Here is a 55,867-nt window from a genome sequence, read left to right as displayed (position 1 = left end):
CGCCGTCGCGGTCCGCGCGGCCGACGGCGACTCGGTGAACCTGGCCGCAGGCGACAAGGCCGCGGGCACGGAGAGCCTGACCCTCGAGGAGTCCTACGGCGCCTCGCCGGGCTACACCGCCGAGACGACCACGCTCCAGTTGATCCAGGGCTTCCTCTACGCGATCTCGGCGCTCGTGGCCGGCGCGTTCTTCGCGGTCTGGGCGATCCAACGCAAGCAGGAGGTCGCGGTGCTGCGGGCACTCGGCGCCTCGACCCGCTGGGTGCTGCGCGACGCCCTCACCCAGGCGCTGATCCTGCTGGCCCTCGCCATCGCCGTCGGCATGGGGATCGGCCTCGGACTCGGCGCGCTGATCTCCGGCGGCAACGTGCCGTTCGCGCTGCACCCGCAGAGCATCGCCGCCGCCGCGGCCGGGCTGCTCGTGCTCGGCCTGGTCGGCGCGGCAGCCGCCGTCGTCCGCCTCACCTCCATCGACCCGGCGACCGCCCTGGGAGGCAACCGATGAGCAGCCGGACCACCCCGTCCCCCTCGACGCCGGGCACCGCCCCGGCCGAACTCGGCCTGGTCATGCGCGGCGTGCACCTTCGCCACGGCGACGGCGCGGAGACCGTGCACGCGCTCGACGACGTCGACCTGACCGTCACGCCGGGCGAGCTGGCCGCGATCGTCGGGCCGTCCGGCGCGGGCAAGTCCAGCCTGCTCGCCGTCGCCGGCGGGCTGGCCCGCCCCGACGAGGGCACCGTCACGGTGGCCGGGCACGACATGACCGTATCCAGCCGCCGGGCGCGCACCGAGCTGCGCCGCCGGCACGTCGGGTTCGTGTTCCAGTCGGGCAACCTGCTGCCCGCGCTGACCGCCGCCGACCAGCTGCGCCTGCCGCTTCGGCTGGGCGGGCGGCGGGAGCGGTCCGGACGCGACCCGCTGGAGATGCTCGCGCACGTCGGCCTGGCCGGCAAGGCCGACCGCCGGCCGCACCAGCTCTCCGGTGGCGAGCGCCAGCGGGTCGGTATCGCCCGGGCGCTGATGACCGAGCCCTCGGTGCTGCTGGTGGACGAGCCGACAGCGGCCCTGGACCGGGCCCGCAGCCACGACATCGTCCAGCTGCTCGCCCAGGAGGCGCGGGAGCGCTCGGTGGCGGTCGTGATGGTCACTCACGACCATGACGTGCTGCAATACTGTGACACCGTTTACGAGATGGTCGACGGCAAGCTCGCCGCGAGCTGAGCACGACGGCGGGGAACGACGCGGGCGGCGGACAGAGACGGGGAGGTCGGCGTGCCGAAGATCCAAGCCTCGACCGTTGCGGAACACCGGGCCGCGCAGCGGGCGGCGTTGCTCGACGCCGCCCGCGCCCTGCTCTCCGAGCACCCGGAGCGGATCCCGAGCCTCGCCGACGTGGCCCGGCACGCCGGGCTGGCCCGGTCCAGCGCGTACTCGTACTTCAAGTCCCGCACCGACATGTTCGACGTGCTGGTCGCCGACACCTTCCCCCGGTGGTCGGCCTTCGTCGAGGAGCAGATGGCCGAGGCCTGCACACCGGGGGCGAGGATCCTGGCGTACGTCGAGGCCAACCTGCAACTGGTCGCCCGGGGGGACCACGCGCTGGCCCGGGCGCTGGCGTCGGCGGGTGACAGCGAGGTGCTGGCGACCTCCAGCCGGCTGCTGCACGACAGCCTCGAAGCGCCGCTGCGCGCCGCGCTCACCGAGCACGGGGCCAGCGACCCGGACCGGATGGCCGAACTCGTCCAGTCCATCGTGTACACCCTCAGCCGGATGATCGAGAACGGGCTCGACCTGGCGGTCGCGACCGGTCTCGCCCGCGAGCTGCTCACGCCGTACCTGCGCCCGGACGCCGGCTGACCCGGAGCCCGCAGCCGGGCCGGCGGCGGGTGCGACGGGTGCCGGCCCGGCGCGGGTCAGGGCGTGCCGAGGGTGGCGCGGGCGGCCAGGATGTGCGCCCGCATCACCGAGCCGGCCCAGGCCCGGTCCCGCGCCTCGAACGCGTCGATCAGCTCCCGGTGGTGCGACATGCTGCGCGCCATCGCCGCCTCGTCGTAGCGGCGGAAGGTGCGGTTCACCAGCGGCGTCTGCACCACCGCCCCGAGCAGCGCGCTCAACCGCCGGTTCCGCCCGGCGCCGAGGATGATCTCGTGGAACTGCGCGTTGCAGACCGCGATCCGGTCCGCCCGGTCCCGGCGCTGGCCGGCCGCGTAGCCCTCCATCTCGGTGCACAGCTCACGCAGCCGGGCGATCTCCTCCGGCGTGATCCGGGTCGCGGCCAGCTCCGCGCCGTAGCCCTCCAGCAGGGCGCGCAGCTCGAAGATCTCCTCCAGGTCCTGCTCCCGCCAGGCCGGGACGGTGGCGCCCCGGTTGGCCTCCCAGTCCACCAGGCCCTCGGCGTGCAGCCGGCGCAGCGCCTCCCGCACGGGGGTACGGCTCACCCCCACCGCTGCGGCGAGATCCTCCTCGGAGAGCTTCTTCCCCGGCTCGTACGCCCCGCCGAGGATGCGCGTCTTGATCGACTCGTACGCCGACTGCGTGGCCCGGCCCATGCGTCCCCCTTTGTTCACCGATGGTGAACCTACATCGACGCGGTGGAACCGCCGTTGACGGCGTACTCCGAGCCGGTCACCTGCCGGGCCCGCTCCCCGGCGAGGAACAGCACCACCTCGGCGACGTCCTCCGGCTCGTTCATCCGGCCCAGCGGGAGCTTGCGCAGGTCACGCACGACGTGGTCGGCGGCGGCGGAGACGTCGATGCCCAGCCGGAGCGCGACCGACGCCAGGTAGGCGTCCATGGTCGCGGTCCGCGTCGGGCCGGGTGCGACGGTGTTCACCCGCACGCCCCGGGAGCCGTACTCCAGCGCCAGGCCCTTGGCGAGGCTGAGCAGCGCCGCCTTGCTGACCGCGTAGTCGAGCATGTGCGGCTTCGGGTGCCGCGCCGCCTCGGAGCCGATGTTGACCACGCTGCCGCCGCCCCGCTCGACCATGAGCGGCACGAGCGCGCGGCACAGGCGCACGCAGGACATCACGTTGACGTCCCAGGTGCGCTGCCAAGCCGCGTCGTCGATGTCGGTGAACGCGTCCCGGTACGGCGCGAGCGCCACGTTGTTGACGAGCACGTCAGCGCCGCCGTACCGGCTGGTCACCTCCCGCACGACGGCGGCGACACCGGCCGGGGTGCCCAGGTCGGCGGTGACCGCGGCCCCGGCGCAGGCGGACACGTCCAGATCGGCGGAGAGTACCTCGGCGCCCTCGCCGGCCAGCCGGCGGGCGACGGCGAGCCCGATCCCCGATCCGGCGCCGGTGACGACGGCGACTCTGCCCCTCATCCGCTGCTCCCCTCGGCGCCGCCAGCGAGCACCTCGTCGTTGTGTTCGCCGAGCGTCGGCGCGAGCCGGCCGCGCGGCAGCGGCGAGGCCGACATGACGATCGGCGAGGCGATGCTGCGCAGCCGTCCGGCCACCGGGTGCTCGACCGTCGACACCAGGCCCGACTCGGCCGACTCCTCGTCGCGCAGGATCTCCTCGTAGCCGGCCAGCGGCGCGCACGGCACGTCGATCGCCGACAGCTCCGCCAGCCACTCGGCCGTGGTACGCCCGCGCAGCACCTCGGCGACCACCCGGTAGAGCCCGTCGGCGTTGGCGATCCGCTTGCCGACCGTGTCGTAGTCGGGATGGCGCAACAGGTCGGCGCGGCCGACCAGGGTGAGGAACCGTTCCCACTGCCGGCCGGTGTAGATCAGGACGCAGAGGTGCCCGTCGGCGGTGGCGTACGGGCGGCGGTTCGGCGCGGCGGTACGCGGGTAGCGCGGCGGCCCGGTCGGCGGGTCGAACGTCCAGCCGTCGAGCTGTTCGAGCAGGCCGAAGGCGACCATCGTGTCGAACATCGGCACCTCGACCCGCTGCCCCTCGCCGGTGGCGTCGCGGTGCCGCAGCGCGGCGAGCACGGCGGTGGACGCGGTGAGCCCGGTGATCTTGTCGGCGAGCGGCGTGACGACGTACCCGGGCTGGTCCTGGTTGACGCTCTGGAGCGCGGCGATCCCGGAGGCGCCCTGGATCACGTCGTCGTAGGCGGGCCGGTCGGCGTGCCGGCTGGTGCCGCGGAAGCCCGGGATCGCGCAGTAGACGATCGCCGGGTGCAGCGCGCGTACGTCGTCGTAGGTGAGCGCGAGCCGGGCCGCGGCGGCCGGGCGCATGTTGTGCACCAGCACGTCCACGGCCGGCACCAGCCGGTCGAAGGCGGCCCGGTCGGCGGGCGCCTTGAGGTCCAGCAGGACGCTCTTCTTGCCCCGGTTCATGTTGAGGAACACCGCCGCCATGCCGGGGGTGCGGGCGGCGCCGAGCTGGCGGGCGATGTCGCCGCCCGGCGCCTCCACCTTGATCACCTCGGCGCCCAGGTCGGCCAGCATCAGCGTGCAGTACGGGCCGGAGAACGTGCTGGTCAGGTCCAGCACCCGCAGTCCGGTCAGCGGCCCGGTCACGGGAACCCACCGGCCCGGCTCAGCACGCCCGGCAGTTCGGCGCCGAACACTTCGCCCAGCCACCTGGCGTTGCCGATCGCCGCGTCCAGCGACACCCCGGTACGCGTCCCGGAGCGTTCCAGCGCGTACACCACGTCCTCGGTGGCCACGTTGCCGGTGGCGGCCGGCGCGAACGGGCAGCCGCCGATGCCGCCGACGCTGGCGTCGATCGCCCGCGCCCCGGCCCCGACGGCGGCCAGGACGTTGGCCGTGCCCAGGTTGCGGGTGTTGTGGAAGTGCCCGCGCAGGCTCGCGCCGGTGCGGTCCCGTACGGCGGTGAACAGGCGCTCCACCTGCGACGGCACGGCGACGCCGATGGTGTCGGCCAGCGCCACCTCGTCCGGCGCCACCGGTGCCAGGTCGTCCACGACGCGCAGCACGCGCCCCGCGGGCGTCTCGCCCTCGAACGGGCAGCCGAACGCGGCCCCGACCGTCACCGACGTGCGCAGCCCCTGCTCGCGGGCGCGGGGCAGCAGCCGCCGCACCTGCGCCACCGCCTCGGCGGTGGACGTGCCCTGGTTGCGCCGGCAGAACGTGTCGGTGGCGACGACCACGAAGTTGACCTCGGTGACGCCGGCCGCGACCGCCCGGTCCAGGCCGCGCCCGTTCATCACCAGGCCGATCGAGGCCAGGCCCGGCTCGTCGCGGACCAGTGCCATCACCGCGTCGGCGTCGGCGAGCTTCGGCACCTTCGCCGGGTTGACGAAGCTCGTCACCTCGACGCGCCGGCTGCCCGCCGCGACCGCGCGGCGTACCAGTTCGGCCTTCTGCCCGGTGGTCAGCTCCGCCGGGTGGTTCTGCAGGCCGTCCCGGGGGCCCACCTCGACGATCTCGACGTTCAAGACAGCGCCTTCAGTCCGGCCTGCGCGACCTCCATGTCCTGCGTGTAGTGGCCGCCGCTGACCCCGATGCCGCCGACCAGCACGTCGTCGACCTTCACCGGATAGCCGCCGCCGAAGGTCACCAGCCGGTCGATCGCGGGCGGGGCGCCCATCGCCAGCGGGCCGTCGTCCTTGATGAAGTCGTACCAGCCGTCGCTGCTGAGCCCGAAACCCACCGCCGTGTACGCCTTGTCCTGCGCCAGCTGCACGCTCACCAGCGGCGCGCCGTCCATCCGCTCGTACGCCTTGAGCACCCCGCTCTCGTCGCACACGGCGACGGTGACCGCGAAGCCCATCTCCTCGGCCCGGGCGACGGCGGCGGCCACCATCGCCCGCGCGGCCGGCCCGGAGATCGAGCGCTTCTTCACCACGTACGGGTTCTTCGCCATGACTGCCTCCTCAGATCGCGCCGGCGGCGCGCAGTTCGGTGATCCGGTCGTCGGCCAGGCACAACACCTGGCGCAGGACCTCGTCGGTGTGCTCGCCCAGCCGGGGGCCCACCGAACGCAGCCGGCCCGGGGTGCGGGACAGCCGGGGCGCGACGTTCTGCATCGGGAACGCGCCCATCTCGGGGTGGTCGAGTTCGACGATCGCCTCGCGCGCGGCGAAGTGCTCGTCGGCCAGCATCTCCCGGGCGGTGTACACCGACCCGGCCGGAACGCCGCCGAGATGCAGCAGCCGCAGCAGCGCGGCCGGCTCGAACGTGACGGTCCACGCCGCGATCAGGTCGTCCAGTTCGGCCTGGTGCGCCCCACGGGCGGCGTGGGTGGCGTAGCGGGGATCGTCGGCCAGCTCCGGCCGGTCCATCACCGCGGCCAGGCGGCGGAACACGGTGTCCTGGTTCGCGGCGATCAGGACGGTGGCGCCGTCGCGCGTCGGGTACGCGTTGCTGGGCGCCACGTTGGGCAGGATCGAGCCGGTCCGCTCCCGGATGTAGCCGGTGAGCGCGTACTCCGGCACCAGCGACTCCATCAGGGCCAGCACCGACTCGTAGATGGCGCTGTCCACCACCTGGCCCTGGCCGGTGCTGCCCGCCACCCGCAACGCCATCATGGCGCCGAGCGCGGCGAACGTGCCGGCCAGCGAGTCGCCGAGGCTGACGCCGATGCGGCTCGGCGGCGTGGACGGGTCACCGGTGACGTACCGGATGCCGCCCATCGCCTCGCCGATCGAGCCGTAGCCGGCCCGGGAGGCATACGGGCCGTCCTGCCCGAAGGCGGTGACCCGCACGACTACCAGCCGCGGGTTGATCCGGTGCAGCTCCTCCGGCGCCAGCCCCCAGCGCTCCAGCGTGCCCGGGCGGAAGTTCTCCACGAACACGTCGGCGCCGGCGAGCAGGTCGCGCATCACCTGCTGCCCCTCGGGCATGCGCAGGTTGCAGGTGACCGACTTCTTGTTGCGGGCCACGACCGGGAACCACAGCGACTTGCCGTGCGGCTTCTCCCGCCCCCACTGCCGCATCGGGTCGCCGCCGTCCGGTTGCTCGACCTTGATCACCTCGGCGCCGAAGTCGCCGAGGAGCTGCGCGCAGAACGGCCCGGCCAGCAGCACGCCGGCCTCCACCACGCGTACGCCGGTGAGCGGCCCGTCGGGAAAGCCGCCGGTCATCCGGCCGGCTCCGACAGGCCGAACATCCGCTCGATGCGCGCCTCGGCGAACCGGGAGACCGCGCCCGCGCGGGACACCGAGCGCACCCCCTCGATCTTCAGCAGCGCCGGGCGGACCAGCGAGCCCATGGTGACCGGCGCGGACGGGCAGGCCGCGCAGCGGCCGTGGAACGTCACCCGGGCGTCGCCGTCGGCGTCCACGTCGACCGTGACGCCGCCGCCGTGCGCCTCGACGAGCTGGCGTACCTTGCCGTCCAGCGCGCGGTCGGCGGCCTTCGCCGTCTTCTCAGCGCCCATCCTTGCGGCCCTTCTTCGCGGACTTCTTGCCGCTCTTGCCGTACAGCTCCTTCTTCTTGGCCTTCACGTCGATGCCGAGCACCCGGGCGAAGTTCAGGCCGAAGATCTTCTCCTTGATCTCGTCGGTCAGCTCCGGGTAGCCGTAGCCGTCCTGGAGGTCCTCCGGCATGCGCATCTCGGCGAACAGGTCGATGTACGCCTGCACCTTCGGCCAGACGAACGCCTCGGAGCCCCACAGCAGCCGGTCCGGGCCGACGTGCAGCAGGCACTTGCCGATGGCGTGCAGCGCGGCCCGGGGCGCGACCGGGTACTGGTTGATCCAGGCGGTCAGCGCGAGGTGGATGTTCTCGTACCGGGCCGCGATGTTGATCGTCTCGTTGATGAACGGCTCACCGAGGTGGTGCACGATGAACGTCATCTCGGGGAAGTCCTGCGCCGCGCGCTCCAGGTCGTACGGCGCCAGGTCGGCGATGTGCTGGGTGTTGAACGCCAGCCCCTTGTGGAACTGCACGTTCGTCACGCCGTGTTCGAGGGCGGTCTCCCACAGCGGGTACGCGACCTGCCGGTCGTCGATCTTCCAGGACAGGCCGCCGGAGTGCGCCTGGTAGAACTTGAAGCTGGTCGCGCCCCACTCCTCGATCTGCCGGATCATCTCGGTCACCGCGCCGTAGCGGCCGTGGGTGATCGGGTCGACGCCGCCGCAGAACAGCACCCGGTCCGGGTACGCCTCCTTGAGCTTGTAGTTGTTCTCCGCCGGGGAGAACCCCAGCTTCCAGCCGCCGTGGCTGGGCACCGTCTGGGCCATCGCCATGTCGGTGTCGGACTCCTCGAACATCAGCCGGTACGCGTCCTCGACGGAGAGTTCCCGGCCGGAGATGTCGTCGTACGGGTAGCCCGGGGCGGAGTACTTGCGGGCGTACTCGACGAGCGCGTTCGTCGACTTCTTGCCGCCGTGGTTGAAGTCGATGTTCTCGTCGGTGAGTTTGTACATGTGGATCGCGTTGTCGAGGACGAAGAAGTCGTTCTTCATGTGCTGGGGCGTCCCTTCGGGGTGGTGTCGTTCTCCAGGCGTTCGACGTGCCGGACCGCGAGCTGGCGGCGGCGCCGCACCGACCACGCGGCGACCGAGACGCCGGCGATGACGGCGAGGCCGTTGAAGACGCGCTCGATCCAGGTCGCGGCGCCGAGGTGTTGCAGGCCGGCGATGGTGAAGGTGATGAAGTACGCGGCGATCACCGTGCCGAGGATGTTGACCCGGCCGGGCCGCAGCGCGGCGGCGCCGAGGAAGGCGGCGGCGAAGGCGGGCAGCAGGAACTGCTCACCGACAGTGGGCTGGGCCGAGCCGATCCGCGAGGCCAGCAGCACGCCCGCGAGCGAGGCGAGCACCGCCGCACCGACGAACGCCCGGATGGTGTAGCTGCGGACGTTGATGCCCGCCCGGGCGGCGCCGCGCAGGTTGCCGTCCATCGCGTAGAGCCGCTGCCCGAAGGGCGTCCACACGACGATGAACTCCAGCACCAGCACCAGCACCACGAGGTAGATCAGCGGCAGCGGGACGCCGCCCAGGTCGCCTCGGGCGATCTCGGTGAACGCCGGCGGCACGTTCTGGTACAGCACCCGGCCGCCGGTGACCATGTAGAGCAGACCCATCAGCAGGCTGCCCACGGCGAGCGTGGCGATGATGGAACTCATCCCGAACTTCAGCACCAGCAGGCTGTTGAGCAGGCCGACCGCGACGCCGACGGCGAGCACGGCGAGCAGGGCCAGCCAGATCGGCACGTCCCGCACCGCCATCAGCCAGATGCTCACGCCCTGCGCCAGGCCCAGCATCGGGCCGACCGACGCGTCCAGGTAGTGCGCCAGCAGCGGCAGCGTGGCCGCCATCGCCACGATCACCGTCACGGTCTGGTTGACCAGGATCAGCCGGAAGTTCGTGGTGGTGAAGTAGGTGTCCGGGGTGAGCACGGAGAAGACCGCGATCACCAGCACGAGCATGCCGAGCAGCCCGAACCGGCTCACCCCTTCGACCGCCCGCTCCCCGGCCCCGGCGCGGGACCGGTCGGCGCTCTGCTTGACGACCGTACGGCCGCCGCCCGGCGGCTTCCGTGTCGTGGCGGCGGTCATCGGACCGCCTCCCCCGCCGTGACGAGCGTGCCGGCGACGATCAACTGCACGCACCGTTCGACGTCGAGCCCTTCGGTGGGGCCGTGGTAGACGTTGCGGCCGCCCTTCATCACCAGCAGCCGGTCGGCCATCGAGAGGATCTCCGGGATCCGGTGGCTGATCACGATGACCGCGTAGCCCCGGTCCCGGAGGCGGCGGATGAGGGCGTTGACGCCGTCGGACTCGGTGGTGCCGAGCGCGGCGGTCGGCTCGTCCATCACCATCACGCGCGGCTCGTTCTCGGTGACCAGCGCGCGGGCGATGGCGACCATCTGCCGCTGCCCGCCGGAGAGCCCTTCGACCAGGACGTTCATGTCGTGCAGGTCGATGCCCAGTTCCTCCAGCACCGCCCGGGTGCGCTCGCGCATCGCCCGCTTGCGCAGGACGGGCAGGCCGTGCACGCCGCCGGTCCACTCCCGGCCGAGGAAGACGTTCTCGACGATGCTCAGGTTGTCGGAGAGCCCGAGATCCTGGTAGATCATCTCGATCCCGGCGGCCCGGGCCGCGCCGATGGTGTGCGGTGCGAGGTCCCGGCCGGCCACCCGCAGGCGGCCGGAGTCCGGTGCCAGCGCGCCGCTGACCATGCTCATCAGCGTCGACTTGCCGGCGCCGTTGTCCCCGACGACGCCCAGGATCTCGCCCGGGCGTACGTCGAAGGAGACATCGGTGACGGCGCGTACCCGGCCGTAGGACTTGCTGACGCCCACCGCCTCCAGCACCGGGGCGGCACTCATCGGGCCTCGCTCCACATCTTCTCGTAGCGCTCGGCGTAGTTCACGTAGCTGTTCCAGTCGACCGCGCCGTCCTTGGGGGCGTTCGACTTGTCGAACACGGTCGCCGGGATGCCCTGCTCGGCGTCGGGGAGCGCGGGCTGACCGGCGGCCAGCCGGCCGACCTGGTCGATGGCGGCGTAGGCGTTCCAGCCGCGGATCGCGCCGAAGTCGGCGAGCTGGTCACCGGCGGCCACGCTGCCCAGCCGCTCCGGCTCGGCGTTCTTGGACAGCACCTTGATGTCGTTGCGGCCGGCGGCCCGGATGGCGGCGATGACGGACTCCACGCCGTTGCCGTACGGGGTGAGGATGTACTGCAGCTTGTCGCCGTGCTTCTGGATCAGCGAGGTGGTGATGTTCTGCATCTCGATCGGGTCGACCGCCTGCGCCAGCGTGCGCTCGCGGACCTCCAGCAGCTCGCAGCCGGTGCAGCCGGCGAGCACGCGCTTGCTGGCGTTGAGCGCCTCGACAAGGTGCGGGTAGCCGACGTCCCAGAGGAAGACGACCTTGGCCTTGCCGTTGGAGTCGGCGACGGCCTTGGCGGTGGCCAGCACCGCCTGGAACGTCTCCCGGCTGGACACGTGCGCGTCGTATCCGACCGCGCCGCCCTCGGCGACGGCGGAGACACCGACGACCGGGATCTTCGCCTTCTGCAGTTCGGCGATGCCGTCGGCGACCTGGTTCTCCGGGATCGCGACGGTGATGACGGCGGTGGGCTTGTTGGCGGCGGCGGTGGCCAGCGCCTTCTGGTAGCCCTCCGGGGTGCCCTGCCCGTCCAGGATCTCGGCGCTCCAGCCGAGCTTCTCGGCGATGGCGGTGGCCCGCTTGCCGACCTCCTCGCAGGAGGTGCCGATCTTGCAGACGATGATGTTGAGCTTGCCGTTGGCCGGCGGCTTCACCGACGTCGTCGGCCCGGACCACTCCTCGTAGACCTTGATCTTGTCGAGGGTGATGTCGGCTTCCTTGCCCTCGAAGTAGAGCATCCCGCCGGTGCCGGCGTCGATCAGCTTGCGGGCCATCTCGGTGTACTCGTCGTTGACCGCGGCGGGCGTGCCGGAGGCCGCACTGTCCTCACCCGAGCCGCAGGCGGCGGTGGTGAGCAGAAGGGCGGCCACCCCGAACGCGGCGGCTGCGGCGCGGAGCCGGCGGGCTCCGAAAGTGTGTGTCACGGTGCTACTCCCTCGGTGGGTGGCAGGCGTCGAAGAGAAGCGAGTCGATGAGTCGGCGCAGAGGGGCAAGAACCGAACCTGGCGCGGGACGGCGCCTCGGGTTGCATGCAATCGCAGTCCAACACGATCAACATCGACAGTCAATAGTTCACAATGCCGAAACATAAGCCCTGTTAGAGGGCGTTTCCGCAGCCCGGGAAGGGGCAGGATTCACCCCGACCGGACGGAGAAATTGTATTTTTCCGACGTGCGGATCTCGATGCGCGTCAGTGGGCGGACGCCCTCGGACGACCGACGCTCAGGATCTCCCGGCCGTGCTCGGTCATCGACGCCTCGGACCAGCCGGTGCTGTCGCCCCACTCGACCTCGACCTCGTCGACCTCCGGCGCCAGCCGTCCGATCTCCCGCCGCACGCTCTGCTCGAAGAACGGCGTGTACATGCAGAACGGACCTGTGGTGATCAGGTCGAGCGACACCCGCAGCCGGCCGTCCGGCTCCCGGCGCGCCCGCACGTCACGCACCAGCCCCATGTCGACGATGCCCACGCGCCGGCCGACACCCAGCCCGCAGGGGTCGTAGACGGTGTTGCAGGCCCGCAGCAGGCGTGCCCGCAGCTCGGCCGCGGCCGGGTCCACGCCGCTCACGCGGCCAGCCGTTCCCGGTGGCGGGCCCACGGCCGGGGGGCGTGCGCGAGATACTCCTCGCGCCGCCGGGCCGGCTCGTCACCGGCCACCGCCGCGCGCACCTTCTCCTCGTCCAGGCCGTGCAGGCGCAGGGCGTTGCCGCCCATCAGCTTGGCGAGCACGTCCGGGGTGAACTCCGGAAAGCCCCACCCGTCCACCAGGTCCCGGGGCATCTCGAAACTCATCAGGGCATCGATGATCGGCTGCGGGTGCGCGGACGGCACGCCGGTGGCGAACATGATGCGGTCCGTGCCGCCGTGCATCATGAGCATGCCGACGATCTCGGCAAACCGGCGCGGCTTGCGCACGATCATGTTCGACACCGACTCGATCGTCGCCCAGATGTTCGGGTGCGTCCGCAGTTGCAGCGCGCAGTCCTCCAGGAACGCCCAGCCGCTGTGCACCACCTCGAACGTCAGGTCCGGGAAGGCGATCGCCGCGCAGGTCACGTCGTCCACGTGGTTGAGCACCCGCGGCCCGGCCCCGGCGGGCACCGCCTTGTGCGCGCCGATGTGACGGACGCCGAGGTCGAGAGCCTTCTGGAGGTAGGGAAACGCCAGCTCGCGGTCGTCCAGCAGCATCAGCTTCGAGGAGTTCACCTCCGGGTCGATCAGCCCGTTCGTCGGGTAGAACTTGAACCCGTCGATGTCGTCCTCTTCGGCGCGCTGCTGCATCAGGTCCAGCTCGGCGGGGCCGCGCAGCGGATCCACCGGCGCGAAGAGCAGCACCCGGTCCGGGTACCGCCGCTTCAGCTCGCGGCCCAGCTCGTACGGCGACGCGCCGCCGTCGAAGAACCCGTCGATCTCCACCCCGTGGTAGATCATCACGTCGACGGCGCTCTCCACGAACACGATGTCCGCCAGTTCCTCGGCGGTCCAGCCGGCGGTGAACTCGTCCCGGGTCATGAGGTAACCGGGCGCCGGCGACTCGACCGAGGTGTGGCCGATGCGGTACAGCGCGTTCACCATGCCGTCGTACGCGGCCTGGGAGCAGTGCGGCGCCCGGTTCCCGGGCCGGAAGTCGTACCCGTGGACGACACCGTCCACCACGACCATCCCATTGATCATGTCAACTCCGTTCTCCTGTCGACGGGAGTGCGACGAGGCGGTGGACGGGCACGGCCGGTCACCGCGCCGGCCGCCCGTCGCAGCAGTGCGCGGCATGTGATCGCGGCCACCATCGGCCCGAGAATGTACACAACATAGGGGCGCACTTCCGGGTGGTCAAGAAGGCGCCGCCGCCAACAAGGGCGGCCGGCGCGCACCGCGGCGACGCCATCACCTGGCGTTTTTCCCGATTTTCTCGACACGTCGGGTCGAATGGAACCCAACCTGGAGCGCTACAGGCCTCGCCTCATCGCGAACCCTTGACAGTGATTGCATACATTGCTTGACTCCCTCGGCATGACAGAGCAGGCAGCGGCAGTCCCACGTCCCGGGGACGTCGAGCGCCGCCGGGACGAGGTCCCACCCCCCACCACCACACCGGTCCTGCATGCGCGGGGCATCGCTCGCAGCTTCGGCGCCGTGCGGGCACTGCGCGACGCGTCGCTGACGTTGCGGCGCGGCGAGGTCATGGCACTGATGGGCGACAACGGCGCCGGCAAGTCGACGCTGGTGAAGACGCTCGCCGGCGTGGTCACACCGGACCGCGGCGAGATCCTGGTCGACGGGACGCCCCGCCGGTTCGCCGGTCCCGCCGACGCGCTCGACGCCGGCATCGAGACCGTCTACCAGGACCTGTCACTGATCGACTCGATGAGCGCGGCGGAGAACGTCTTCCTCGGCCGGGAGCCGCTGGGCCGCGGCCCGGTGTCCCGGCTGCTGCGCCTGGTGGACCGCCGGGCGATGGCGCAGCGGACGCAGAAGGCCGTCGACCGCATCGGCGCCCGGCTGCCCTCGCTGTCCTCCCACGTGTCCTCGATGTCCGGCGGGCAGCGCCAGGCGCTCGCCGTCGCGCGGGCCACCATGTGGGGCCGCAACATCGTGATGCTCGACGAGCCGACCGCGGCGCTCGGCGTCACCGAGTCCGGGCACGTCCTGGAGATCATCACCGCGCTCAAACAGCAGGACATCGCCGTGCTGATGATCTCGCACAACCTCGAACACGTCTTCCGCGTCGCCGACCGGGTCACGGTCATGCGACAGGGACGCACGGTCGGCGAGCTGACCACCGCCGAGGCGTCCTCCGGCGACATCGTCGCGCTGATCACCGGAGCGGCGCCCGCCGCGACGGTGACCGAGTCCTGACACCGGCCACACCGGCCGAAGCAAGCCGAGAGAAGGGATCAGAGTGAGACGCAGATCGTTCGCGAGCGCCGCGCTCGTCGTCGCGCTGGGTATGACGGCGGCGGCCTGCTCCACCGAGGGGGCCGCCCCGGCGGCGCCCGCGGAGGGCAAGGCGATGGAGGCCAAGGACGTCCGGATCGGGTTCGCCAACTTCGCGGAGCCGGCCAGCCCCGTCCTCGGGGCCATCGACGTCGGCATGCGCAAGGAGGCCGAGAAGCGCGGGTGGGAGATTCTCGTGCTCAACAACGACCGGGACGGGCCGACAGCTGTCGCCAACGCCGAGACGATGGTCTCGCGCGGCGTCACCCACGTCGTGGAGTTCCAGGGCGACGGCAAGGTCGCGCCGCAGATCATGGACATCTTCAACAAGGCCGGGATCCCGGTCATCGCGATCGACATCGCCCACCCGGGCGCGCACTTCTTCGGGATCAACAACGTCGAGTCGGGGCGGCTGTCCGGCCGGGCCGGCGGGACGTACGCGAAGGAGAAGTGGGACTGCAAGCCGGACCTCGTCACGGTGCTGGAGAACGAGGAGTCGGGTGACGTGGCGCTGCTGCGCACCGAGGGCATCCTCAAGGGACTCAAGGAGGTGTGCCCGGACATCGACGGCGTCATCACCCGGCGCAACTCGCCGACCACGCCGGACGGCGCCCAGGGTGTCGCCCGCGACATCCTGGTCTCCAAGCCCGACGCGAAGAAGATCCTGGCGCTCGGCGGCAACGACAACATGATCATCGGCACCATCAACGCCGCGGAGCAGCTCAGCCGCGCCGGTGACATCTACGGCTACGGCCTCGGCGCCGACCTCATGCTGTTCGGGGTCGACACGCCGGGCCTGGGCGGCTCGACAGCGTTCTGGTACGAGGGCTACGCCAAGCAGATCTACACGATCCTCGACCGGATGGTCGGCGGCGAGAAGATCCCCGTGGTCGACTCACCGAAGGACCCGAACGCGCTGTTCAACCCGGTGTGCGCGTTCCCGAAGGACGCCGTGCCGTCCATCCCCCCGCTCAAGGAGCGGATCGACGCGCTCTACGCGAAGGACGCCCCGGCCAAGTCTGCCGCCGAGCAGTACTGTCCCGCGGGCACCGAGACGTACGGGCTCGACAAGTGAGCACCTGACCATGTCCCTGTCTGCCCCGCAGGCAGCCGTCCGGCGGAGCACGGTCCTTCCCGTGCTCCGCCGCCACGGCGCCACACTCGCCCTGGTCGCGCTCTGGGTCGCGCTGGTATTAGCCACCGCCGCGAAGTCGCCGGCCTTCCTGTCCCACCAGACCGTCATCGCCGTGGCCTTCAACATGGCGTTCATCGGCGTCCTCGTCGTCGGCGTCAGCCTGGTGATGCTCAGCGGCGCCGAGTTCGACCTGTCCGTCGGCGTCACGGCGGTCGCCGCCGCGCTGATCGCCGCCCAGTTGCTGACCGACGGCGCGTCGTTCGCCGTGGTCCTGGTGGCGGTGCTGGTGTTCGGCACGCTCATCGGCATCGTGAACGCGGTGCTGATCGTGCGCGTGCGCATCCACCCCATCGTCGCCACCCTCGGCACGATGTTCCTGGTCAGCGGCACCACCCGGCTGTTCATCGAGTTCGTGCCGATCCCGCGCGAGAGCTTCCTGCGCCGGCACGTCGCCGGCGACCTGTTCGGCGTACCGCGGGTCTTCTGGATCATGGTGCTGCTGCTCGCCGCCGTCGCGTTCGTGGTCGGCCGGATCCGCCTGGGCCGGCACGTCGTCGCGGTGGGCGGAAACCGGCACGCCGCGCTCGTACGGGGTCTGCGTCCGGACCGGATCCAGGCCGGCGCGCTGGTGTTCTGCGGCCTGGTCGCGGGGCTCGCCGGGCTGGTCCTCGCCTCCCAGGGCGACATCGTCCAGTCCACGCTGACCCCGGGCACCGAGTTCCGGGTGATCTCGATCCTGCTGCTCGGCGGGATGGCGCTCACCGGCGGCCGGGGCAGCTTCGTCGGCGTCGCCGCAGCGCTGCTGCTGCTCAACACGCTGCCCACGGCCATCGTCACCTGGGGGGTCTCCTCCAGTTGGCAGCCGGTCGTCGAGGGAGTCGTGCTCGCGGTCGCGCTCGCCGTCAACAGCGTCAGGAGCACACCATGACGACCACACGTACCCGGGCCGGATGGACCGGCCTGCTCAGCCGCCCGTCCGCCACGAGCGTGCTGCTGTTCGTGGTGGCGCTGGCCGCCGCGCTGAGCTTCGCGCCCGACTTCGCCAGCCGCGCCAACATCTCCAGCATGCTCGGCGACCTGCTCGCCCCGGCGATCATCCTGCTGGCGGCGAGCCTGGCGATGACCGGCGGCGTCGCCGACCTGAGCGTGGGCTCGGTCCTCGGCCTCGGCGCGGTCGTCTACGCCACCGTCTACACCGCTTCGGGTTCGTGGCAGGCGGGCGTGCTCGCCGCGCTCGGCGTCGGGCTGCTGGCCGGACTCACAAACGGCGTCCTCGCCCTGGCGTTCGGCGTCTGGCCGCTGATCGCCACGCTGGGCATGCTCGTCGCCGCCCGGGGCCTGGCCAAGGTGATCAGCGACGGCAGCTCGGTGGCGGCGTACACCCCGGAGCTGAGCACCGCGCTGAAGACCACGATCGGGCCGCTGCCGGTGCCGGTCCTGGTGGTGCTGGGACTCGCGCTGGTGTGCAGCGCGCTGGTCCGCCGGTCCCGCTGGGGCACCCACCTGCGGGCCACCGGGGGCGACGAGGTCGTCGCCGCCCGCGCCGGCATCCGGGCCGGCCGGGTCCGGCTGGCGCTGTTCGTGCTGACCAGCACCGCCGCCGCGGTCGCCGGCTGCGTCCAGGTCATGCGCACCGGCGCCTCGGCCATCACCCTCGGCGAGGGCACCGAGCTGTACGTCTACGGCGCGCTGCTGATCGCCGGGTTCCGGCTGGCCGGCGGCGGGCACGGAAGCCCGATGACCGCGTTCCTGAGCCTGCTCTCGCTGAGCATCGTGCTGAACATCTTCCGGCTGCGCGGCATGCCGCTGCCGCTGGGCGACATCCTGCTCGGCGTGACGCTGCTCGGCGCGGTGTCGCTCGGCTGGATCCGCGAGCGCACGCAGCGGCACTCCCCCGAGCCGGAACCCGAACCGGAGGCCCGGCCGCACGCCGTGCCGGCCTGAGCCTCCGCCCGCACCAACGAGACGACCGACGAGAGAACAGGGACGACATGAACGACTACGCCCGCGGCCCGCTGTCCGGCTTGCGCGTGATCGAAGCCGGGGTCCTGCTGGCCGGGCCGTTCTGCGGCCAGATCCTCGGCGACCTCGGCGCCGACGTGATCAAACTGGAGGAGCCGGGGCGGGGTGACCCGATGCGCGAGTGGGGACGCGAGCGCCCGTACGGCAAGTCGCTGTGGTTCCCGGTGCTCGGCCGGAACAAGCGCTCGGTGACCCTCAACCTGCGCGTCCCGGAGGGGCAGGAGGTGCTGCGCCGGCTCGCCGCCGAGGCCGACGTGCTGGTGGAGAACTTCCGGCCCGGCACGCTGGAGCGCTGGGGCGTCGGCCCGGACGTGCTGTGGGGCATCAACCCGCGGCTGGTGATCGTCCGGGTGTCCGCGTACGGGCAGTCCGGGCCGTACGCCGAACGCGCCGGGTACGGCTCGATCGGCGAGGCGATGGGCGGCATCCGCTACACCACTGGCGATCCCGACTCGCTGCCCAGCCGCGTCGGCATCAGCATCGGCGACTCGCTGGCCGGCACGTTCGCCGCTGTGGGCGCGATGGGCGCGCTGCGGGTGGCCGAGGCGACCGGCCGGGGCCAGATCGTCGACAGCGCCATCTACGAGTCGGTGCTCGCGCTGATGGAGTCGCTGGTGCCGGAGTACGCGATCGGCGGCTACACCCGGGAACGCACCGGCTCGATCCTGCCGAACATCGCGCCGAGCAACGTCTACGTCGCCTCCGACGGCGGCATGGTGGTGATCGCGGCGAACCAGGACACCGTCTTCCGGCGGCTCGCCGAGGCGATGGCGCAGCCGGAGCTGGCCGCCGACCCGCGGTTCGCCGGGCACACCGACCGCGGCCGGCACCAGCGCGAGCTGGACGAGCTGATCGCCAAGTGGTGCGCCGGCTACGCCGGGGACGAGCTGCTGGAGCTGCTGCACCGCCACGGTGTGCCCGCCGGGCGGATCTACACCGCCAAGGAGATGCTCGCCGACCCGCACTTCGCCGCCCGGGACGCGATCGTCCGGCTGGAGCACCCGGACCTCGGGGAGTTCCCGATGCAGAACGTCGTGCCCAAGCTGACCGCGACGCCCGGCGGTGTCCGCCGCGTCGGGCCCGAGCTGGGCGAGCACACCGACGAGGTGCTCCGCGACGTCGCCGGACTCGACGGCGACGAGATCTCGCGCCTGCGCGCCGCAGGCGTCGTCTGAGCCCCGCTCCACCCACCCACCACGGAAGGAAGCCCCTCATGGACAACTTCACCAAGACGTCGGTCACCATCGGCGCGGCGCAACGGATCCTCGCCGCCGCGATCGGCAAGGCCGAGCAGATGGCGCTGCCCTGCGTCATCGCCGTCGTCGACGAGAGCGGCGTGCTGAAGGCGTTCGCCCGGATGGACGGCGCCGCGCTGCTGTCGGTGCAGGTCGCGCAGGACAAGGCGTACACGGCGGCGGGATTCGGCATGCCCACCGACGGCTGGTACGACTTCATCAAGGACGACGCGCCGCTGGCCACCGGTGCGACCACCGGCATCGACCGGCTGGTGGTCTTCGGCGGCGGCTACCCGATCACCGCCGACGGCGCGGTGATCGGCGGCATCGGGGTCAGCGGCGGGCACTACACGCAGGACATGGAGGTCGCGCGCGCCGGGCTGGACGCCGTCGCGTGAGCCGGATGCCGGCACGGGAGGGGGGCCGCCCGGCCCTCGGCCCCGTGCCGGCTCCCGCCCGGCGCGCCCCGGCTGGTCCCGCCGGGGCGGAACGGCCGGGGCGGGCCGGAGCGGCCGGTTCACTCGATGCCGGCCAGCCAGGACTCGTAGTCGAGCGCGGCGGTCAGCTCCGGCCGGTCCCGGCCGCGCAGCGCGCGGGCCAGCGCCGAGGCCGGGCCCGCGCCGATCGAGGCGAGCCTCCCGGCGAGCGCGGCCCCGGCGTCCGGATCGTCCGACACCGAGCCGACCAGGCCGTGCCGCAGCGCCTCCTCGGCGTCGAGCGTGGCGCCGGTCCAGGCCAGGTGCGCCAGCACGCCGGCGCCGGCGACACCGGCGAGCAGCCGTCCGGCGCCGCCGGCCAGGAACGCCGCGGGCGAGCCGGTGCCGAACGTCGCGGTCGGCGCGGCGACGCGCAGGTCCGCCGCGAGCGCCAGGCCGAGCCCGAGACCGCGTACCGCGCCGGTCACGTGGACGACCACCGGGCCGGGCGCGGCCTGCACCCGCAGCACCAGTTCGTGCAACTGCCCGCGTACGACCGGCTGGGCGAGGTCGTCGGGCTCGTGCCGCCAGGCGTCGCCCTGGACCCGGATCAGCAGCGGCTCCCCCGGCGTACGGGCGTGGCGCTTGAGCGCGTCGAGCAGGGCCGCGCGGGCGGCCGGGCCGAGCCGTTCGCCCGGACCCGGGTCGGTGGCCTCGTGTACCTGCGTCACGTGTCTCTCCTATCGGCCGGTGAAGCGGGCCGGACGCTTCTCCAGGAACGCGTCGATGCCCTCGATGTGGTCGTCTGTGGACAGCAGCGTCAGCAGCAGCGAACGCTCGTGGGCGAGGCCGGCGGTCAGGCCGACCTCCTCGGCGGTACGCAGCGCCTGCTTGCCGAGGCGGGCCGCCACCGGGCTGCGGGCGGCGATCGAGGCGGCCAGCGCGATCCCCGCCTCGACCACCCGTTCGGCGGGCACCACCTGGCTGACCAGGCCGATGCGCTGCGCGGTCCAGGCGTCCACGAGGCGACCGCCCAGGACCAGCTCGGCGGCCCGGAACCGGCCGGCGACACGGGCCCAGCGCTGCGTGCCGCCGGCACCCGGGATGATGCCGAGGTTGATCTCCGGCTGGCCGAACACGGCGGAGTCGGCGGCGACCACGGCGTCACACGTCATGGCCAGTTCGCACCCGCCGCCCAGCACGTATCCGGCGACGGCGGCGACGGCCGGCTTGCCGAAGCGGGCGAACCGGTGCCAGCACTCCAGCCGTTCGGAGAGCAGGTAGTCGGCCGGGGACGTGCGGCGCAGCTCGCGGATGTCCGCGCCGGAGGCGAACAGCCGGGGGCCGCCGGTCAGCACCAGCACCCGTACCGCCGGGTCGGCCTCGGCCCGGTCCATCGCCGCGGCGAGCGCGCGCAGGACGTCGGCGCTGAGCGCGTTGCGTGTCTGCGGCCGGTCGATGGTGGCGACCGCCACCGCGTCGTGTACCGCGTAACCGACGGGTTCCACGGATCACCTCCCTGTCGTCCACACCAGGCGAACATACTCTTCGGTATGTCGTCAAGATCTTCGTGGACGGCGGAAGAAGCGCAATGCACAAGGGAAAACAGCATCCGGGAAGCGCTTGACATGCCTGCCTGGCACCACCTAGACATCTAGACATACGCAACGGTATGGCGCTGCGCGCAACGACCGGCCCGCGCCGGAGAACCGGGAGGCACCACGTGTCCGTGATCTGGGAGCCACGCCTCGACGACGAGGGGCGCCACTGGCGCGACCTCGCCCGGGACGTGGCGGCACGCCACTTCGCGCCGCTGGCCGAGGAACTCGACCGGGAGCAGCGCTACCCGTGGGAGAGCGTGCGGGTGCTCGTCGAGCAGGGGCTGGCCGGGCTGCTCGTGGAACGCGAGCACGGCGGGCGGGGCGCGTCGTTCGTGACCGCCTGCGCGGTCATCGAGGAGGTCTCCCGCGCCTGCCCGTCGACCGGCGCGATCCTCACCGCGTACGCGCTCGGCGCCACCCCGCTGATGCTGGCCGGCACGCCCCAGCAGCGCGAGCGCTACCTGGGCGGCCTGGCCCGGGGCGAGGCGATCAGCTTCGCGCTGACCGAGGAGGGTGCCGGCAGCGACGCCGCCCGGATCCGCACCACAGCCGAGCGCGAGGGCGCGGGCTGGCGGCTACGCGGCGAGAAGATCTACATCGGCAACGGCGGCGCGTCGCGGTACTACGTGGTCTTCGCGCTGACCGACCCGCAGGCCGGCACCCGCGGCATCACCGCGTTCCTGGTGGACAAGGACGCCGACGGCGTGGTCATCGACAGGTACGAGGACAAGATGGGCATCCGCGGGACGCTCACCAGCAACCTCAAGCTGGACATCTGGGTGCCCGACGGCGACGTGCTCGGCGACCTCAACCGGGGCATGCGGCTGGCCATGCGGACGCTGTCCGCCGGGCGGATCAGCGTCGCGGCCCAGTCGCTCGGCGTCGCCCTGGCCGGCTTCGACGTCGCGTCGCGGGAGGCGGCCCGGCGGGAGACGTTCGGCCGGCCGATCATCGACAACCAGGGCATCTCGTTCCCGCTGGCGGACGTGGCCACCGGCATCACCGCGGCCCGGATGATCACGTTCGAGGCCGCCCGGACGCACCAGGAGGGCGGCGACGTCGGCATCCTCGGCGCGATGGCCAAGCTGTACGCCAGCGAGGTCGCGCACCGGGCGGTGGACACCGCCGTGCAGGTGTTCGGCGGCGACGGCTTCTGCAAGCCCTGCCCGGCCGAACGGCTCTACCGGGACCAGCGGATCCTGGAGATCTACGAGGGCACCTCGGAGATCCAGCGGCTGGTGCTGGGCCGGGCGATCAAGGCGTCGGTGGCGGCATGAGCGCGTCCTGGCGGCTGAGCGTCGACTGGCCCGCGTCCGGCGCCGCGCGGGTGTTCGACCTGGCGCAGCAGATGTACACGGGCATCCCGCACCACCCGAACCACCCGCCGTACAGCTTCACACTCACCAAGCGGCACGGCGAGATCATGTACCCGGACGGCGTCTCCGCCGCCGCCGAGATGATCACCACGGGCGGACACGTGGGCACCCACGTCGACGGGCTCGCCCACGTCTCCCGGCTCGGCAAGGTGTACGGCGGCGTGGATGTCACCGCGAGCCAGTCGTACGCCGGCGGGGTGCCGGACGTGTCGGTGCACGAGCTGCCGCCGATGCTGGCGCCCGGTCACCTGGTGGACGCGACAGTGGCGCTCGGCCGGCCGTTGACACCGGCCGACGGCGTCGGCGCGGAGCTGTTCGAGCGCTGGTTCGCCGACCGGCCCCGCCCCCGCCCCGGCGCCGTGGTGCTGGTGCGCACCGGCTGGGACGAGAAGTGGACGGACAACGCCGCGTACCTCGGTGTCGCCACCGGCGCACCCGGCGTGGACGTCAGCGGCGCGCGCTGGCTCACCGACCACGGCGTGGTGGCGGCCGGCGCGGACACCATCGCGTTCGAGCACATGCCCAGCCCCGCGCTGGCCGTGCACTGCCACCTGCTCGTCGACAACGGCGTGCCGATCATGGAGGCGATGAACCTCGCGCCGCTGGCCGCCGAGCGGGTCTGGGACTTCTTCTTCATCGCCGCCCCGCTGTCCATCCGGGGCGGCACCGGGTCGCCGATCCGCCCGCTCGCCGTCGTACCCGACACCACCGCACCGGAGACCACAGCATGACCGCCGACGACGAGACCACCGCGCGTCCGCCCGCCCCCGGCCGGCGGGACATCCTGGAGGCCGCCGCCACCGCGTTCACCCGCAACGGGTACGCGGCCACCACCATCGACGACATCGCCCGCGAGATGGGCGCCACGAAGGGCCGCGTCTACCACTACTACCGGGCGAAGGCGGACGTCTTCCTGGACATCGTCACCACCGGCATGCAGGAGCTGATCGACGGGATCGAGCCGATCGCCGGCAACGCCGGCCTCGATCCGGCCAACCGGCTCTGGCGGATGGCGCACCACCACGCCGGCCTGATGATGACCCGCAACTCGTTCCAGCGGGTGGCGATGCGCGCGGTCGAGATGCGCCGGCTCGGCGAGGCCCCGGCCCAGCAGCAGGCGTTGGAGACCGTGATCGCCATGCGCGACCGGTACGAGCAGATCTTCGCCGACGTCATCGACGAGGGCCGCAAGGCCGGGGTGTTCCGCGAGGTGGACAGCCGGCTGGCCACCAAGCCGCTGCTCGGCGCGCTGAACTGGATCAGCCTCTGGTACGACCCGCAGCGCGGTGACTACAACACCCGCCAGCGGCTCGCCGACGAGTACGCCGACTTCATCGTCGGCGGGCTGCGCCGGAGCCCGCGATGACCGGGCCGTTCTCCGAGCGCCACTGGCACGAGGCCGAGACGTGGCCGCGCGAGCGGCTGGCCGCGTACCAGCTCACCCGCCTGAAGTCGCAACTGTCCTACGTGTACACCGCCAGCGACTTCTACCGCACCCGGTGGGACGCGCTCGGCTTCCACCCGGGCGACGTGCGCGAACTGGCCGACCTGCGCCGCCTGCCGCTGGTCGGCAAGGCCGACTACGTGGCCGACCTGGCCGCCCACCCGCCGTGGGGCAGCGCCGTCGCCGCGCCGGTCGCCGACCGCCGCCGCGTGCACTTCTCCTCCGGCACCACCTCGAACCCCACCCCGGTGCTGTGGACCGCGCACGACCTGGACCGCTGGGCCGACCTGTACGCGCGGGCCGCGTACAGCCAGGGCGTGCGGGACACCGACGTGTACCAGTGCCTGTTCAGCTACGCCTGGTTCGTCGGCGGGCTCGGCGCGACAGCCGGCTACCAGCGCATCGGCGTGACGCTGCTGCCCGCCGGCTCCGGCGACACCCAGCGCCAGATCGACACGATCTTCCGGTACGGCACCACAGCCGTCGGCGGCACACCGTCGTTCATGCTGCACCTGGCCGAGACCGCGGAACGCGCCGGCACCCCGCTGCGCGACTCGCCGGTGCGGCGCATCCAGGTCGGCGGCGAACCGGGCGCCGGGGTGCCGGCCACCCGCGCGCACATCGAGCAGCGCTGGGGCGCGAAGTGCTTCGACGGGTACGGCAGCCTGGAGTTCCAGCCGATCGCCTGGGAGTGCGAGGAACAGGCCGGCGGCCACCTGGCCGAGGACTTCGCGTACGCCGAGGTGCTCGACCCGTACACCCACGAGCCGGTGCCCGACGGCACGCCCGGCCTGCTGGTGCTCACCCACCTGGACAAGCGGGCCACGCCGCTGGTGCGGTGGGCGACCGGCGACGTGGTGGTCCGCGACAGCGCCGCCTGCCCGTGCGGGCGCACGCTCGCCCGGCTGCCGGGCGGCGTCGTCGGCCGGGCCGACGACATGCTCGTGGTACGCGGGGTGAACCTGTTCCCGTCCGCAGTCGAGCAGGTCGTCCGGGCCACGCCCGGCACCTGCGGCGAATACCTGATCGTCCTCGACGAGGACGTCACCGACCCGGCGACGGGCTACCTCACCGGCATCAAGCTGCGCGTCGAGGTGGCCGGCGACGGCCGGCGGGTCGCGCGCGAGCTGGCGCACGCCGTGCGCGCCGAGCTGACGGTGCGCGCGGTGGTGGAGACCGTCGCCGAGGGCACGCTGCCGCGCAGCACCCACAAGAGCAAGCGCGTCGTACGCGCCGACCGAGAGGCTCCGTGATGGACAGGCAAGCGTTCCTGGTCGGCGCCGTGCGGACCCCGCACGGCCGGTACGGTGGCGCGCTGCGCGACGTGCGGGTGGTGCGCCTGGGCGGGCTGGCCGGCGCCGAGGCGCTGGCGCGGGCCGGCGTGCCCGCCGAGGCGGTGGACGAGACGGTGGTGGCCAACTGCCGACAGGCGGGCAACGGGCCGAACCCGGGACGGCAGATCTCGCTCGCGGCCGGTGTGCCGGTGCCGGTCCCGGCGCAGACGATCAACATGGCCTGCGCCTCCGGCCTCAAGGCGGTGCAGCTCGCGCACCGGTCGGTGCTGTCCGGCGAGGCCGACGTGGCGCTGGCGGTGGCGGCCGAGAGCATGAGCACGATGCCGTACCTGGCGCCGTACACGCTGCGCTGGGACGGGGTGCGGCGCGGCGACGTCCTGCTCCAGGACGGCTGGCGCGACGGCGGCACCGACCCGATTTGCGGCATGAGCATGGGCGAGACGGCGGAGAAGGTGGCCCGCGAGTTCGGCGTGTCCCGCGCCGACCAGGACGCCTGGTCGGCGCGCAGCCACCAGCGGCTGGCCCGCGCCTGGGAGTCCGGCGCGATGGCCCGGGAGGTGCTGCCGCTGGACGAGCTGGACCGCGACGAGACGGTACGCCCCGACACCACACCGGACCGGCTCGCCCGGCTGCGTCCGTCCTTCACCGACGGCGGCACCGTCACGGCCGGCAACGCCAGCCAGATGGCCGACGGCGCCGCCGCGGTGGTGGTGGCCGGCGGCGAGGCGGTACGGCGGCACGGGCTCACCCCGCTGGGCCGGATCGTCGGGTTCGCGGCAGTCGGCGTCGACCCGACGATGATGGGCGTCGGACCGGCGGAGGCGATCCCGCTCGCCCTGCGCCGGGCCGGGCTGACCGTACGCGACGTGGACCTGTTCGAGATCAACGAGGCGTTCGGCGCGCAGATCGTGCAGAACGTGCGCGCGCTGGGCCTGGACGAGGAGCGGGTGAACGTCAACGGCGGCGGCATCGCCCTCGGCCACCCGACCGGCCAGAGCGGCGCCCGGCTGGTCGTCTCGCTGCTGCACGAGCTGGCCCGCCGCGACGGCCGGTACGGCGTGGCGAGCCTCTGCGTCGGCGGCGGGCAGGGCATCGCCGCGGTGATCGAGCGGGTGACCCGGTGATCGCCGTCGTGGTCGGCCTGGGCCCGATGGGCCGGGGCATCGCGCAGGTCCTCGCCGGGGCGGGGCACACCGTCCGGGTCGTGGACGCCACCGCCGAGCTGGGCCGCGCCGGCCTGGAGCGGATCCGTGCCGACGGCGCGACCGGCGATCTCGACGCCGCCGCCGACGTGGAGACCGCGCTGGCCGGCGCCGACGTGCTGATCGAGGCGATCGTGGAGGACATGGACGCCAAGCGCGCCCTGCTCGCCCGGGTCGCCGCCGCCGGCGGGCCGGACCTGCTCGTCGCCTCCAACACGTCGTCGCTGAGCGTCAACGAGATGGGCCGCGCGTTCGGCGCCCCGGAACGCCTGCTCGGGCTGCACTTCTTCAACCCGCCCACCCGGATGCGCCTGGTGGAGGTGATCTCCGGCGCGGCCACCGGCGAGGCGGCCGTACGGCGGGCGCTGGCGCTCGTGGAGTCGCTCGGCAAGACCGCTGTGGTGTGCCGGGACTCGCCGAACTTCATCGTCAACCGGGTCTGCCGGCCGCTGTACTACGAGGCGCAGCTCCTGCTCGCGCAGGGCGTCGAGGCGGCGGTGGTGGACGCGGTCGCCCGGGGCGCGCTCGGGCACCCGATGGGACCGCTGCAACTGCTCGACTTCACCGGGCTGCACACGCACCTGGCCTCCTCGGAGACCGCGCTGCGCGAGTTCGGCGACCCCCGCTACCGGCCCATCCCCCAGGTGCGCGCCCTGGTCCGGGCCGGCCTGACCGGCAAGGCCGCCGGCCGCGGCTTCTACGACTACGCCGCCGAGTCGCCGCGCGACGCCAACGCCCGGGTGGTCCGGCGGCCCGGGCCGCCGAACGGTCCGGCGGCCCGCGTGGTGAGCCTCGGCGCGCCGACCCCGCAGCGGGTGGCGGAGCTGGCCCGGCTGGCGGGGCGGCAGAACGTGGTGCTGGACAGCTCCGACGCCGGCTGGGCCGACGTGCTGCCCGCCGAGGTCGGCTGGATCCGGCTGCACCGGCGCGCCGACGACGCCGTGTTCGCCGAGGTGGTCGAGGACCCGGTCGCGGGCGTCGCCGTCCCCGGCTTCGTCGACCGGCTGCTGGATCACCTCGGCGCGCCGTCGGTGCGGGTGCCGGCGCTGCCCGGCCTGGTCGGCGATCGGCTCGCCCACTGCCTGGTGAACGAGGCGGCCACCGTGGTCGAGGAGGGCACCGCCACCGCCGACGACGTGGACGTGGCGCTGCGACTGGCGATGAACCATCCGCGCGGCCCGTTCGAGACGCTGCGATCGACAGGGGCGGGGACCGTGTACGAGGCGCTGCGGTCGATGGCCGACGCGTTCGGCGATCCCCGCTACCGGCCGGCGCAACTGCTGCGGCGGCAGGCGATCGGCGAGGCGAGGGCCGCCCGGTGACGCGGGACGACGACACCGGCGTGGGTGTGCTGCGCGCCGGCCTCCTCGCCGGTCGGCACGCCGTGGTGACCGGCGCCGGCAGCGGCATCGGCCGGGCGGTGGCGGTACGCCTGGTGGAGCTGGGCGCACACGTCACCGGGCTGGGCCGGCACGCGGACACGCTCGCCGCCACCGGCGAGGCGATCACCGGCGAGGCGGCCACCGGCGGCGGGCGTTACACGTACGCGGTCTGCGACGTCCGCGACCACGACCGCGCCGCCGCCACCGTCGCCGGGGCAGGCGAGGCGCACGGCATCGACCTGCTGGTGAACAACGCCGGCGGGCAGTTCTTCGCCCCCGCCACGCGGATCTCGGCGGGCGGCTGGGCGGCAGTGGTCGACCTGAACCTGACAAGCGTCTTCCACCTCACCACCGCCGCGTACCCGTACCTGCGGCGTGCCCGGGGCGCGGTGGTGAACATGTCGCTGTCCGGTGTGGAACGCGGCGGGCAGGGCATGGCGCACGCCGTCGCGGCCCGCGCCGGGGTGCTCGGGCTGACCCGGACGCTGGCCCTGGAGTGGGCCGCCGACGGCATCCGCCTCAACTGCCTCGGGCCGGGCACGGTGCTCACCGCCGCGCTCGACGCCGAGGCCGACCGGCACGTCCGGGACAACCTGGTGGACCGGGCCACGCCGCTGCGCCGCCCGACCCGCGCCGAGGAGGTCGCCGAGCTGGTGGCGTTCCTGGCCGGCCCGGCCGCCGCCATGATGACCGGCCAGCTCATCCAGCTCGACGGCGGCGCGCACCTGGGCCCGGGGCTGCACATGCTGGCCGAGGCGTACCGGTGAGCCGCGCCCTCGCCGCCGTCGTGGCCGAGCACGTACGACCGGGCCGGCGGGTCTACCTGGGCAACTTCGGCGCGCAACTGTTCGCCGTGGGCCACGAGATGATCCGGCAGCGGATCCGCGACGTGGACGTGGTGATCGCCTCCGGCGGGCTGCTGATGGACCAGTTGCTCGGAGCCGGCGTGCTGCGGTCGGCCACGTACGGCCACTGCTGGAGCCCGGTCGGCCCGGCGCCGGCCTGGAACTTCCGGCGGGCCGCGCAGGACGGCGACACCCGGGTCACGCTGCACGAGCTGAGTCTCGGGCTGCTCACCGCCGCGCTCACCGCCGGCGCCTGGCGGGTGCCGTTCATGCCGGTGCCGGACCTGCCCGGCACCGGCTACGTGGACGAGGACTGGAGCCGGGGCCGGCTGTCCCGGGTCGACTCGGCGTTCGGGGCGGCCCGGGTGGTGCGGGCCGAGCGGCCCGACGTGGCGTTCGTCCACGTGGACCTGGCCGACACCGGCGGCAACGGCGTGATCCGGGGCCCGCTGGGTGAGGTGCTGGTGGCCGCCCAGGCGTCCCGCCGTACCGTGCTCGTCGCCGAGCAGGTCACCGACGCGGAGACGGTCCGCGCCGCCGGGATCAGCATCCCCGGGCTGCTCGTCGACGCGGTGGTCGAGCACCCCGGCGCGGTGCGCCCGGACGGCGCGGTCGGCCGGTACCCGCGCGACGTGCGGGCGTACGAGCGGTACGCCAGCTGTTCGGCCACGCCCGACGGGTTCCGGCGGTGGCTCGCCGAGGAGGTGCGGTGACCACCGCCGACTTCCTGGTCCGGGCGGCTCGGGAGTTCCGGCGCGGCGGCTGGGTGTTCACCGGCTTCCACTGGCCGGTGCTCGCCGGCCAGTGCGCGTACGCGCTGCCCGGCGAGCCGTTCAGTCAGGTCTTCGAGGCCGGCGCCAGCGCGCACCGGCCCGGCGCCGACGTGCCGACGAGCACCACCGACTACCCCGCGTACGCCGACGGGTTCGGCTGGCTGGGCGGCACCGCCGACGTGCTGCTGGCGATGGGTCACCGGTTCGACCGGGTGGTGCTCGACGCCGGCAACGTCGACCTGCGCGGCCGGATCAACTCGTCGTACCTGGGCCCCCGGGAGCGGCCCACGGTGCGGCTGCCCGGCGGCGGGGGCGCCGCCGACATCGCGGCGGCGGCGCGGGAACTGGTGCTCCTGCACGGGGCGAGGGATCCGCGCCGGATCGTGCGCGCGGTCGAGCACGTGACCGCCGCGCCCGCACCGGACGCGCTGGTGCGGCTGCACACCCGGTGGGGCGTGGTGCGGCTCGGCGCCGACCCACGGCTGGAGGAGGTCACCGCCGACGGCGAGGTGCTGCGCGGCCACCTGGCCGCGCTCGGCGTACCCGTCGGCGACGCGGCGCCCGCGCCGCCGGTCGGCGACGCCGAACGCGCCGCGGCGGTCGGCGTACTGCGGCGGGCCGCCGCGCGCGGTTACTCAGTGGCGAAGGGAACGGACAGGGGATGACTGACGACGATCTCGGCAAGCTGCGCCGGCAGGTACGGGAGCTGGTCGGCGAGTGGCGCGACGACGACCGGTTCCGGCCGGTGTGCGACGCGTGGCTGCGCTCGTACGACACGGAGTTCAGCCGCGCGCTGGCCGGCCGGGGCTGGATCGGCCTGACCTGGCCGCGCGAGTACGGCGGGCAGGCCCGCTCGAACCGGGCCCGGCTGGTGGTCACCGAGGAGCTGCTGCGCGCCGGGGCGCCGGTGGCGGCGCACTGGATCGCGGACCGGCAGATCGGCCCGGCCGTCCTGCGGTACGGCTCCCCCGCGCTGCGCGAGCGGTACCTGCCGGCGATCGCCGCCGGTGCGGTGACGTTCTGCCTCGGCATGAGCGAGACCGAGTCCGGCAGCGACCTCGCCTCGGTGCGTACCACCGCCCGCCCGGACGGCGACGGCTGGCGGCTCACCGGCGGCAAGATCTGGACCAGTCACGCCCACCGGTCCACGCACGCCTACGTGCTGTGCCGTACCGGCACCGGCGGCGACCGGCACGAGGGGCTGACCGAGCTGATCGTGGACATGTCCGCGCCCGGTGTCACCGTCCGGCCGATCGTCGACCTGCGCGGCGAGCACCACTTCAACGAGGTCGTCTTCGACGACGTGCGCGTGCCCGGCGACCACGTGCTGGGCACCGCCGGCAACGGCTGGACGCAGGTCACCGAGCAGCTGTCCTTCGAGCGCGGCGGGATGGAGCGGGTGCTCAGCACGTATCCGCTGCTGGCCGCCACGATCGACGCGTGCGCGGACCGGCGGGACGCGGACGCGGTGCTCGGCGAGGCGCTGGCCCGGCTGGCCGGGCTGCGCGGCCTGGCCTGGCGCATCGCCGGTGAGCTGGACGGCGGGCGGGCCCCGGTGCACGCGGCGGCGGTGCTGAAGGACCTGGGCACCGAGTTCGAGGCGGACGTCAACGAGATCGCCCGTACCGTGCTCGACGTCGAGCCCGACCCCGACGGCGACGGACCGGCCGGGCTGCTCGCCCAGGGGCTGCTGGCCGCGCCGGGCTTCTCGATCCGCGGCGGTACCACCGAGGTGCTGCGCACAATCATCGCCAAGGACGCCGCCCGGTCGCCCCGGCGCGGCGGCGACGAGCTGCGGGAACTGACCGACGACGTGCTCGGCGGGCACGGCGGCGACCCGGACGGCCTGCCCGCGCTCTGGTCCACGGTGCACGAGCTGGGCTGGACCGGCGTGTCGGTGCCCGAGGGCGCGGGCGGCTCCGGCGGCACGCTCACCGACCTGGCCGCGCTCGTACGCGGGCTGGGCCGCCACGGCGTCTCCCTACCGCTGGCCGAGACCGTGCTGGCCGCCCGGCAGCTCGCCGCCGCCGGCCGCGACCTGCCCGACGGCGTCGCCACTGTGGTCACCGGAGGCGGGCTCACGGTGGCCGGCGGGCGGCTGCGCGGCACGGCCGCCCGCGTGCCGTGGGCCGCCGCCGCGCGGACCCTGCTGGTGTACGCGGGCGACGAGGCCTTCGTGGTGCCCGCCGACCATCCCGGCGTCCGGGTCGCACCCGGCCGCAACCTGGCCGCCGAGCCGCGCGACGACGTCGCGTTCGACGTGCCGGTCACCGACGGCATGCGGCTCACCGGCGCCGCCCCCGCCGCGACGGTACGCGCCGAGGCGGCGCTGCTGACCGCCGCCGCGCTCACCGGCGCGCTGGAGACAGCCGTGGAGCACACCCGGCAGCACGTGACGACGCGGGAGCAGTTCGGCCGGCCGTTGCTGGCGTTCCAGGCGGTCGGGCAGACACTGGCCCGGATGACGTCGCACACGCTGCTGGCCGGCACCGCGGTGGACGCCGCGCTGGCCGGCCCGGACCCGCTGCGGGTCGCCGCCGCGCGGGTGCTCAGCGGCCGGGCCGCGACGCTGGTGGCGCGCGGCGCGCACCAACTGCACGGGGCGATGGGCGTGACCCGGGAGCACCCGCTGCACCTGTCCACCCGCAGGCTCTGGTCCTGGCGGGACGAGAACGGCACTCAGCGGTTCTGGGCCGCCACGCTCGGCGCGGCGCTGGTGCCGCGCGGCAGCGCGGGCGTCTGGTCCTGGCTGACCGAGCAGGAGGACGAGTCATGAGCAGAGTGGAACTGCACAACGCGGACGGGCGCTGGACGCTCACACTCAACGACCCGGACCGGCGCAACGCCATCGACGCGGAGATGCGCGACGCGCTCGGTGACGCGATCGCCGAGGTGGCCGCCGACCGGTACGCCCGTACGCTCGTGGTCACCGGCGCGGGCACGGCGTTCTGCGCGGGCGCCGACCTGCCCGCGATGTTCGGCGAGCCCGGCCGCGGCGTCGCGGAGATCCGCGCCGACCTGCACCGCGTCTACGACAGCTTCCTGCGGGTACGGGCGCTGCCGATCCCGACGATCGCCGCGGTGCAGGGACCGGCGGTGGGCGCCGGGCTGAACCTGGCGCTGGCGTGCGACACCCGGATCGTCGGGCCGAAGGCGAAGCTGATCGCGTCGTTCACGAAGCTCGGCCTGCACCCGGGGGGCGGCTGCACCTGGTTCCTCACCCGGGCGCTCGGCCCGGAGCGCGCCCTGCAACTGCTGCTCGACGGCGGGAGCGTGGACGGACCAGAGGCGGTACGCGTCGGGCTCGCCGCGACACTCGCCGACGACCCGCTGGCGGCCGCGCACGAGCGCGCCGAGCGGTGGGCGGCGCTGGACCCGGCGCTGGCCCGGGACATCAAGACGTCGGTGCGCACCGCGGAGACGTCCGGTTTCGCCGCCGCCCTGGAGTTCGAGTCGTGGGCGCAGGCGTCCTCGGCGACCGGGCCGGCGATCCAGGAGGCGGTGGCCGCGTTCCGCAGGTGAGCCGGCCGGCGTGAACCGGGCGGGGCGCTCCTGTGCGCCCCGCCCGGCGGCGTCTGCCGGTGGTTGCGGTCAGACCACAGCGGGCTGCGCCTCGACGGCCAGGGCGAGCGAGCCGAGCAGCGCGGCGTCCTGCGCGAAGTCCGACAGCACGATCTCCGGCGGGTACGGCAGCGTGTGGTTGAGCCGTTCGGTCAGCAGCTCCCGCACCAGGTCGTTGCCGGCGACGCTGCCGACCAGCACGATCCGCTGCGGGTCGAGCAGGAGGCAGCACGTCACCAGCTGGCGGGCCAGTTCGTCCACCCGGAGGCGGAGCTGCTCGCGTACCGGGCCGGGCTGCTCGGCGGCCGCGCACAGGCCGGCCGCCCGGCCGTCCACCCCGAGCCGCTGCGCCAGCTCGTCGAGGGCCCGGCCGGAGAATGTCGCCTCCAGCATCGGTTCCAGGCGGGGCGGCCAGCTGAGGTCGGTCAGTCCGTAGGCGATCTCGCCGGACGCGCCGTGGCGACCGGGCAGCACCTCGCCGTTGACGGTGACCGCCGCGGCCACCCCGGTCCCCAGCCCGACGACCAGTCCCGGGTCGGCGTCGCGCAGCGCGCCGAGCCGCAGCTCGGCGTGCGCGGCGGCCTTCAGGTCGTTCACCACCCGCACGTGCGTCAGGTTCAGGTGGGCGCGGACCGCGTCGGCCAGCCGCAGCCGCTCCCAGCCGGGGACGTTCGGCGCCAGCTCGATGCCGTCGTCGTGCACGATGCCGGGTGAGGCGATGCCGGCCGCGACGATGGTGCCGCCGGTCTGCTCGGCGAGGTCGCGCGCCCGGTCCAGCGCCCGGGTGAGGGCCTGCGGCGCGCCCTGCTCGGCGTTCGTGGGCAGGCGCTCGGAGACGAGCAGCCGGCCGTCGGTGTCACCCACGCCGATGGCCATCTTGGTGCCGCCGAAGTCGATGCCGAGCAGGCGCGGATTTGCCGGTCGTTCCATGGTGATGTCAGATCGCCCTTCGGGCCGTCGGTCCAGATCACGTGGTCGCCGCGACACGACGTCCGCGACCACGGCCAGCGGCGTCGGCCGGCCCGTCACTGGCCTGCCCTCGCCGTGACCGCCTCGGCGAGAGCCGCGTCGGCACGGGTCAGCCGGTCGCGCAACGCCTGCGCCCGCTCCTGCACCGCGTCGAGCATTGTAGACAGTCGTCCGACCTGGTCCCGGACGGCCGTCTCGCCGGGCCCGTCGGCCTGGGCCCGGCGCAGCACGAGTTCGGGGCGGACGGCGGCGGCCAGCAGGTCCCGTACCGCGGCGCCGTCGAGCGTCAGGCCGAGGTCGGCCGCGGTGGACCGGACCAGCTCCCCGGTCCAGGTGGCCGGAGCGCCGCCGCGTACCAGCCGGCCGAGCAGCGAGTGGGCGCCCCGGAACGGCACGCCGTGGCGGGCCAGCGCGTCGGCCGCCGCGGTGGTGGTGGCGCCGGAGGCCACGATCTCCTCACCGGACGGCGGGCGCAGCGGGTCAAGCTTCTCGATCAGGCCGCCGAGCAGCGAGAAGAACCGGTACGCCCGGTCGTCGCCGTCCCAGAGCCGGGCCTGCACGTCGGTGGTGGCGTTGTTGGAGTCCTCCCACCAGGCCGCGCCGACGTTGTTCAGCACGCTCGCCGCGTCGGCCGCCGAGGCGCCCGCCATCGAGACGAGGTGCTCCAGCACCACCGGGTTGCGCTTCTGCGGCATGATGCTGCTGCCCTGGGTGAACTCGCCGGGCGTGACCACCCAGCCCCAGCTCAGCCAGTCCATCAGCGTGCGGGCCAGCCGGGCGCCGGTGGCGAGCGCCTGCGCGTTGAGCGTGGCGACCCGGACGAGGTGGTCCGCGCCGGCCACCGCCTCGTACGAGTTGACGATGAGCTGGTCGAAGCCGAGCAGGTCGGCCAGTCGGCGGGGCGAGATGTCCAGGTCGGTGCCGGCGAACGCGCAGGAGCCCAGCGGCGAGCGGTTCATCTCGTCCAGCAGGTCGGCGTACGCGGCGGCCTCACCGGCGAGCGCCTCGGCGTAGCCGGCGAAGACGTGCCCGATGCTGGTCGGCTGGGCCGGGCGGCGGTGCGTGTAGCCGGTGATCACCACGTCGGCGTGCCGGTCCGCGCGGTCCAGCACGGTACGGCCGGTGGCCAGCAGCGCGTCGAGCACCTGGAGCAGCTGGTCGCGCAGCACCATCCGGAACACGCCGGCGTCGAGGTCGTTGCGGCTGCGCGCGAGCTGCACGCTCAGTTGCGACACCTCGATGCCGGCCGCGGCGGCGAGCCGCTTCTCCAGCGTGTAGTAGACGTCCTCGACGCTGCCGTCGTACTCCAGTTCCTCCGGCCGGTCGCCGGTGAGGGCGACCAGGCCTCGCAGCATCGTCGCGGCGGCCTCGTCGGAGATCAGTCCCTGCTCGGCGAGCATCACGACGTGGGCCTTGCTGGCCGTGACCATCGCCGGGTAGAGGTGGGCGACGTGGTGGTCGAACACGACGCGCAGATGGTGCTGTTGGTAGACGGTCAGTGACGGGCTCATGGTGGCCTCCCGAGGTGGTGCGTTGTCGTGCGGCGTGCCGCGCGTGGTCATCCGGTCGTCCGGTCCGGCCGGTCGGCGCCGGGCGGCCCGGGCAGCGGCGCGGCCAGCCACGCCTCGACCAGCTGGCGCAGGCGGGTGCCGGCGGTGACGCGGATCCGGTCGCCGGCCTCCCGGCCGGCCAGCGAGACGTGGCCCGACCAGCCCTGCCAGGGATCCGGCCGCGACTCCACCAGCACGTACGGGTACGGGGTGGGCAGTTTCGGTTTCGGCGGCAGGTCCGGCGCCGCGTCCAGGCGCACCGCGTCCGGGTCGAAGCCGAGCACCGCGGAGCTCTCGTACGCGCCGCCGTGTCCCCGGGCCGGCAGCTCACCGAACATCTCGGTGGTCTCGTCCGGGCCGACGAGCTGGAACCAGTTCACCAGCATCATGCTGGCCCGGTGCCGCCCGGACACCCACTCCATCGCGGCGCGGACGGTCGACATGTTGGCGTCGTGCCCGTTGACCACGAGCACCCGGGTGAAGCCCGCCTCGACGATGCCGGCGAGCACGTCGGCGAGGTAGCCGACGGCGATCTCCGGCCGCAGCGCCACGGTGCCCGGCCACTGCCGGGTCTGGCCCGGGCAGGCGGCGTACGGCGTGGCCGGGAACAGCACCGCCCGGGCGGACCCGGTGGCCAGTTCCCCGGCGAAGCCCTCGGCCAGGATCAGGTCGGTGCCGATCGGCAGGTGCGGACCGTGCCACTCGACCGCGCCGACCGGCAGCACCGCCAGGTCGGCCGCCTCGGTCACGGCGGCGAACGCGTGCCCGGGCACCCGGGTGACCGGGAGCAGCCCTCCCCCGGTCCGCCACCGCTCGATCAGTTCGTCCACTGCTCGGCCCTCCGGGTCGCGGTGCGGCTGCTCTCCAGCCGCCCGGAGAACCACATCACCACGAAGATGAGCAGCACCTGGAGCATGCCGTAGGCGGCCGCGGTGCCCAGCTCGAAGCTGTACATCCGGTTGTTGATGGCGACCGAGATCGGCACCGTCGACGAGGTGTAGATGAGCACCGAGGCGACGAACTCGCCGACACCGTGCACGAACGCCAGCAACGCGCCGGCGAGCACGCCGGGCAGCATCAGCCGCACGGTGATCGTGTAGAACGCGCGCAGCCAGGAGGCGCCCAGGTTGCGCGCCGCGTCCTCCAGCGACGGGTCGATCAGCGCCAGCGTCGCGGAGCTGGACCGGAACACGATCGGCAGGAACCGCACGAAGTAGGCAAGCGGCAGGATCCAGAACGTGCCGACCAGCACCTGCCCGAAGCTGAAGGCGTTGCCGGTGCTGAACGCCGAGATCAGGTTGATCGCCACGACGGTGCCGGGCAGCGCCCAGGCGATCATCACGGCCACGTCGAGCAGGCCGCGCCCGACGAACGTCAGCCGCCGCACCGCGTACGCGACGAGCACGCCGATGACCACGCAGCCCACGACCGCGAGGAGGCTCATCTGCACCGAGTTGAGGATCGGCTGGAACGCCTTGGGGTCGGTGAAGATGGTGACGAAGTTCTCGAAGGTGTACGTCGGCGGCAGCACCTCGGTGGTCCAGGACCGGTCCTCGGAGAACGCGACGAGCGCGATCGCGCCGACCGGGGCGAGCAGGACCAGCGTGGCCAGCACCGAGGCGAGCGGGGCCAGCCAGCGGCCGATCGGGTTGGTGATCTCCCGCCGGACCGCCGAGACGCCCTTGGACTGGGACTGGTAGTTACGCCGCCCCTCGTACCAGCGCATGCTCAGCAGGAAGATGATCGAGACGATGCCGAGCACGGAGGCGTACGCGGAGGCCATCGGCAGGTCGCCGTTGGTGCGGTTGATGTAGATCTGCATCGTCATGGTCTGGCTGACGTTGAACAGCAGCGGCGCGGTGTAGGACGCCAGCGACGTCATGAAGACCAGCAGCGACGCCGAGATCAGCGCCGGGGTGAGCATCGGCAGCAGGACGGTGCGCCACACGCGTACCCGGCCCGCGCCGAGGTTGTACGCCGCCTCCTCGACCGACGGGTCCATGCCGGCCAGCGCCGCCGAGGCGGCCAGGAAGAAGAACGGGTACATGGTGAACGTGTGCACCACCAGCACGCCGGCGATGCCGTCGAAGGCAAGGACCGGCTTGTCGGTGCCGAGCAGCGCCTGGAGGCCGCGCGGCACGATGCCGATGTTGCTGTAGAGCAACTGGAAGGACACGGCGCCGATCAGCGGCGGCAGCGCCGCCGGCACCAGGATGAACGCCTCGATGAGCCGCCGGCCGCGGAAGTGGAACCGCTTGAGCAGGAACGCCATCGCCACGCCGACGACGCCGCAGAGCAGCACGCTCGCGGCCGAGATGAACAGCGAGGTGAACAGCGACTCGCGGGCCACCCCGGAGGAGGAGAGGAACTGGAGGTAGTTGTCGCTGCCGTTGGCGCTGACGCTCTCCCGGAAGGTGGCGAACATCGGCTGGACGACGAAGCCCCAGAGCACCAGGACCAGCGGCAGCACCAGCAGGTAGGGGAACCATCGGGAGTTCGCCCCGCCGGCCAGGCGCCGGCCGAGGGCCGCCGCCCAGCCGGGGGCGGTCGGGGTCGCAGCGGTCACGGCTTGACCACCCAGAGCCGCTCCGGTGTGAGCCGCAGGCCCACGACGTCGCCGAGCGCGATGCCGGCGGGCGCGTCGACCAGGGCGGCCATCACGTCGTCGCCGTCGACGTCGACGGTCACGTGGGTGGCCATGCCGGTGAACTCGACGTGGCTGACCCGGCCGCGCATGGCCGCAGTCTCGTCGTCGCCGCCGAGCGCGATGTGCTCGGGGCGCGCGGAGACCAGCGCGGTGTCGCCCTCGGCGAGACCGTGTCCGGTGGGCGCGCCGATCTCGATGGTGGCGCCGCCGGGCAGGCGTACCCGGACGCGCTGCTCCGTCGCGCCGGTCACCGGCAGGCTCAGCACGTTGCTGCGTCCGATGAACCGGGCCACGAACGCGTTCGCGGGCTGGTAGTAGACCTCGTGCGGGGTGCCGACCTGCTGGACCCGGCCGGACTCCATCACGGCGATCCGGTCCGACATCGCCATCGCCTCGGCCTGGTCGTGCGTGACGTAGATCGAGGTGGTGCCGCTCTCCCGCTGGATGCGCCGGATCTCGGCGCGGGTCTCCTCGCGCAGCTTCGCGTCGAGGTTCGACAGCGGCTCGTCGAGCAGCATGGTGCGGGGACGGATGACCAGGGCCCGCGCCAGCGCGACGCGCTGCTGCTGGCCGCCGGAGAGCGCGTCGATGCGACGGTCGCCGTACCCGGCGAGGTGCACCTGGGCGAGCGCCTCGGTGACCCGGCGGGCCTGCTCGGCGCGGGAGACCCGGCGGACCTTGAGCCCGTACGCGACGTTCTGCGCCACAGTCATGTGCGGGAACAGGGCGTAGTTCTGGAACACCATGCCGGTGTCCCGCTTGTTCGGCGTCCAGTGGGTGACGTCGTCGTCGCCGAAGTGGATGTGACCGGACGTCGGGAAGTAGAAGCCGGCCACCATGCGCAGCGTCGTCGTCTTGCCACAACCGCTCGGTCCGAGCAGCGTGAAGAACTCGCCGGCTCCGATGGTGACGGTGACGTCATCGACCGCCGCGGAGTCGCTCGACTTGGCGAAGCGCTTACTGACCGCCGTCAGTCGGACATCGATCATTTCGTGGGTCCTTCCAGGACGAAGCCGGGCCGTGCCGAGGCACGGCCCGGTTCCGAGCGTCTTAGCCCTTACCCTTGATCTGGGCGTTCCAGTGGGTGATCCAGGCGGTCTCGTTCTTGCCGATCACGTTCCAGTCGACGTCCATCGGCTTGAGGTCGAGCTTGGTCAGCCACTCGGGCTTCTCGGCGATGTCGACGGCGGGGATCTGGAAGTAGTCCTTGGCCAGGCTGGCCCGCAGCGAGTCGTCGAACAGGAACTCGAGGAACTTCTTCGCGCCCTCGCTGTTGCCGCCCTTGACCGCCGCGACGCCGTCGACGAGCACCGGCGCGCCGGAGGCCGGCATCACGTAGCCGAAGGGCATCTTCTCGTTGGCCTGCAGCAGGATGTCCTGGAGGTTCCAGGCGCTGACCACGCCCTGCTCACGCGACATCTTCAGGTAGAGGTCGCTGGGGTTGGCGGCGTACTCGACGGTGTTGGCGTCGAGCTTGCGCAGCCAGTCGTAGCCGGGCTGCGGGTTGGACCCGTCGGCCGTGAAGCGCTGGATCATCGAGGCGTAGATCGAGCGCATGGTGCCGGAGGCGGCCACGTCCCGGATGATGATCTTGTCTTTCCACTTCGGGTCGACCAGGTCGTCCCAGTCCTTCGGCGCGGTCTCCGGGGTCAGCGCCTTGTTGTTGTACATGATGACCTCGGGCAGCAGGATCTCGCCGAACCAGCGGCCCTCGGCGTCCTTGTACCGCGCGTCGATCTTCGAGGCGAAGGACGGCTGCCAGGACTCCAGCAGGCCCTCCGACGCGCCGGCGGCGAGGCCCTGCTGGGTGCCGCCCCACCAGACCGACGCCTGCGGGTTGGCCTTCTCGGCGCGGACCCGCTCGAGCACCTCCTGGGCGCCCATGTTGAGCACCTCGACCTTGCCCTTGTACTCGGGGTTCTTGGCCGTGAACTGCTCGACGACGTAGTCGGTGACCGACTTGTCGCGGGCGCTGTAGATGACGACCTTCTCGGCCGACGCGGAGCCGGAGGAGCCGGTGTCCTTGTCGTCGTCGCTGCTGCCGCACGCGCTGACGGCAAGCAGTGCGCTGAACGCGACGGCCAGGGCCAAACGACGTTTCATTGGTACCTCCATTTTGCGGGGGAACTATCGGAAGCGGGGAAAGTCGGTGTGCGATCCCGTCCCGGGACCGGGGTGTGCCGCATCGCGCCGCGACCGGCCGTCCGGCGTACGGACGCGGTCGCCGCGAGGACGGCGGTGACGATGGGGTGGGTGTGGTGTCGGGGCCGGGGTCAGGGGTAGTCGGGGGCCGGGGTCGGGTGGTGGTCAGGGAAGCGAGGGTCGGGGCACCGCGGCCGAGAGCGCGTAGCTGATCGCTCCGTGCAGCACGGCCTGGTCGCCCAGGGTGGCGCGGCGCACCTCGGTGGGGGCCGGCGTCCGGGCGGAGACGAGGGCCTGGAGCTGGTCCAGGGCCGCGTCGTCGAGTTCCGCGGCGGCGCCGCTGAGCAGCACCAGCCCCGGATCGACCACGCAGGCACAGGAGAGGATGAGCCCGGCCCAGGCGCCGAGCACCTCGTCGAGGTAGTCGCGGGCCGGCGCCGAGGTCGCGGCGAGCCGGCTCAGCTCCCGCACCGGCGACTCGGGCCGGCGGCCCGGGTTGAGCGCGACCACCCGCTCCGCTATGGCGTTCACCGACCACTGGGCCTCGAACTCGCCCACACCGGTGTAGCGGCGCTCGGTCGCGCCGCCCAGCGGCAGGAAGCCGACCTCGCCCGCGGCCCCGCTGGCGCCGCGGCGGACCTTGCCGTCGAGCACGAGCCCGGCGCCGATGCCGTCGGCAACGTGGATCAGCAGCAGGTTGGCCACGTCCGCGCCGGCGCCGGCGACGCACTCGCCGGCGGCCATGAGGTTGACGTCGTTGTCGACGACCACCGGTACGCCGAGCCGCCGCTGCACCGACTCGCCGATCGGCCACGCCTCGACCAGTCCGACCGACGGCGCGAGGCGTACCGCGCCGTTGCTGGACACCCCGGGCACCGCGATCGCGACGCCGCGAAGCGACGGCAGGTTGTCGCCGACCAGGTCGAGCACGAACTCGCAGACGGTCTCCACCACGTCCGCGCCGAGACGCGCGACGCGGTGCGCGATGACCGCGCCCTCGCTGTCGGCGATCTCGCAGCTGATCCGGGGCGGCTCCAGCGACACCGCCGCGACGAGCTCGGCGCGGGGGTTGAACTCGAGCATCTCCCGGGGCCGGCCGGTGGTGGGCGCGCCAGGGCCGCGTTCGATGAGGTAGCCCTCGGCGACCAGCTCCCGCACGAGCGCGGTCACGGTGGCCGCCGAGAGGCCGGTCATCTCGGCGAGGTCCACCCGGGACAGCCGTCGGGCCTGCCGGGCGGCCAAGATCACCGAGAGACGCTTGATCTCACGGGACCGCTCACGGCTGACCGGGCTGGTCGGGGCTTTGTCAGACACGCTTTCTTCCTAGTGAGAAAAAAGTGTGGCGTCAAGTAACGAGATGATCTCGACGCTCCGACCAGGAAATTTTTGGGAAGCCGCAAGCCGGGCGGGCCGGGGCCACCCCGACATGGCGCGCAAAATTGGGCCCTCGCGTCCACATTGGCCCCGCAAACCCGGACAAAGTATTTCCCGCGCCTGCTGCCGCTTCGACACACAGACCGCTGAGCTGGGCGGATCGTTTCTTCGAATAAGGAAGAAAGTCGGCGAGGGCTATTGACGACACCTCCGCAAGATCCCTAGGTTACGGCCCGAAGGCCTTCCGGTGGATCGACCCGTTCCCACCGTCTGCACCGCTCACGCCGTGACGGTGCGCGTAACCACCATCCCGTTGTCGAGCACCACGACCAGTGAGGACGCGTGGTCCTCAGTGGACAGCTGTCCGTGTCACGGACCCGACGCGAGCCACCGGGTCAGCCGGCCCGCGCCGGGTCCGTGACCGTCCCCCAGCCGCAGCACTCCCGCTTCGAGACGAAGAGGTATGCCCATGAGATGGCGCACCAGCGCGGCGATCGCCATGTGCGGTCTGCTGTCGTTGGGCCTGGCCACTCCGGCCCAGGCCAACCCCCAGAACGCAGCACCGAAGAAGTCCGACAAGCCCGTCGACCTGGACATCATGTTCATCGGCGCCCACCCGGACGACGAGGCCGGCCAGCTCGGCATGCTCGGATACTGGAACGAGTATCACGGCATGAAGGCGGGCGTCATCACCACCACCCGCGGCGAGGGCGGCGGCAACGCCACCGGTCTCGAAGAGGGCCCGGAGCTCGGCATCCTGCGGGAGGCCGAGGAGCGCAAGGCCGTCGGCTGGGCCGGCGTCGAGCACATCTACAACCTGGACGCGCTCGACTTCTGGTACACCGCCAGCGCCCCGCTGACCGAGGAGGTCTGGGGCCACCAGGAGACGCTGTCCCGGATCGTGCGGGTCCTGCGGACCACCAAGCCCGAGGTCATCCTCACGATGAACCCGTCGGCGACGCAGGGCAACCACGGCAACCACCAGAAGGCGGCCATGCTGGCCGTGGAGGCCTTCTACGCGGCGGCCGACCCGAAGGCGTTCCCGGACCAGATCAAGAAGGAGGGCCTCGCGCCCTGGCGGGTCTCCCGCATCTTCCAGACCGGCGGCAGCGGCACCGCCAGCAACGGCCCCGCCTGCGAGACCACGTTCACGCCGGCCGAGGCCAGCAACGTCGTCTTCGGCACCTGGCAGGGCTACGAGTCGGCGCGCCACGACGGCAACCGGTGGAACACGGTCCAGACCTGGGCCCGCCGGGAGTACGTGTCGCAGGGCTGGGGCAACAGCTCCTTCCCGACCACCAACCCCGACGCCATCGGCTGCAACCGGCTGACGCTGATCGACACCCGCACCCCGTACCCGGACCCGAACGTCGGCGCCGGCACGGGCGCGCTCCAGGGCGCCACCGTGCGCGCCCCGGGCGGCCTGCCGCTGGGCACCGAGGTCCATGTGCGTCCGCGCACCTGGGAGGCCGTCGCGGGCCAGCCCATCAAGGTGGACACCGTCCTGTACGCCGAGAAGGCCATCCCGGGCGCCAAGGTCACCCTGAACGTGCCGGCCGGCTGGACGGTCAGCGGCAACGGCGAGGTCGGCACGCTGACCCCGCGTAAGCAGGTCGTGAAGACCTTCACCGTCACGCCGCCCGCGCAGGTCGAGGTGGGCACCCGCTTCAAGCTCGACGCCACGCTGACCAGCAAGAAGGACGGCAGCGGCACCAGCAGCGCCCGGGTTCAGGGCACCGCGCCGGTGCGCGGCACGCTGGAGCCGCTGGAGGAGATCGCCGACTTCCGCGCGTGGGCCGTGCGGAACAAGACCCAGCAGCTCGACGCGCTCATCGAGTCCCTGCTGAACATCCCCAGCGGTGGCACCCGCAGCGTCAAGGTCAACCTGACCAACCACGGCACCCGCGTCGAGTCCGGCGCGGTCAAGCTGAACGTCCCCGCCGGCTTCTCGGTGGCCGAGCAGCAGGTGCCGTACAGCGGGCTGCAGCCGGGCGCCAGCACCTCGGTGACGTTCACCGTCACCAACACCGACACGTCGCTGCCGACGGCCAACCGGGCGCCGGACAACGGCGCCTACCGGGTGCAGATCGAGACCAGCTACACCGGGGGCAGCGCCAGCGAGCCCGGCGCGTTCAACCTGGTCCCGGTCACCACGATCCCGAAGGCCACCACCGCGCCGACTGTGGACGGGCACGCCCACGACCACGAGTACACCGGCGAGGTCATCGACATCTCCACCCGCTGGGAGGGCACCGCCGCCCCGGCGTCGGACATCTCCGGCACCGCCCAGCTGACCCACACCGACGACGCCCTGTACGCCCTCTTCACCATCACCGACGACGTGCTCGGCACCGTCCTGCCGCCGGAGGACTGCAAGCGTCCGCGGCGTAACGACAACATCGAGTTCGGCATCGACCCGCGCGGCAACTCGGCGAACACCTCCACCGTGTTCAACATGGCGCTCTTCCCGGCCACGAACGACCCGGCCAACGGGAACCCGCCGTGCTTCGCCCGGGAGCGGGACAACCACCAGGGCGGCCCGGAGACCGCGCCGGGTGTGGAGATCGCCTCCGTCGTGACCAGCAACCCGTACACGGGGTACCGGATCGAGGTCAAGATCCCGTTCAGCGTGCTGCCGGACACCATCGACCCGAACCGGATGGGCCTGAACATCCTGGTCAACGACTCGGACACGCAGGACCTGACCGCGCAGACCCGGGTCGGCTGGTCGACCTGGAGCGGCGTACGGGCCGACCCGTGGCGCTGGGGCAACGCGACGCTGCCGGACCTGGCGGCGAAGCCGTCGGCGCCGAAGGCTCCGATCATGCCGGACACCGCGGCGCTGAGTGTCGACTCGCCGCAGACCCTCCTGCAGTCCGTCTCGGACGGGGTGGCGCCCGGCGGCTACGCCAAGCTGCCGGACGACACCGTGAAGATCAAGAAGGTCACCCACACCGCGAACAAGGTGTCGGTCCAGCTCCAGGTGAAGAAGGCGGGCACCGCCCGGGCCTTCGTCTGGGACGGCACCCGGGTCGTGGCGCAGGCCAAGGCCGACCTGCGCAAGGAGGGCACGCTCGTCCTGCCGGTGACCGGGTCGCTTCCGGCCGGCACCTCGCTGCTCGTCTCGTACGAGCACGACGGCGCCACCACCGCTTCGGCGAAGACGCTGAGCTGACCGGACGGTGAGCGCGTCGACCTGACGCGTGCGCCGCGATGGGCCGGGCCGGCAGGCCCGGCCCATCGTGCCGTCGTACTACCCGGACCGTGAGCCGATCGGCGGACCGGCGCCGATCGCGGCCGGCGCCTCGGCCGGCTCTCGCCACCAGCGGCGTGACGCCAGCGCGGCCAGCCCGGCCCCGGCGGCGTTGAGCAGGACGTCGTCGACCGAGGAGACCCGGTCCAGCCGCAGGACGTACTGCGCCACCTCGACCACTACCGAGCAGCCGGCGGCGAGCGCCAGGATCCGCGGCACCGATGCCAGCGCCGCGAACCGCAGCGGGGCGAAGAACCCGAGCGCCGCGAAGACCAGCAGGTTGCCGACGATCTGGACCGTCACCGTCAGCGGCCCGCTCGCGAGGACGGTGAGCAGGTCCCGCAGCGGCACCAGGCTCACCCGGCCGGGGACGGCACCGGCCCGCTCCCCCGGCAGCATGATCATCCAGACCCAGGGCGCGGTCCCGTAGACGATGCCCACCTCGGCCACCGACCTGCGCCATACCGCCGCCCCGGCGCCGCGCCGGCGGGCCAGGAGCCACACCGCGAGCGCGGCGGCCGGCAACGCGGCCACCGTGACGAGCACGACCCCGGTGATCGTGCCGAACCAGCCGTGCCATCCCGCGACCACGCCACCTCCACCTCCGTCCGGCCGGCGGCCGTCCGGGTGCCATCCTGCCTCCCGCCGCGCGTCGTCGTCAGCGAGCACCGGCCGGTCCCGTCGAGTACGCGGGGAGCCCGGCCGGCACGCCCCCGGTCCTCACCCGTCGGCGCGGGCCGCCGGCGGCGTGGCCATCCGGTGATTCTGGCCGGGCACCCGGAAGTGGTGGAACGTGACGGTGGCGCTGAGATCGAGCGCGTGCACCCAGTGCCACCACCCGACCGGCACCAGCAGCATCTGCCCCGGTTCGAGCACGGTCTCCAGCACCGTCGCCTCGGCGTACCGGGGATGGCGGTCGAAGTCCGGCCGCGCCGCGTCCACCGCGCTGAACGTCCCGCCGCGGGGGTGGACCAGATGCCGCTGGTACGACGGCACCAGCCGGACGTGCTTGCGGCCGAGCACCTGGCAGAGCAGCACCGTGCTGTTGTCCACGTGCAGCGGCGTCACGGTGCCCGCCGGTCCCAGCAGCAGGTGGCCGCCGCCGGCCGGGTCGACGAGGTGCGCGGGCGGCCGCACGTCGGCGGCGAGCGCCCGCAGCGCCCCGTTCCAGTTCTCGTTGCGGGGCACCATGTAGTAGTCGTTCGTCCGCGCGCCGGAGCCGAGCATCGCCAGGTAGTCGACGAAGGCCATGGTGGTGCGGTGCCTGTCGTACTGCCAGGCGTGGTCGGGGTTCGCCTCCCGGCCGGTCATCACCTCGACGACCGCGTCCGGGCAGCTCCGGGCCATCCGGTCCAGTGTCCAGTCCAGCGCCGGCCAGTCCGCCATCAGGCCGTCGAGCACGACCGGCCGGTTGCCGTAGTAGTAACGGCCGAAGAACTCCTCGGCGGTGATGTCGGCCCGGCGCTCCAGGACGCGGCCCCCGTCGTCGTCGCGCAGCACCCGGTAGGTGTCCAGCACCGACTCCATCCAGTCGTAGCGCAGCGCGAGCCGCCGGCAGACGGCGAAGTACGGATGGTCGGCGAGCGCCGCCAGCTCGGCGTCGACGGCGTCGGCGTCCGCGCCGCCGGCCACGGCCGCCGCCCGGGCCTGCCCGGCGGCGACTCCCATCGCCAGGTTCTCGGCGAGCCACTCCCGCCAGACGGGGAGCAGGCCCGGCGCGGCGGCCACGGTCACCGGGTGGCCTCGACGGACGGAGCGGCCGGCGCGGACGGCCGTAGTGCCAGCACCACGGCGTCGACGCGGCCGTCGGTGGGCGGCGGGGTGAGCCGGGGCGCCCGGGTGTACTCGGAGCAGTTGACGTAGGAATTCTTGACGTGGGCCGGGATGTGGTCCGGCGTGGTTTCGGTCATGCCGGGCAGTCAAGTGGAGAGGCGTCCCGGTCCGCCAGGGACGCCGATCCCGTCCGGCCCGGGACGCCGCCACCACGCCGCACGGCCGATCCCCGGTCCCGTCCCGGCCGGGACATCCGCCCCCGGCCGCCGGGACACCCCCGCCCGGCCCGCCATCCGGCTCACTCCGTTCAGGTGGTCCCCGGCGCCGTGCGTCCTGACACAGTGGACCCGACATGCGTGACGACTTCCGTACCCGGAGGGCGGTGGCCTGGGCGGTCCTCGCCGCCACCGGCGTGCTCACCCTCGGCGCGGTCGCCGGCTGGGCGGTGGCGACTCCCCCGTTCACCGCCACGCAGCTCTACTCGCTCGTCGACCTGCTCGACGGCGTCGTCTACGGCGCGGTGGCGTGGCTGATCCTGAGTCGCCGGCGCAGCGGCGGCCGGCTTCCGGGGTGGATCGCCACCGCGACGGCGCTCGGCGGCGCGCTCGCCGCGTGCTGCGGCCAGTGGCAGCTCGCCGTCGGCGGGCCCGCGCTGTTGACCGCCCTGCACCACTGGGCCTGGGTGCCGGGCCTCTACTCGCTCGTCGTGGTCATGCCCTGGCTGCTGCCGGAGCGGCCACCCGGCCGGCTCGAGCGGATCGCCGTCGCGGCCGGCCTCGGGTACGTGGCGCTGACGGTGGCCGTCCTCGTCACCGCGCCGCCTCCGGTGGGCGTGGTGCCGCTGACGCCGGAACTGCGCGAGGCACGCGCCGCGCTGCTGCTACAGCTGTCGCCCGTGCTGCCGTACGCGCTGGTCGTGCTCGGCGTGCTGGCCGCCGCCGGCGTCGCGTGGCGGTGGCGGCGCGGGGAGCCCACACGGCGCAACGGCCTCGGCTGGGTGACCGCGGGCAGCGCGCTGCTCACCCTGGCCTTCCTGACCACGCTCCTGCCGCCGGCGGTGGCGCCGCCGACCGCGCCCGCGCTGCTGATGCTCGCCTCCCAGGCGTTCTTCCCCGCCGCGGTGGCAGTGGTGGTGCTGCGCCAGCAGTTGTGGGGAATGCGGCTGGCCGTGCGGCGCACCCTGGTCTGGTACCTGATGACCGCCATGGTGATCGCCGCCTACTGCGTGGCGGTCGCGTTTCTCGACCGGCTGCTGCCGCGGGCCGTGCCGCTGCCGCAGCTGCTGGTCACCGGCGCGATCGCGGCCGCGTTCCAGCCGGTCCGCGCGCTCGTGCAGCGACGGGTGGACGGCCTCGTGCACGGTGAGGCGCCCGAACTCCTGCTGCACCGCGTGGTGCGCAGCGGCGGCAGCACGAGCGACATCGGCGCGGCGGTGGCCACCGCGCTACGGCTGGCCGACGTGCTGATCACCGAGGACGAGGCGCAGCCGCCGCCGCGTGAGGGCGGCCCGCCGGTCACCGTGCCGCTGCTGCGGGGCGACCGGCTCGTCGGCCACCTGCACGCCTGGCCCCGGCCCGGCGAGCTGCTCGACGAGCGGGCCGGCGAGGCGCTCGCCGTGCTCGCCCCGGTGGTCGCCGCGATGGTGGAGCTGGTCGGCACCAACCGGGATCTGGCCCGGTCGCGGCAACGGCTGGCGGAGGTACGCGACGAGGAGCGCCGCTCCCTGCGCCGGGACCTGCACGACGGCCTCGGGCCGGCGCTCAGCGGCATCGGACTGGGCCTGGCGGCCACCCGCAACCTGCTGCGCCGCAACCCGGACCGGGCCGAGGAGCTGCTGGACCGGTTGACCGAGGAGCTGACCGCCCGGGCTGCGGAGGTGCGGGAGATGGCACACGGACTGCTGCCTCCGGTGCTCGCCGACGGCGGGCTGCGCCCCGCCCTGGACGTGCTGCGCGCGCAGTACGCGCGGGCCGGGCTGCGGATCGTGATGCGGGCTCCCGCCTCGCTGGACCCGCTGCCGGAGCCGGTCGCCACCGCCGCGTACGGCGTCACCGCCGAGGCGGTGCGCAACGTGCACCGGCACGCCGGTGTGGACACCTGCACCGTGTCGCTGGACCGGCGGCCGGACCTGCTCCGGGTCACCGTCACCGACGAGGGCCGGGGGGTGGCCGCCGGGCCGGTCCGCCCGGGCGTGGGCCTACACGCCATGCGGGAACGGGCGCAGGCGGTCGGCGCGACGCTGACCGTCGGACCGGCCGCCTCCCGTGGCACCACCGTCTGCCTGACCGTCCCCCTGGAGCGCCGGTGACCGACCGCCCGATCCGCGTCGTCGTGGTGGACGACCACCCGGTCTTCCGGCTCGGCATGAGCGCGCTGCTGGACACCCTCGACGGCATCGAGTGCGTCGGCGAGGCCGCCGACGCGACCGGGGCCGGGACGCTCGTCGACCGGGCCCGGCCCGACGTGGTGCTGATGGACCTGCATCTCGGTCAGGGATCCGGGATCGAGGCCACCCGCGCGCTGAGCCGGGCGCACCCGGAGGTCCGGGTGCTGGTGGTGACCATGCTCAACGACGACGCCTCACTCGTCGCCGCGGTACGTGCCGGAGCGCGTGGTTACGTGCTCAAGGGCGCGTCGGCCGCGGACGTGGAACGGGGCATCAGGGGCGTGGCCGGCGGGGATCTGGTCCTCGGCGGTCCGCTCGCCGACCGCGCGGCCGCCCTGCTGGGCGCCCGCGCCGACGGCCCGTTCCCGGAGCTGACCGAACGGGAACGTGAGGTGCTGGACCTGCTCGCCCGGGGCCTGTCGAACCCGCTCATCGCACACCGGCTCGGGCTGAGCGCCAAGACGGTGCGCAACAACGTCTCCGCCATTCTGGTGAAACTCCGCCTCGGCAGCCGCGCCGAGGCGATAGCCCGGGCGCGCGACCACGGTATCGGTGTGCCGAACGCCCCGGAACTGCCTCCGTCCCGGGCCCGCTGACCGGCGGGCCGCGCAGTTCCGCTTTCCGATCCCGGGCGATTCCGCACCGGTGCCGGGTGCCGATTCCCGCGCACCTGACCAGGCCGGGAGCGGATCGGTAAAGAGCAGCACGCGCGAGGAATCAAAGCCTTCCCTAACGAAGGCAAGGCTCATCTTCGCCGAGCCCGGACACCACACGGAAACGGCGGTTAACCGCCACCGGCCCCGTATTCCGTTGTTAGGGTGAGCATGTCCGAACTGGCGGCCGACGGGTTTGCGAACCGGCCGCTCGGCAAATACCAGATGGCGTTCGAGCACCACGAGGCCGGCCTTTCCGTTCCGCCGGCCCGCATGACTTGGAGGCACCATGAAGACGCTGTTGCAGTCTCCGCCGGTACGTGAGTGCGCCGCCACCGCGTGCAGCTTCAACGACAACGGCTGTCACGCTCCCGCGATCACCGTCGCGGCGTCCGCCGACGCGGCCTCCTGCGCGACCTTCGTCGAGTCGTCGCTCAGCGGCGGGATCGCTGAGGTCACCGGCGCGGTGGGCGCGTGCGCGCGGGCCGAGTGCGTGTTCAACACCAACCTCGCGTGCACGGCCGAGTCGATCACGGTCGGGCCGGGCGCCACGGTCAGCGACTGCCTGACCTACCAGCCCGCCTGACGAATCCGGACACCGCGCTCGTACGGGTCACGACGGTCACCGTCGTGACCCGTACCGCATGTGCGGCACCCGACCCGCCGTTGCACAGGTAAGCCTTACCTACTACCGTCTGACCTGGGCCGACATCACCCTTCCCGGCCGAGGAGACAGACATGGCGTTGCACCCCGCCGGGCGCCCGGCCCTGCCGGCCGGCGTCGCCCCGCTCATCGTGGGGCCGTCGGCGGTCACCGCCACGCCTCGCGACGCCGTCGCCGCCCGGTGCGTGCTGAGCGCCGCCTCCTCGCTGCGGCTCACGCTCGGCGACACCACAGCCGATCTCCTCCGCGCCCACGTCGTCCTCCCCGACGGCACGATCGTCCTGGCTGTCGACGCGATGAGCCGCACCGGTGGCCTGCTGGTCGCCGCGCGCGGCCACCGCGGCGCGGTACGCCTCGACGTGACCGACCTCGCCCCGGTCGCCGTACGCTCCCGGGTGCGGGCCCGGCTGCGGGTCCTCGGCACCGTCCGCCGCTTCGACCCGGCAGTCCTCGACGCCTGCGATCCGGTCACCGTCATGTCGCTGCTCGACCTGCCCCCGGTGGCGTTGTGGGCGATCGAGCCGGACGAGATCGTCCTCGACCGGGCCGCCGCTCCCGTCGCGGTGGACCCCGGCGCGTACCTCGCCGCCCGGCCGGACCCGATCGCCGTCGACGAGGCCGCCCACCTCGCGCACCTGGCCCGCTGCCACGGCGACGTCCTCGACCGGCTCGCCTCGCTCGTCGACCCCGCCGTCAGCACCGGCGCGACCCGGATCGTCCCGGTCGCGCTCGACACCGGCGGCATCGTGCTGCGCGCGGAGCGGGCAGACGGTCACGCCGACACCCGGCTGCCCTTCACCCGCCCGGTCACCTCGGGCACCGGCCTGGCCGAGGCGCTGCGGACGCTGCTCGCCCGCTAGCGGGCGAGGTGTGCGACGGTGACGGCGAGGCGGCGGGCACGGCCGGGGGGCTTGCACGTTGATTAGATACCTGTCAACCTAGAGGCATGTCGAATCAGCAGCCGCCGATCCCCTTCGTCGACCTCGACGCCGACCCGTCGTGCTGCCCCTCACTGGCGCAGCGCCGGGTCCCGGCCGAGACGGCTGCGGTCCTCGCACCCGCCTTCAAGGCCCTCGGCGACCCGGTACGGCTGCAGCTGATGTCGATGATCGCCTCCGCCGAGGCCGGCGAGGTGTGCGTGTGCGACCTGACACCGGCGTTCGACCTGACCGGGCCGACGATCTCCCACCATCTCCGGACGTTGCGCGAGGCGGGCCTGGTCGACGCCGAGCGGCGGGGCACCTGGGTCTACTACCGCCCACGGCCGCAGATCCTGCGCCAGCTCGCCGGCCTGCTGTCGATCGATCCGGCCGCCGCGGCGCAGCGGTAGCCGCTGTGGCGCCGACACCCACAGGAGTACCCATGAGCACCCTCACCGGGGCCGGCCACGCCCCGCCGGTGGCGGCACGCCTGTCGCGCCTGGACCGGTTACTGCCGGTCTGGATCGGCCTGGCCATGGTCGCCGGCCTGCTGCTCGGCCGGATCGTTCCCGGCCTGGACGACGCTCTCGACGCCGTCAAGGTCGGCGGCATCTCCCTGCCCATCGCCCTCGGCCTGCTGATCATGATGTATCCGGTGCTGGCCAAGGTCCGCTACGACCGCCTCGACACCGTCACCGGCGACCGGCGTCTCCTGGTCTCGTCGCTGATCCTCAACTGGATCGTCGGTCCCGCACTCATGTTCGCCTTGGCCTGGGTGTTCCTGGCCGACCAGCCGGAGTACCGCACCGGTCTGATCATCGTCGGCCTGGCCCGCTGCATCGCGATGGTCATCATCTGGAATGACCTGGCCTGCGGCGACCGGGAGGCGGCAGCGGTCCTCGTGGCCATCAACTCGGTGTTCCAGGTCCTCGCCTTCGGCCTGCTCGGCTGGTTCTACCTGTCCGTGCTGCCGGGCTGGCTCGGTCTGGACGGCGCCGCGCTGGAGGTCTCCGGCTGGGACATCGCCGGCAACGTGCTCGTCTTCCTCGGCATCCCACTGCTCGCCGGCTATCTCTCCCGCCGCCTCGGCGAGCGCGCCAGGGGCCGCGACTGGTACGAGCGGCGATTCCTGCCCCGGGTCGGGCCCGTCGCACTGTACGGGCTGCTGTTCACCATCGTCGTTCTGTTCGCTCTGCAGGGCGAGGCCATCACCGACCGGCCGGTCGACGTGGCCCGCATCGCCCTGCCGCTGCTGGCCTACTTCGCCCTCATGTGGGCCGGCTCCTACCTGCTCGGCCGGGCCATCGGCCTGAACTACGAACGCACCACCACGCTGGCGTTCACCGCCGCGGGCAACAACTTCGAACTGGCCATCGCGGTCGCGATCGGCACCTTCGGGATCGCCTCCGGCCAGGCTCTCGCCGGTGTCGTCGGCCCGCTGATCGAGGTCCCGGTTCTCGTCGGCCTGGTCTACGTGTCGCTGTGGGCCCGCACCCGCCTGTTCGCCACGCCGGGAACCCGGCCATGACATACGGAGGCCCGATGAGCGGCAAGCCCAGCGTCCTGTTCGTCTGCGTGCACAACGCCGGCCGGTCCCAGATGGCCGCCGGGTGGCTGCGCCACCTCGCCGGCGACACCGTCGAGGTCCGGTCCGCCGGCAGCGCACCCGCCGACCGGGTCAACCCTGCCGCCGTCGAGGCCATGCGGGAGGTCGGCATCGACATCACCGGTCAGACCCCCCGGCTCCTCCGGTACGAGACGGCGGAGTCCTCGGACGTCATCGTCACCATGGGCTGCGGTGACGCCTGCCCCGTCTTCCCCGGCAAGCGGTACGAGGACTGGAAGCTCGACGACCCCGCAGGCAAGGGCGTCGACGCGGTGCGTCCCATCCGGGACGAGATCCGCACCAGGGTGGAACGGTTGCTCGCCGAGCTGCGCCCCGATGCCTGACACCGCCCGTACGGTCACCCGCCGGCGTCGCACTGACGGTGGTCCGGTCCTGGTTGCACCGGCACGCGGCCGGAGTTGGTGCAACGATGCAGGCGTGGGAACTGCGAAGACTGCCACCCCTGCCATCTCGCCGCTCGCCGGTGAGCCGATCAAGCGCGCCGACGCCGAACGGCTCGCGGGAGTGCTGAAGGCGTTCGCCGATCCGGCCCGGCTACGCCTGCTCAGCCTGATCCAATCCGCTCCGGACGGCGAGGCGTCCGTCAGCGACCTCACCGCGCCGCTCGGTCTCTCCCAGCCGACGGTCAGCCATCACCTCCGGATCCTCACCGAGGCGGGCCTGATCGAGCGGGAGAAGCGGGGTGTGTGGGCGTACTACCGCCTGGTCCCGTCCGCGATCTCGGCGATCGCCGAGTTGTTGACGCCGCCTCGTAAACGGCCGACGAAGAAGGTCCGCTGAGCCGGGGACCGCAGAGCACCAGTACCCCGGCGCCCGCCGGCCCGGCCGCACCACGGCCGGTTCCGGCGACGCCGGTGGATCAGGCGTTGCGCGGGCGGTGGGCGACGGTGAGGACGTGGGTGGTCGGCCAGTCCAGCGGCCGGCCGTCCGGGTCGGTCAGCGACGCGACCGGCGCGATCCGGTTGTCGATCACCCAGTCGTTGCGGACCGGGGCCGAGGCCGGGCCGATCTCGAAACCCACCTCGGTGAGCAGGCCGGTCCAGTCGGCGAAGCTGAGGCCGCAGAACTGCTCCCTCGTCTCCGACAGCCAGTTGTCGGTGTAGTCCTTGCGGGTCAGGTAGTCCATCGCCGCGCCCAGGGCGATGCGGACCGCGCCGCCGGCCAGCGGCTCGTAGGCGAGGCCGAACGCGAAGTCCACGGCGAACTGGTCCAGCCGCGCCCGCGTCGACAGTCCGGAGACGTACCGCCTGACCTCGGCCGAGGACAGGTCGGCGAGATCCCGGCGCGGTGTCGCCGGGTTGTCCCCGTCGTCGGTGGCGAGCCGCAGGATCACCGGCCGGCCGCCGTCGTCGGGTCCGCACACGTCGCTGTTGATCCACACGCCGCCGGGTGCGGTGTGGTCGTGGATGCGGCGGGCGAACTCCAGCAGCGACTCCCGCTGCCGCCCGTACGACCAGATCTCGTGGGTGAGCGCGAAGGTGAGTGTGGTGTCCACCGAGCGGTCCTTGAACACCGCGCCGCCGAGCACGTTGCGCTGGAAGAAGTAGACGTTGGCGTTGCGGAACACGCCCTGCGCCTTCTTGTGCAGGCACTCCTGGTAGAGGTGGCGGGCCACCTCCACGCCGATCAGGTCGCTCTCCCGCAGCGCGGCCTCCCGGTCGGCCAGTTCCAGCACCGAGCCCGCGCCGCAGCCGATGTCCACGATGCGGCCGGGCTGCACGTACCGGCGCACCGAGTCCCACTTGCGGTGCGCGGCCGAGGCGAACGCCTCCACGTACGTCCGGTAGTCGCGGGTCACGGTGAGGCCGCCCTCGTCCCCGACCAGCGGGTCGTTCACCACCGACCGGATCGCCTCGACCAGCCGGTAGCGCTCGAACACGTCGATCGTCGCCGGGTGGGTGAGCGTACGCCAGGTCTCGTCGCCGGCGGCCAGGCGCAGCAGCACGTCCCACGGCCGTTCGGGCGTCTCCGGCAGGTCCGGGTCGGCCTCGACCGGCGCGATCGGGAAGCCGAGCCGCTCGTACAGCTCGGCGACCTCCGGGGTGGAGCAGGCCACCACCGTGTCGGCCGGGACGAGGTCGATGCCGGTGGCCACCGCGATGCTCTTGAGCGTCACCTCCGCGAACGCGTCCGTGTACGCGGTGTCGAAGATCGGCACGGCCAGCGAGCGCAGCCCGGTCAGCACGCTGAACCGCTCGATCGCGGCCTCCCGCCTGTGGTACGCGACGGGATTGCGACGGGTGTTCTCGTGGTTGGCCGACGTCACCGCCCAGACCACTGTGGCCTCGTCACCGGCGAGCCGACTCAGGTAGTCGGCCTGGAACCGGGTCAGCAGGTGGTGCCGCCCCGGGAAGAGCACGAAGCGGGTCGGCAGGTCGGTCATGGGCACCTCGCCTGGGCCGTGGAGCGGTCGGTGATCATACCGGGACGCGCCAGGAGCGCCACAGGTGCCCGTACCGGCCGTCGGCGGCGAGCAGCTCCTCGTGCGTGCCCTGCTCCACGATCCGGCCGTGGTCGAGCACGACGATCCGGTCCGCGCCGACCGCCTGGCTGAGCCGGTGCGCCACGATCAGCGTGGTCCGCCCCCGCGTGGCCGCGAGAGCCGCCCGGTCCAGGTCGCGGGCTCCGGCGCTGCCGGCCTCGGCGGTCGCCTCGTCCAGCACGGCCACGGCGGGCGCGGTCAGCACCAGCCGGGCCAGGGCGACCTGCTGGGCCTGCGCGGCGGTGAGCCGGTGACCGCCCTCGCCCACCGCCGTCGCCAGCCCGTCCGGCAGGGTACGCAGCCAGGTGGTGGCGCCGACCCGGTCCAGCGCGTCGAGCAGCTCGGCGTCGGTCGCGTCCGGGGCGGCCAGGCGCAGGTCCTCGGCGAGCGCACCGGCGAAGACGTGCACCTCCTGGCTGACCAGCGCCACGTCGCGGCGGGTGGTGGCCTCGCCCGTCCCGGTCAGCGGCACGCCGTCCAGGCGTACCGATCCGTCGGTGGGCGCGATGATCCCGGCGGCGATGCCGGCGAGCGTGCTCTTGCCGGCGCCGCTGGCACCGACGAGCGCGACCCGCTCCCCCGGCGCCAGGCGCAGCTCGACGTCGGCCAGCACCAGCGGGCCGTCGTCGTAGTGGTGCCGGCGCACCGTGACGTCCAGCGCCGCCGCGCCGCGCGGGCCGGCGGGCCGGGCGGCCGGGCCGGACGCGGTGGGTGGGCCGGTC

Annotated in this window: 56 protein-coding genes (1 of these 56 cut by a window edge); 29 read left to right on the top strand and 27 right to left on the bottom strand. The window is 73.1% G+C overall.

The window, feature by feature from the left end; all coding sequences use genetic code 11:
* The 3 genes in view from AB0D28_RS06495 to AB0D28_RS06485 are tightly spaced (at most 51 nt apart) and all read left to right on the top strand, a layout consistent with a single transcriptional unit that may run on beyond the window.
* Positions 1–505: the final stretch of an ABC transporter permease gene (locus AB0D28_RS06495; protein WP_357382906.1), read on the top strand. The gene continues 626 nt to the left of window position 1, outside the view; 505 of the gene's 1,131 nt are visible here — the last part of the coding sequence; its start codon lies beyond the left edge, outside the window; the stop codon is at positions 503–505.
* Positions 502–1,224, top strand: coding sequence for an ABC transporter ATP-binding protein (locus AB0D28_RS06490; RefSeq protein ID WP_357382904.1), 723 nt, complete (start codon positions 502–504; stop codon positions 1,222–1,224). The genes AB0D28_RS06495 and AB0D28_RS06490 overlap by 4 nt, the downstream gene beginning before the upstream one ends.
* Positions 1,225–1,275: 51 nt before the next feature.
* Complete coding sequence (locus AB0D28_RS06485; RefSeq protein ID WP_357382902.1) at positions 1,276–1,860, top strand: TetR/AcrR family transcriptional regulator; 585 nt, start codon at positions 1,276–1,278, stop codon at positions 1,858–1,860.
* Between the two features lie 56 nt (positions 1,861–1,916).
* Here AB0D28_RS06485 and AB0D28_RS06480 read toward each other — a convergent pair whose 3' ends face one another.
* The 13 genes from AB0D28_RS06480 to AB0D28_RS06420 all read right to left on the bottom strand — a co-directional run bounded on the left by AB0D28_RS06480 (position 1,917) and on the right by AB0D28_RS06420 (position 13,158).
* Positions 1,917–2,552, bottom strand: coding sequence for a GntR family transcriptional regulator (locus tag AB0D28_RS06480; RefSeq protein ID WP_357382900.1), 636 nt, complete (start codon positions 2,550–2,552; stop codon positions 1,917–1,919).
* 29 nt (positions 2,553–2,581) lie between these two features.
* The gene (locus AB0D28_RS06475) at positions 2,582–3,331 is read right to left on the bottom strand and encodes an SDR family oxidoreductase (RefSeq protein ID WP_357382898.1); all 750 of its coding nucleotides are present in this window, start codon (positions 3,329–3,331) and stop codon (positions 2,582–2,584) included.
* Positions 3,328–4,482 (bottom strand): CoA transferase, encoded by a 1,155-nt coding sequence (locus tag AB0D28_RS06470; protein WP_357382896.1) that lies wholly within the window; start codon positions 4,480–4,482, stop codon positions 3,328–3,330. Before AB0D28_RS06470 ends, AB0D28_RS06475 begins: the two co-directional genes overlap by 4 nt.
* The gene (locus AB0D28_RS06465; RefSeq protein WP_357382894.1) at positions 4,479–5,363 is read right to left on the bottom strand and encodes a hydroxymethylglutaryl-CoA lyase; all 885 of its coding nucleotides are present in this window, start codon (positions 5,361–5,363) and stop codon (positions 4,479–4,481) included. The genes AB0D28_RS06470 and AB0D28_RS06465 overlap by 4 nt, the downstream gene beginning before the upstream one ends.
* On the bottom strand, positions 5,360–5,791 hold the full coding sequence (locus AB0D28_RS06460) for a heme-binding protein (protein ID WP_357382891.1): 432 nt from the start codon (positions 5,789–5,791) through the stop codon (positions 5,360–5,362). The genes AB0D28_RS06465 and AB0D28_RS06460 overlap by 4 nt, the downstream gene beginning before the upstream one ends.
* Before the next feature lie 10 nt (positions 5,792–5,801).
* A complete protein-coding gene (locus AB0D28_RS06455; protein ID WP_357382889.1) occupies positions 5,802–7,010 on the bottom strand; it encodes a CoA transferase in 1,209 nt (402 codons plus the stop codon).
* Positions 7,007–7,306 carry a NifU family protein gene (locus AB0D28_RS06450; protein WP_357382887.1) on the bottom strand — a complete coding sequence of 100 codons (300 nt, stop codon included), beginning with the start codon at positions 7,304–7,306 and terminating at the stop codon, positions 7,007–7,009. The genes AB0D28_RS06455 and AB0D28_RS06450 overlap by 4 nt, the downstream gene beginning before the upstream one ends.
* Complete coding sequence (locus tag AB0D28_RS06445) at positions 7,296–8,336, bottom strand: amidohydrolase family protein (RefSeq protein WP_357382885.1); 1,041 nt, start codon at positions 8,334–8,336, stop codon at positions 7,296–7,298. The genes AB0D28_RS06450 and AB0D28_RS06445 overlap by 11 nt, the downstream gene beginning before the upstream one ends.
* Positions 8,333–9,430, bottom strand: a complete 1,098-nt coding sequence (locus AB0D28_RS06440; protein WP_357382883.1) for an ABC transporter permease — start codon at positions 9,428–9,430, stop codon at positions 8,333–8,335. The genes AB0D28_RS06445 and AB0D28_RS06440 overlap by 4 nt, the downstream gene beginning before the upstream one ends.
* Entirely contained in the window at positions 9,427–10,203 is a 777-nt protein-coding gene (locus AB0D28_RS06435) for an ATP-binding cassette domain-containing protein (protein ID WP_357382881.1), read from the bottom strand. The genes AB0D28_RS06440 and AB0D28_RS06435 overlap by 4 nt, the downstream gene beginning before the upstream one ends.
* Entirely contained in the window at positions 10,200–11,408 is a 1,209-nt protein-coding gene (locus tag AB0D28_RS06430; protein ID WP_357382879.1) for a substrate-binding domain-containing protein, read from the bottom strand. The genes AB0D28_RS06435 and AB0D28_RS06430 overlap by 4 nt, the downstream gene beginning before the upstream one ends.
* Before the next feature lie 266 nt (positions 11,409–11,674).
* Entirely contained in the window at positions 11,675–12,052 is a 378-nt protein-coding gene (locus AB0D28_RS06425) for a hypothetical protein (RefSeq protein WP_357382877.1), read from the bottom strand.
* A complete protein-coding gene (locus AB0D28_RS06420; RefSeq protein ID WP_357382875.1) occupies positions 12,049–13,158 on the bottom strand; it encodes an amidohydrolase family protein in 1,110 nt (369 codons plus the stop codon). Before AB0D28_RS06420 ends, AB0D28_RS06425 begins: the two co-directional genes overlap by 4 nt.
* 336 nt (positions 13,159–13,494) lie before the next feature.
* On the opposite strand from AB0D28_RS06420, the gene AB0D28_RS06415 reads away from it, so the two are divergent.
* The 6 genes from AB0D28_RS06415 (at position 13,495) to AB0D28_RS06390 (ending at position 19,208) form a co-directional block, all read left to right on the top strand.
* The gene (locus AB0D28_RS06415) at positions 13,495–14,340 is read left to right on the top strand and encodes an ATP-binding cassette domain-containing protein (RefSeq protein WP_357382873.1); all 846 of its coding nucleotides are present in this window, start codon (positions 13,495–13,497) and stop codon (positions 14,338–14,340) included.
* 43 nt (positions 14,341–14,383) lie between these two features.
* On the top strand, positions 14,384–15,493 hold the full coding sequence (locus tag AB0D28_RS06410; protein ID WP_357382871.1) for a substrate-binding domain-containing protein: 1,110 nt from the start codon (positions 14,384–14,386) through the stop codon (positions 15,491–15,493).
* Positions 15,494–15,554: 61 nt separating this feature from the next.
* Positions 15,555–16,481, top strand: a complete 927-nt coding sequence (locus AB0D28_RS06405) for an ABC transporter permease (RefSeq protein WP_357382869.1) — start codon at positions 15,555–15,557, stop codon at positions 16,479–16,481.
* The gene (locus tag AB0D28_RS06400; RefSeq protein ID WP_357382867.1) at positions 16,478–17,497 is read left to right on the top strand and encodes an ABC transporter permease; all 1,020 of its coding nucleotides are present in this window, start codon (positions 16,478–16,480) and stop codon (positions 17,495–17,497) included. The genes AB0D28_RS06405 and AB0D28_RS06400 overlap by 4 nt, the downstream gene beginning before the upstream one ends.
* A 47-nt stretch (positions 17,498–17,544) precedes the next feature.
* Positions 17,545–18,750 (top strand): CaiB/BaiF CoA-transferase family protein, encoded by a 1,206-nt coding sequence (locus AB0D28_RS06395; protein ID WP_357382865.1) that lies wholly within the window; start codon positions 17,545–17,547, stop codon positions 18,748–18,750.
* Between the two features lie 38 nt (positions 18,751–18,788).
* Positions 18,789–19,208 carry a heme-binding protein gene (locus tag AB0D28_RS06390; protein ID WP_357382863.1) on the top strand — a complete coding sequence of 140 codons (420 nt, stop codon included), beginning with the start codon at positions 18,789–18,791 and terminating at the stop codon, positions 19,206–19,208.
* Positions 19,209–19,327: 119 nt separating this feature from the next.
* On the opposite strand, the gene AB0D28_RS06385 is transcribed toward AB0D28_RS06390, so the two are convergent.
* Both AB0D28_RS06385 and AB0D28_RS06380 read right to left on the bottom strand, forming a co-directional pair.
* Positions 19,328–19,957, bottom strand: a complete 630-nt coding sequence (locus AB0D28_RS06385; protein WP_357382861.1) for an enoyl-CoA hydratase-related protein — start codon at positions 19,955–19,957, stop codon at positions 19,328–19,330.
* 9 nt (positions 19,958–19,966) lie between these two features.
* Complete coding sequence (locus AB0D28_RS06380; RefSeq protein WP_357382859.1) at positions 19,967–20,734, bottom strand: enoyl-CoA hydratase-related protein; 768 nt, start codon at positions 20,732–20,734, stop codon at positions 19,967–19,969.
* A gap of 215 nt (positions 20,735–20,949) precedes the next feature.
* On the opposite strand from AB0D28_RS06380, the gene AB0D28_RS06375 reads away from it, so the two are divergent.
* Genes AB0D28_RS06375 through AB0D28_RS06325 form a run of 11 tightly spaced genes read left to right on the top strand, consistent with a single transcriptional unit; the run spans position 20,950 to position 32,666 of the window.
* On the top strand, positions 20,950–22,104 hold the full coding sequence (locus tag AB0D28_RS06375; RefSeq protein ID WP_357382857.1) for an acyl-CoA dehydrogenase family protein: 1,155 nt from the start codon (positions 20,950–20,952) through the stop codon (positions 22,102–22,104).
* Positions 22,101–22,934 (top strand): cyclase family protein, encoded by an 834-nt coding sequence (locus AB0D28_RS06370; RefSeq protein WP_357382855.1) that lies wholly within the window; start codon positions 22,101–22,103, stop codon positions 22,932–22,934. Before AB0D28_RS06375 ends, AB0D28_RS06370 begins: the two co-directional genes overlap by 4 nt.
* Complete coding sequence (locus AB0D28_RS06365; protein WP_357382853.1) at positions 22,931–23,569, top strand: TetR/AcrR family transcriptional regulator; 639 nt, start codon at positions 22,931–22,933, stop codon at positions 23,567–23,569. Before AB0D28_RS06370 ends, AB0D28_RS06365 begins: the two co-directional genes overlap by 4 nt.
* Positions 23,566–24,900 carry an AMP-binding protein gene (locus tag AB0D28_RS06360; RefSeq protein WP_357382851.1) on the top strand — a complete coding sequence of 445 codons (1,335 nt, stop codon included), beginning with the start codon at positions 23,566–23,568 and terminating at the stop codon, positions 24,898–24,900. The genes AB0D28_RS06365 and AB0D28_RS06360 overlap by 4 nt, the downstream gene beginning before the upstream one ends.
* On the top strand, positions 24,900–26,066 hold the full coding sequence (locus AB0D28_RS06355; protein ID WP_357383221.1) for a thiolase family protein: 1,167 nt from the start codon (positions 24,900–24,902) through the stop codon (positions 26,064–26,066). Before AB0D28_RS06360 ends, AB0D28_RS06355 begins: the two co-directional genes overlap by 1 nt.
* A complete protein-coding gene (locus AB0D28_RS06350; RefSeq protein ID WP_357382849.1) occupies positions 26,063–27,466 on the top strand; it encodes a 3-hydroxyacyl-CoA dehydrogenase NAD-binding domain-containing protein in 1,404 nt (467 codons plus the stop codon). The genes AB0D28_RS06355 and AB0D28_RS06350 overlap by 4 nt, the downstream gene beginning before the upstream one ends.
* On the top strand, positions 27,463–28,293 hold the full coding sequence (locus tag AB0D28_RS06345) for an SDR family oxidoreductase (RefSeq protein WP_357382847.1): 831 nt from the start codon (positions 27,463–27,465) through the stop codon (positions 28,291–28,293). Before AB0D28_RS06350 ends, AB0D28_RS06345 begins: the two co-directional genes overlap by 4 nt.
* A complete protein-coding gene (locus AB0D28_RS06340; RefSeq protein WP_357382845.1) occupies positions 28,290–29,084 on the top strand; it encodes a CoA-transferase in 795 nt (264 codons plus the stop codon). The genes AB0D28_RS06345 and AB0D28_RS06340 overlap by 4 nt, the downstream gene beginning before the upstream one ends.
* Positions 29,081–29,809: a co-chaperone HscB gene (locus tag AB0D28_RS06335; RefSeq protein ID WP_357382843.1), complete on the top strand. Its 729-nt coding sequence runs from the start codon at positions 29,081–29,083 to the stop codon at positions 29,807–29,809. The genes AB0D28_RS06340 and AB0D28_RS06335 overlap by 4 nt, the downstream gene beginning before the upstream one ends.
* Positions 29,806–31,920, top strand: a complete 2,115-nt coding sequence (locus AB0D28_RS06330; protein WP_357382841.1) for an acyl-CoA dehydrogenase family protein — start codon at positions 29,806–29,808, stop codon at positions 31,918–31,920. The genes AB0D28_RS06335 and AB0D28_RS06330 overlap by 4 nt, the downstream gene beginning before the upstream one ends.
* The gene (locus AB0D28_RS06325) at positions 31,917–32,666 is read left to right on the top strand and encodes an enoyl-CoA hydratase (RefSeq protein ID WP_357382839.1); all 750 of its coding nucleotides are present in this window, start codon (positions 31,917–31,919) and stop codon (positions 32,664–32,666) included. Before AB0D28_RS06330 ends, AB0D28_RS06325 begins: the two co-directional genes overlap by 4 nt.
* Positions 32,667–32,735: 69 nt before the next feature.
* Here the strand turns inward: AB0D28_RS06325 and AB0D28_RS06320 are convergent, their stop codons facing one another.
* The 7 genes from AB0D28_RS06320 to AB0D28_RS06290 all read right to left on the bottom strand — a co-directional run bounded on the left by AB0D28_RS06320 (position 32,736) and on the right by AB0D28_RS06290 (position 41,327).
* The gene (locus AB0D28_RS06320; protein ID WP_357382837.1) at positions 32,736–33,635 is read right to left on the bottom strand and encodes an ROK family protein; all 900 of its coding nucleotides are present in this window, start codon (positions 33,633–33,635) and stop codon (positions 32,736–32,738) included.
* A gap of 95 nt (positions 33,636–33,730) precedes the next feature.
* Positions 33,731–35,185 carry a lyase family protein gene (locus AB0D28_RS06315; protein WP_357382835.1) on the bottom strand — a complete coding sequence of 485 codons (1,455 nt, stop codon included), beginning with the start codon at positions 35,183–35,185 and terminating at the stop codon, positions 33,731–33,733.
* Positions 35,186–35,232: 47 nt separating this feature from the next.
* Complete coding sequence (locus AB0D28_RS06310) at positions 35,233–36,054, bottom strand: creatininase family protein (RefSeq protein WP_357382833.1); 822 nt, start codon at positions 36,052–36,054, stop codon at positions 35,233–35,235.
* Positions 36,042–37,790 carry an iron ABC transporter permease gene (locus tag AB0D28_RS06305; protein ID WP_357382831.1) on the bottom strand — a complete coding sequence of 583 codons (1,749 nt, stop codon included), beginning with the start codon at positions 37,788–37,790 and terminating at the stop codon, positions 36,042–36,044. The genes AB0D28_RS06310 and AB0D28_RS06305 overlap by 13 nt, the downstream gene beginning before the upstream one ends.
* Positions 37,787–38,860, bottom strand: a complete 1,074-nt coding sequence (locus tag AB0D28_RS06300; protein ID WP_357382829.1) for an ABC transporter ATP-binding protein — start codon at positions 38,858–38,860, stop codon at positions 37,787–37,789. Before AB0D28_RS06300 ends, AB0D28_RS06305 begins: the two co-directional genes overlap by 4 nt.
* A 61-nt stretch (positions 38,861–38,921) precedes the next feature.
* Positions 38,922–39,974 (bottom strand): extracellular solute-binding protein, encoded by a 1,053-nt coding sequence (locus tag AB0D28_RS06295; protein WP_357382827.1) that lies wholly within the window; start codon positions 39,972–39,974, stop codon positions 38,922–38,924.
* Between the two features lie 204 nt (positions 39,975–40,178).
* Entirely contained in the window at positions 40,179–41,327 is a 1,149-nt protein-coding gene (locus AB0D28_RS06290; RefSeq protein WP_357382825.1) for an ROK family transcriptional regulator, read from the bottom strand.
* 529 nt (positions 41,328–41,856) lie between these two features.
* On the opposite strand from AB0D28_RS06290, the gene AB0D28_RS06285 reads away from it, so the two are divergent.
* Positions 41,857–44,562: a sugar-binding protein gene (locus AB0D28_RS06285; RefSeq protein WP_357382823.1), complete on the top strand. Its 2,706-nt coding sequence runs from the start codon at positions 41,857–41,859 to the stop codon at positions 44,560–44,562.
* 78 nt (positions 44,563–44,640) lie between these two features.
* On the opposite strand, the gene AB0D28_RS06280 is transcribed toward AB0D28_RS06285, so the two are convergent.
* From AB0D28_RS06280 to AB0D28_RS06270, 3 genes are all read right to left on the bottom strand, one after another.
* A complete protein-coding gene (locus AB0D28_RS06280) occupies positions 44,641–45,231 on the bottom strand; it encodes a VanZ family protein (protein ID WP_357382821.1) in 591 nt (196 codons plus the stop codon).
* Positions 45,232–45,360: 129 nt separating this feature from the next.
* The gene (locus AB0D28_RS06275) at positions 45,361–46,374 is read right to left on the bottom strand and encodes a cupin-like domain-containing protein (RefSeq protein WP_357382819.1); all 1,014 of its coding nucleotides are present in this window, start codon (positions 46,372–46,374) and stop codon (positions 45,361–45,363) included.
* On the bottom strand, positions 46,371–46,550 hold the full coding sequence (locus tag AB0D28_RS06270; RefSeq protein ID WP_357382817.1) for a hypothetical protein: 180 nt from the start codon (positions 46,548–46,550) through the stop codon (positions 46,371–46,373). The genes AB0D28_RS06275 and AB0D28_RS06270 overlap by 4 nt, the downstream gene beginning before the upstream one ends.
* Positions 46,551–46,765: 215 nt before the next feature.
* Between AB0D28_RS06270 and AB0D28_RS06265 the strand changes: the two genes are divergently transcribed.
* The 8 genes from AB0D28_RS06265 (at position 46,766) to AB0D28_RS06230 (ending at position 53,443) form a co-directional block, all read left to right on the top strand.
* Positions 46,766–48,721 carry a sensor histidine kinase gene (locus AB0D28_RS06265; protein WP_357382815.1) on the top strand — a complete coding sequence of 652 codons (1,956 nt, stop codon included), beginning with the start codon at positions 46,766–46,768 and terminating at the stop codon, positions 48,719–48,721.
* Entirely contained in the window at positions 48,718–49,395 is a 678-nt protein-coding gene (locus tag AB0D28_RS06260) for a response regulator transcription factor (protein WP_357382813.1), read from the top strand. The genes AB0D28_RS06265 and AB0D28_RS06260 overlap by 4 nt, the downstream gene beginning before the upstream one ends.
* Positions 49,396–49,741: 346 nt before the next feature.
* Complete coding sequence (locus AB0D28_RS06255) at positions 49,742–50,038, top strand: DUF1540 domain-containing protein (protein ID WP_013286940.1); 297 nt, start codon at positions 49,742–49,744, stop codon at positions 50,036–50,038.
* A 152-nt stretch (positions 50,039–50,190) separates the two neighbouring features.
* Positions 50,191–50,976: a DUF2470 domain-containing protein gene (locus AB0D28_RS06250; RefSeq protein ID WP_357382810.1), complete on the top strand. Its 786-nt coding sequence runs from the start codon at positions 50,191–50,193 to the stop codon at positions 50,974–50,976.
* 86 nt (positions 50,977–51,062) lie between these two features.
* Positions 51,063–51,446 (top strand): metalloregulator ArsR/SmtB family transcription factor, encoded by a 384-nt coding sequence (locus tag AB0D28_RS06245; protein ID WP_357382808.1) that lies wholly within the window; start codon positions 51,063–51,065, stop codon positions 51,444–51,446.
* Between the two features lie 32 nt (positions 51,447–51,478).
* Positions 51,479–52,564, top strand: a complete 1,086-nt coding sequence (arsB, locus tag AB0D28_RS06240; RefSeq protein WP_357382805.1) for an ACR3 family arsenite efflux transporter — start codon at positions 51,479–51,481, stop codon at positions 52,562–52,564.
* Between the two features lie 14 nt (positions 52,565–52,578).
* Positions 52,579–52,986: an arsenate reductase ArsC gene (locus tag AB0D28_RS06235; RefSeq protein WP_357382803.1), complete on the top strand. Its 408-nt coding sequence runs from the start codon at positions 52,579–52,581 to the stop codon at positions 52,984–52,986.
* A gap of 94 nt (positions 52,987–53,080) precedes the next feature.
* A complete protein-coding gene (locus tag AB0D28_RS06230) occupies positions 53,081–53,443 on the top strand; it encodes a metalloregulator ArsR/SmtB family transcription factor (protein WP_357382801.1) in 363 nt (120 codons plus the stop codon).
* Positions 53,444–53,522: 79 nt separating this feature from the next.
* On the opposite strand, the gene AB0D28_RS06225 is transcribed toward AB0D28_RS06230, so the two are convergent.
* Positions 53,523–55,046 (bottom strand): class I SAM-dependent methyltransferase, encoded by a 1,524-nt coding sequence (locus AB0D28_RS06225; RefSeq protein ID WP_357382799.1) that lies wholly within the window; start codon positions 55,044–55,046, stop codon positions 53,523–53,525.
* Positions 55,047–55,080: 34 nt separating this feature from the next.
* Positions 55,081–55,867, bottom strand: a 787-nt coding sequence (locus tag AB0D28_RS06220; RefSeq protein ID WP_357382797.1) for an ABC transporter ATP-binding protein, incomplete at its 5' end; no start/stop codon positions are given.

The organism is Micromonospora sp. NPDC048169 (genome assembly GCF_040652815.1).
In the GTDB taxonomy this organism is placed as follows: Bacteria; Actinomycetota; Actinomycetes; order Mycobacteriales; family Micromonosporaceae; genus Micromonospora.
This window is presented reverse-complemented; position numbering and strand designations above follow the sequence as displayed.

What these genes read in the sequence shown, in the direction of transcription:
- AB0D28_RS06490 (WP_357382904.1), top strand. Translation starts at nt 502, where the DNA reads ATGAGCAGCCGGACCACCCCGTCCCCCTCGACGCCGGGCACCGCCCCG.
- AB0D28_RS06480 (WP_357382900.1), bottom strand. Translation starts at nt 2,552, where the DNA reads ATGGGCCGGGCCACGCAGTCGGCGTACGAGTCGATCAAGACGCGCATC.
- AB0D28_RS06475 (WP_357382898.1), bottom strand. Translation starts at nt 3,331, where the DNA reads ATGAGGGGCAGAGTCGCCGTCGTCACCGGCGCCGGATCGGGGATCGGG.
- AB0D28_RS06460 (WP_357382891.1), bottom strand. Translation starts at nt 5,791, where the DNA reads ATGGCGAAGAACCCGTACGTGGTGAAGAAGCGCTCGATCTCCGGGCCG.
- AB0D28_RS06455 (WP_357382889.1), bottom strand. Translation starts at nt 7,010, where the DNA reads ATGACCGGCGGCTTTCCCGACGGGCCGCTCACCGGCGTACGCGTGGTG.
- AB0D28_RS06450 (WP_357382887.1), bottom strand. Translation starts at nt 7,306, where the DNA reads ATGGGCGCTGAGAAGACGGCGAAGGCCGCCGACCGCGCGCTGGACGGC.
- AB0D28_RS06445 (WP_357382885.1), bottom strand. Translation starts at nt 8,336, where the DNA reads ATGAAGAACGACTTCTTCGTCCTCGACAACGCGATCCACATGTACAAA.
- AB0D28_RS06440 (WP_357382883.1), bottom strand. Translation starts at nt 9,430, where the DNA reads ATGACCGCCGCCACGACACGGAAGCCGCCGGGCGGCGGCCGTACGGTC.
- AB0D28_RS06435 (WP_357382881.1), bottom strand. Translation starts at nt 10,203, where the DNA reads ATGAGTGCCGCCCCGGTGCTGGAGGCGGTGGGCGTCAGCAAGTCCTAC.
- AB0D28_RS06420 (WP_357382875.1), bottom strand. Translation starts at nt 13,158, where the DNA reads ATGATCAATGGGATGGTCGTGGTGGACGGTGTCGTCCACGGGTACGAC.
- AB0D28_RS06415 (WP_357382873.1), top strand. Translation starts at nt 13,495, where the DNA reads ATGACAGAGCAGGCAGCGGCAGTCCCACGTCCCGGGGACGTCGAGCGC.
- AB0D28_RS06400 (WP_357382867.1), top strand. Translation starts at nt 16,478, where the DNA reads ATGACGACCACACGTACCCGGGCCGGATGGACCGGCCTGCTCAGCCGC.
- AB0D28_RS06395 (WP_357382865.1), top strand. Translation starts at nt 17,545, where the DNA reads ATGAACGACTACGCCCGCGGCCCGCTGTCCGGCTTGCGCGTGATCGAA.
- AB0D28_RS06390 (WP_357382863.1), top strand. Translation starts at nt 18,789, where the DNA reads ATGGACAACTTCACCAAGACGTCGGTCACCATCGGCGCGGCGCAACGG.
- AB0D28_RS06370 (WP_357382855.1), top strand. Translation starts at nt 22,101, where the DNA reads ATGAGCGCGTCCTGGCGGCTGAGCGTCGACTGGCCCGCGTCCGGCGCC.
- AB0D28_RS06365 (WP_357382853.1), top strand. Translation starts at nt 22,931, where the DNA reads ATGACCGCCGACGACGAGACCACCGCGCGTCCGCCCGCCCCCGGCCGG.
- AB0D28_RS06360 (WP_357382851.1), top strand. Translation starts at nt 23,566, where the DNA reads ATGACCGGGCCGTTCTCCGAGCGCCACTGGCACGAGGCCGAGACGTGG.
- AB0D28_RS06355 (WP_357383221.1), top strand. Translation starts at nt 24,900, where the DNA reads ATGGACAGGCAAGCGTTCCTGGTCGGCGCCGTGCGGACCCCGCACGGC.
- AB0D28_RS06330 (WP_357382841.1), top strand. Translation starts at nt 29,806, where the DNA reads ATGACTGACGACGATCTCGGCAAGCTGCGCCGGCAGGTACGGGAGCTG.
- AB0D28_RS06325 (WP_357382839.1), top strand. Translation starts at nt 31,917, where the DNA reads ATGAGCAGAGTGGAACTGCACAACGCGGACGGGCGCTGGACGCTCACA.
- AB0D28_RS06320 (WP_357382837.1), bottom strand. Translation starts at nt 33,635, where the DNA reads ATGGAACGACCGGCAAATCCGCGCCTGCTCGGCATCGACTTCGGCGGC.
- AB0D28_RS06315 (WP_357382835.1), bottom strand. Translation starts at nt 35,185, where the DNA reads ATGAGCCCGTCACTGACCGTCTACCAACAGCACCATCTGCGCGTCGTG.
- AB0D28_RS06300 (WP_357382829.1), bottom strand. Translation starts at nt 38,860, where the DNA reads ATGATCGATGTCCGACTGACGGCGGTCAGTAAGCGCTTCGCCAAGTCG.
- AB0D28_RS06295 (WP_357382827.1), bottom strand. Translation starts at nt 39,974, where the DNA reads ATGAAACGTCGTTTGGCCCTGGCCGTCGCGTTCAGCGCACTGCTTGCC.
- AB0D28_RS06285 (WP_357382823.1), top strand. Translation starts at nt 41,857, where the DNA reads ATGAGATGGCGCACCAGCGCGGCGATCGCCATGTGCGGTCTGCTGTCG.
- AB0D28_RS06270 (WP_357382817.1), bottom strand. Translation starts at nt 46,550, where the DNA reads ATGACCGAAACCACGCCGGACCACATCCCGGCCCACGTCAAGAATTCC.
- AB0D28_RS06265 (WP_357382815.1), top strand. Translation starts at nt 46,766, where the DNA reads ATGCGTGACGACTTCCGTACCCGGAGGGCGGTGGCCTGGGCGGTCCTC.
- AB0D28_RS06255 (WP_013286940.1), top strand. Translation starts at nt 49,742, where the DNA reads ATGAAGACGCTGTTGCAGTCTCCGCCGGTACGTGAGTGCGCCGCCACC.
- AB0D28_RS06250 (WP_357382810.1), top strand. Translation starts at nt 50,191, where the DNA reads ATGGCGTTGCACCCCGCCGGGCGCCCGGCCCTGCCGGCCGGCGTCGCC.
- AB0D28_RS06245 (WP_357382808.1), top strand. Translation starts at nt 51,063, where the DNA reads ATGTCGAATCAGCAGCCGCCGATCCCCTTCGTCGACCTCGACGCCGAC.
- arsB (WP_357382805.1), top strand. Translation starts at nt 51,479, where the DNA reads ATGAGCACCCTCACCGGGGCCGGCCACGCCCCGCCGGTGGCGGCACGC.
- AB0D28_RS06235 (WP_357382803.1), top strand. Translation starts at nt 52,579, where the DNA reads ATGAGCGGCAAGCCCAGCGTCCTGTTCGTCTGCGTGCACAACGCCGGC.
- AB0D28_RS06225 (WP_357382799.1), bottom strand. Translation starts at nt 55,046, where the DNA reads ATGACCGACCTGCCGACCCGCTTCGTGCTCTTCCCGGGGCGGCACCAC.